The 55,741-nt window shown below is 70.1% G+C and carries 52 protein-coding genes and 5 pseudogenes (2 of these 57 only partly in view); 37 read left to right on the top strand and 20 right to left on the bottom strand.

Annotation, left to right across the window (positions count from 1 at the left end; genetic code table 11):
- A protein-coding gene (locus tag ACWCYO_RS03375) for a hypothetical protein (RefSeq protein ID WP_449783188.1) crosses the window boundary here: on the top strand, positions 1–208 show its 3' portion. The gene continues 77 nt to the left of window position 1, outside the view; 208 of the gene's 285 nt are visible here — the last part of the coding sequence; the start codon falls outside the window, past its left edge; it ends in the stop codon at positions 206–208.
- Positions 209–442: 234 nt separating this feature from the next.
- Here ACWCYO_RS03375 and ACWCYO_RS03370 read toward each other — a convergent pair whose 3' ends face one another.
- Positions 443–661 carry a hypothetical protein gene (locus ACWCYO_RS03370; protein WP_270144481.1) on the bottom strand — a complete coding sequence of 73 codons (219 nt, stop codon included), beginning with the start codon at positions 659–661 and terminating at the stop codon, positions 443–445.
- Positions 662–798: 137 nt separating this feature from the next.
- Between ACWCYO_RS03370 and ACWCYO_RS03365 the strand changes: the two genes are divergently transcribed.
- Positions 799–1,557 carry a GntR family transcriptional regulator gene (locus ACWCYO_RS03365; RefSeq protein ID WP_270144479.1) on the top strand — a complete coding sequence of 253 codons (759 nt, stop codon included), beginning with the start codon at positions 799–801 and terminating at the stop codon, positions 1,555–1,557.
- Between the two features lie 15 nt (positions 1,558–1,572).
- Here the strand turns inward: ACWCYO_RS03365 and ACWCYO_RS03360 are convergent, their stop codons facing one another.
- The 3 genes and pseudogenes from ACWCYO_RS03360 to ACWCYO_RS03350 form a co-directional block, all read right to left on the bottom strand.
- Positions 1,573–1,881 (bottom strand): type II toxin-antitoxin system prevent-host-death family antitoxin, encoded by a 309-nt coding sequence (locus ACWCYO_RS03360; RefSeq protein WP_449783187.1) that lies wholly within the window; start codon positions 1,879–1,881, stop codon positions 1,573–1,575.
- Positions 1,882–1,991: 110 nt separating this feature from the next.
- Entirely contained in the window at positions 1,992–3,659 is a 1,668-nt protein-coding gene (locus tag ACWCYO_RS03355; RefSeq protein ID WP_270144475.1) for a fumarate hydratase, read from the bottom strand.
- Positions 3,660–3,831: 172 nt separating this feature from the next.
- Positions 3,832–5,045 (bottom strand): annotated as a pseudogene (locus tag ACWCYO_RS03350) (RNA-guided endonuclease InsQ/TnpB family protein).
- Between the two features lie 132 nt (positions 5,046–5,177).
- Between ACWCYO_RS03350 and ACWCYO_RS03345 the strand changes: the two are divergent.
- Both ACWCYO_RS03345 and ACWCYO_RS03340 read left to right on the top strand, forming a co-directional pair.
- On the top strand, positions 5,178–5,942 hold the full coding sequence (locus tag ACWCYO_RS03345; protein WP_449783186.1) for a DUF1707 domain-containing protein: 765 nt from the start codon (positions 5,178–5,180) through the stop codon (positions 5,940–5,942).
- Positions 5,943–6,256: 314 nt separating this feature from the next.
- Positions 6,257–6,634 carry a WhiB family transcriptional regulator gene (locus ACWCYO_RS03340; protein WP_405000811.1) on the top strand — a complete coding sequence of 126 codons (378 nt, stop codon included), beginning with the start codon at positions 6,257–6,259 and terminating at the stop codon, positions 6,632–6,634.
- A 187-nt stretch (positions 6,635–6,821) separates the two neighbouring features.
- Here ACWCYO_RS03340 and glpX read toward each other — a convergent pair whose 3' ends face one another.
- Positions 6,822–7,862, bottom strand: a complete 1,041-nt coding sequence (gene glpX / locus ACWCYO_RS03335; RefSeq protein WP_270144470.1) for a class II fructose-bisphosphatase — start codon at positions 7,860–7,862, stop codon at positions 6,822–6,824.
- Between the two features lie 215 nt (positions 7,863–8,077).
- On the opposite strand from glpX, the gene ACWCYO_RS03330 reads away from it, so the two are divergent.
- Entirely contained in the window at positions 8,078–8,614 is a 537-nt protein-coding gene (locus ACWCYO_RS03330) for a DUF4245 domain-containing protein (protein ID WP_270144468.1), read from the top strand.
- A 95-nt stretch (positions 8,615–8,709) separates the two neighbouring features.
- Here the strand turns inward: ACWCYO_RS03330 and ACWCYO_RS03325 are convergent, their stop codons facing one another.
- Entirely contained in the window at positions 8,710–9,312 is a 603-nt protein-coding gene (locus ACWCYO_RS03325; protein ID WP_270144465.1) for a malonic semialdehyde reductase, read from the bottom strand.
- A gap of 110 nt (positions 9,313–9,422) precedes the next feature.
- Entirely contained in the window at positions 9,423–9,680 is a 258-nt protein-coding gene (locus tag ACWCYO_RS03320; protein WP_449783185.1) for an exodeoxyribonuclease VII small subunit, read from the bottom strand.
- Positions 9,681–9,772: 92 nt separating this feature from the next.
- Between ACWCYO_RS03320 and ACWCYO_RS03315 the strand changes: the two genes are divergently transcribed.
- The gene (locus tag ACWCYO_RS03315) at positions 9,773–10,261 is read left to right on the top strand and encodes a GNAT family N-acetyltransferase (RefSeq protein WP_449783184.1); all 489 of its coding nucleotides are present in this window, start codon (positions 9,773–9,775) and stop codon (positions 10,259–10,261) included.
- A 9-nt stretch (positions 10,262–10,270) separates the two neighbouring features.
- Here ACWCYO_RS03315 and xseA read toward each other — a convergent pair whose 3' ends face one another.
- A complete protein-coding gene (xseA, locus tag ACWCYO_RS03310) occupies positions 10,271–11,482 on the bottom strand; it encodes an exodeoxyribonuclease VII large subunit (protein ID WP_270144460.1) in 1,212 nt (403 codons plus the stop codon).
- 10 nt (positions 11,483–11,492) lie between these two features.
- Positions 11,493–12,238, bottom strand: a pseudogene (locus ACWCYO_RS03305) (amino acid permease); the annotation flags it as partial.
- A 65-nt stretch (positions 12,239–12,303) separates the two neighbouring features.
- On the opposite strand from ACWCYO_RS03305, the gene ACWCYO_RS03300 reads away from it, so the two are divergent.
- Together ACWCYO_RS03300 and ppgK are read left to right on the top strand one after the other, a co-directional pair.
- A complete protein-coding gene (locus ACWCYO_RS03300; protein WP_270144458.1) occupies positions 12,304–13,278 on the top strand; it encodes a 4-hydroxy-3-methylbut-2-enyl diphosphate reductase in 975 nt (324 codons plus the stop codon).
- Between the two features lie 144 nt (positions 13,279–13,422).
- The gene (ppgK, locus tag ACWCYO_RS03295; protein WP_270144455.1) at positions 13,423–14,169 is read left to right on the top strand and encodes a polyphosphate--glucose phosphotransferase; all 747 of its coding nucleotides are present in this window, start codon (positions 13,423–13,425) and stop codon (positions 14,167–14,169) included.
- A gap of 63 nt (positions 14,170–14,232) precedes the next feature.
- Here the strand turns inward: ppgK and ACWCYO_RS03290 are convergent, their stop codons facing one another.
- Positions 14,233–14,685 (bottom strand): DUF6542 domain-containing protein, encoded by a 453-nt coding sequence (locus ACWCYO_RS03290; protein ID WP_270144454.1) that lies wholly within the window; start codon positions 14,683–14,685, stop codon positions 14,233–14,235.
- Between the two features lie 282 nt (positions 14,686–14,967).
- On the opposite strand from ACWCYO_RS03290, the gene ACWCYO_RS03285 reads away from it, so the two are divergent.
- Positions 14,968–15,381, top strand: coding sequence for a VOC family protein (locus tag ACWCYO_RS03285; protein WP_449783183.1), 414 nt, complete (start codon positions 14,968–14,970; stop codon positions 15,379–15,381).
- Positions 15,382–15,465: 84 nt separating this feature from the next.
- Complete coding sequence (gene ychF / locus ACWCYO_RS03280; protein ID WP_270144450.1) at positions 15,466–16,539, top strand: redox-regulated ATPase YchF; 1,074 nt, start codon at positions 15,466–15,468, stop codon at positions 16,537–16,539.
- 65 nt (positions 16,540–16,604) lie between these two features.
- Here the strand turns inward: ychF and ACWCYO_RS03275 are convergent, their stop codons facing one another.
- Together ACWCYO_RS03275 and ACWCYO_RS03270 are read right to left on the bottom strand one after the other, a co-directional pair.
- Positions 16,605–17,222 carry an HAD-IA family hydrolase gene (locus ACWCYO_RS03275; RefSeq protein WP_405000810.1) on the bottom strand — a complete coding sequence of 206 codons (618 nt, stop codon included), beginning with the start codon at positions 17,220–17,222 and terminating at the stop codon, positions 16,605–16,607.
- 122 nt (positions 17,223–17,344) lie between these two features.
- Positions 17,345–18,522: pseudogene (locus ACWCYO_RS03270) on the bottom strand (dihydrofolate reductase family protein).
- A gap of 192 nt (positions 18,523–18,714) precedes the next feature.
- Between ACWCYO_RS03270 and ACWCYO_RS03265 the strand changes: the two are divergent.
- The 15 genes and pseudogenes from ACWCYO_RS03265 (at position 18,715) to ACWCYO_RS03195 (ending at position 33,868) form a co-directional block, all read left to right on the top strand.
- Complete coding sequence (locus ACWCYO_RS03265) at positions 18,715–19,533, top strand: methyltransferase domain-containing protein (RefSeq protein WP_449783182.1); 819 nt, start codon at positions 18,715–18,717, stop codon at positions 19,531–19,533.
- A gap of 155 nt (positions 19,534–19,688) precedes the next feature.
- A complete protein-coding gene (locus ACWCYO_RS03260; protein ID WP_270144444.1) occupies positions 19,689–21,170 on the top strand; it encodes a DUF4190 domain-containing protein in 1,482 nt (493 codons plus the stop codon).
- A 193-nt stretch (positions 21,171–21,363) separates the two neighbouring features.
- Complete coding sequence (locus ACWCYO_RS03255) at positions 21,364–21,984, top strand: NUDIX domain-containing protein (RefSeq protein WP_449783181.1); 621 nt, start codon at positions 21,364–21,366, stop codon at positions 21,982–21,984.
- Positions 21,985–22,122: 138 nt separating this feature from the next.
- Entirely contained in the window at positions 22,123–24,894 is a 2,772-nt protein-coding gene (locus tag ACWCYO_RS03250) for a SpoIIE family protein phosphatase (protein WP_449783180.1), read from the top strand.
- 316 nt (positions 24,895–25,210) lie between these two features.
- Positions 25,211–26,770: a recombinase family protein gene (locus tag ACWCYO_RS03245; protein ID WP_449783179.1), complete on the top strand. Its 1,560-nt coding sequence runs from the start codon at positions 25,211–25,213 to the stop codon at positions 26,768–26,770.
- A 94-nt stretch (positions 26,771–26,864) separates the two neighbouring features.
- A complete protein-coding gene (locus tag ACWCYO_RS03240) occupies positions 26,865–27,398 on the top strand; it encodes a hypothetical protein (protein ID WP_449783178.1) in 534 nt (177 codons plus the stop codon).
- Between the two features lie 291 nt (positions 27,399–27,689).
- A complete protein-coding gene (locus ACWCYO_RS03235; protein WP_449783177.1) occupies positions 27,690–27,965 on the top strand; it encodes a helix-turn-helix domain-containing protein in 276 nt (91 codons plus the stop codon).
- Between the two features lie 1,038 nt (positions 27,966–29,003).
- Positions 29,004–29,276, top strand: a complete 273-nt coding sequence (locus ACWCYO_RS03230; protein WP_449783176.1) for a helix-turn-helix domain-containing protein — start codon at positions 29,004–29,006, stop codon at positions 29,274–29,276.
- Positions 29,269–29,442 carry a hypothetical protein gene (locus ACWCYO_RS03225; RefSeq protein WP_449783175.1) on the top strand — a complete coding sequence of 58 codons (174 nt, stop codon included), beginning with the start codon at positions 29,269–29,271 and terminating at the stop codon, positions 29,440–29,442. The genes ACWCYO_RS03230 and ACWCYO_RS03225 overlap by 8 nt, the downstream gene beginning before the upstream one ends.
- Positions 29,443–29,457: 15 nt before the next feature.
- Positions 29,458–30,165: a hypothetical protein gene (locus ACWCYO_RS03220; protein WP_449783174.1), complete on the top strand. Its 708-nt coding sequence runs from the start codon at positions 29,458–29,460 to the stop codon at positions 30,163–30,165.
- A gap of 81 nt (positions 30,166–30,246) precedes the next feature.
- Positions 30,247–30,591, top strand: coding sequence for a phage terminase small subunit (locus ACWCYO_RS03215; RefSeq protein WP_449783173.1), 345 nt, complete (start codon positions 30,247–30,249; stop codon positions 30,589–30,591).
- A gap of 264 nt (positions 30,592–30,855) precedes the next feature.
- Positions 30,856–31,035 (top strand): annotated as a pseudogene (locus ACWCYO_RS03210) (HNH endonuclease); the annotation flags it as partial.
- A 129-nt stretch (positions 31,036–31,164) separates the two neighbouring features.
- Positions 31,165–31,443, top strand: a complete 279-nt coding sequence (locus ACWCYO_RS03205; protein WP_449783216.1) for a hypothetical protein — start codon at positions 31,165–31,167, stop codon at positions 31,441–31,443.
- Positions 31,444–31,721: 278 nt separating this feature from the next.
- Complete coding sequence (locus ACWCYO_RS03200) at positions 31,722–32,438, top strand: Lsr2 family DNA-binding protein (protein ID WP_449783172.1); 717 nt, start codon at positions 31,722–31,724, stop codon at positions 32,436–32,438.
- A gap of 74 nt (positions 32,439–32,512) precedes the next feature.
- Positions 32,513–33,868 carry a DUF3987 domain-containing protein gene (locus ACWCYO_RS03195; RefSeq protein WP_449783171.1) on the top strand — a complete coding sequence of 452 codons (1,356 nt, stop codon included), beginning with the start codon at positions 32,513–32,515 and terminating at the stop codon, positions 33,866–33,868.
- A 142-nt stretch (positions 33,869–34,010) separates the two neighbouring features.
- Here ACWCYO_RS03195 and ACWCYO_RS03190 read toward each other — a convergent pair whose 3' ends face one another.
- The 8 genes and pseudogenes from ACWCYO_RS03190 to ACWCYO_RS03155 form a co-directional block, all read right to left on the bottom strand.
- Complete coding sequence (locus ACWCYO_RS03190; RefSeq protein ID WP_449783170.1) at positions 34,011–34,880, bottom strand: hypothetical protein; 870 nt, start codon at positions 34,878–34,880, stop codon at positions 34,011–34,013.
- A 137-nt stretch (positions 34,881–35,017) separates the two neighbouring features.
- On the bottom strand, positions 35,018–35,470 hold the full coding sequence (locus ACWCYO_RS03185) for an NUDIX domain-containing protein (RefSeq protein ID WP_449783169.1): 453 nt from the start codon (positions 35,468–35,470) through the stop codon (positions 35,018–35,020).
- A gap of 313 nt (positions 35,471–35,783) precedes the next feature.
- Positions 35,784–35,996, bottom strand: coding sequence for a hypothetical protein (locus ACWCYO_RS03180; RefSeq protein ID WP_449783168.1), 213 nt, complete (start codon positions 35,994–35,996; stop codon positions 35,784–35,786).
- Positions 35,993–36,238, bottom strand: a complete 246-nt coding sequence (locus tag ACWCYO_RS03175; RefSeq protein WP_449783167.1) for a hypothetical protein — start codon at positions 36,236–36,238, stop codon at positions 35,993–35,995. The genes ACWCYO_RS03180 and ACWCYO_RS03175 overlap by 4 nt, the downstream gene beginning before the upstream one ends.
- A gap of 96 nt (positions 36,239–36,334) precedes the next feature.
- Positions 36,335–36,928 (bottom strand): DUF5753 domain-containing protein, encoded by a 594-nt coding sequence (locus ACWCYO_RS03170; protein ID WP_449783214.1) that lies wholly within the window; start codon positions 36,926–36,928, stop codon positions 36,335–36,337.
- A gap of 51 nt (positions 36,929–36,979) precedes the next feature.
- A pseudogene (locus ACWCYO_RS03165) lies at positions 36,980–37,186 on the bottom strand (helix-turn-helix domain-containing protein); the annotation flags it as partial.
- Positions 37,187–37,219: 33 nt separating this feature from the next.
- On the bottom strand, positions 37,220–37,765 hold the full coding sequence (locus ACWCYO_RS03160) for a DUF6879 family protein (protein WP_449783166.1): 546 nt from the start codon (positions 37,763–37,765) through the stop codon (positions 37,220–37,222).
- Positions 37,725–38,000 carry a hypothetical protein gene (locus ACWCYO_RS03155; protein ID WP_449783165.1) on the bottom strand — a complete coding sequence of 92 codons (276 nt, stop codon included), beginning with the start codon at positions 37,998–38,000 and terminating at the stop codon, positions 37,725–37,727. Before ACWCYO_RS03155 ends, ACWCYO_RS03160 begins: the two co-directional genes overlap by 41 nt.
- Positions 38,001–38,339: 339 nt before the next feature.
- On the opposite strand from ACWCYO_RS03155, the gene ACWCYO_RS03150 reads away from it, so the two are divergent.
- The 12 genes from ACWCYO_RS03150 to ACWCYO_RS03095 all read left to right on the top strand — a co-directional run.
- Positions 38,340–40,988, top strand: a complete 2,649-nt coding sequence (locus ACWCYO_RS03150) for a SpoIIE family protein phosphatase (protein ID WP_449783164.1) — start codon at positions 38,340–38,342, stop codon at positions 40,986–40,988.
- 88 nt (positions 40,989–41,076) lie between these two features.
- Positions 41,077–42,933, top strand: a complete 1,857-nt coding sequence (locus tag ACWCYO_RS03145) for an ABC transporter family substrate-binding protein (RefSeq protein ID WP_449783163.1) — start codon at positions 41,077–41,079, stop codon at positions 42,931–42,933.
- 274 nt (positions 42,934–43,207) lie between these two features.
- Positions 43,208–45,112: a translational GTPase TypA gene (gene typA, locus ACWCYO_RS03140; RefSeq protein ID WP_270144435.1), complete on the top strand. Its 1,905-nt coding sequence runs from the start codon at positions 43,208–43,210 to the stop codon at positions 45,110–45,112.
- A gap of 431 nt (positions 45,113–45,543) precedes the next feature.
- On the top strand, positions 45,544–47,193 hold the full coding sequence (locus tag ACWCYO_RS03135; protein ID WP_270144433.1) for a peptide ABC transporter substrate-binding protein: 1,650 nt from the start codon (positions 45,544–45,546) through the stop codon (positions 47,191–47,193).
- 139 nt (positions 47,194–47,332) lie between these two features.
- Entirely contained in the window at positions 47,333–48,259 is a 927-nt protein-coding gene (locus tag ACWCYO_RS03130) for an ABC transporter permease (RefSeq protein WP_270144430.1), read from the top strand.
- Positions 48,252–49,196, top strand: a complete 945-nt coding sequence (locus tag ACWCYO_RS03125) for an ABC transporter permease (RefSeq protein WP_270144428.1) — start codon at positions 48,252–48,254, stop codon at positions 49,194–49,196. The genes ACWCYO_RS03130 and ACWCYO_RS03125 overlap by 8 nt, the downstream gene beginning before the upstream one ends.
- A gap of 19 nt (positions 49,197–49,215) precedes the next feature.
- On the top strand, positions 49,216–50,268 hold the full coding sequence (locus ACWCYO_RS03120; protein ID WP_270144426.1) for an ABC transporter ATP-binding protein: 1,053 nt from the start codon (positions 49,216–49,218) through the stop codon (positions 50,266–50,268).
- Positions 50,261–51,277: an ABC transporter ATP-binding protein gene (locus tag ACWCYO_RS03115; RefSeq protein WP_270144424.1), complete on the top strand. Its 1,017-nt coding sequence runs from the start codon at positions 50,261–50,263 to the stop codon at positions 51,275–51,277. The genes ACWCYO_RS03120 and ACWCYO_RS03115 overlap by 8 nt, the downstream gene beginning before the upstream one ends.
- A 226-nt stretch (positions 51,278–51,503) precedes the next feature.
- Complete coding sequence (locus ACWCYO_RS03110; protein ID WP_270144422.1) at positions 51,504–53,126, top strand: peptide ABC transporter substrate-binding protein; 1,623 nt, start codon at positions 51,504–51,506, stop codon at positions 53,124–53,126.
- Between the two features lie 98 nt (positions 53,127–53,224).
- Complete coding sequence (locus ACWCYO_RS03105; RefSeq protein WP_270144420.1) at positions 53,225–54,151, top strand: ABC transporter permease; 927 nt, start codon at positions 53,225–53,227, stop codon at positions 54,149–54,151.
- A gap of 76 nt (positions 54,152–54,227) precedes the next feature.
- Complete coding sequence (locus ACWCYO_RS03100; protein WP_270151023.1) at positions 54,228–55,142, top strand: ABC transporter permease; 915 nt, start codon at positions 54,228–54,230, stop codon at positions 55,140–55,142.
- Positions 55,143–55,158: 16 nt separating this feature from the next.
- Positions 55,159–55,741: the 5' portion of an ABC transporter ATP-binding protein gene (locus ACWCYO_RS03095; RefSeq protein WP_449783162.1), read on the top strand. 476 nt of this gene lie beyond the right edge of the window; the window shows 583 of its 1,059 coding nt (coding positions 1–583); it begins with the start codon at positions 55,159–55,161; its stop codon lies beyond the right edge, outside the window.

Below are 55,741 nucleotides of genomic sequence, written 5' to 3'. Positions count from 1 at the left end.
TGTGGAGGCGGGCAAGGCTGTCGAGGGCGCGGTGGCCGCGTCCTCGGGCCCGGCCGGGTACACCGCGCCGACCGATGCCGACAAGACCGCGTTCGAAAACGGCCCGTTCGGTGACGAGGGCGAGTACATAAACGAGCCCGCCGCGCCGGGCAAGGGCGAGACGGATGGCCCGCTCGAGCCGCTGAACGTCATCGGCGGCCACCCGTAAGCAGCCTTCGCCGAGTGCCCCCGCGCCCCCGTCCGGGCGCGGGGGCACTGTCGTGATGTGCGCGCCAATTCGTGTGCGGGTCCATCGGTGGCCGATTCCGGCCCTCGGCGCACGCGTGGTGACCGGGTTCACCCGTAACGTGCCCGGCGGAACCCCCGGGGGCGTTCCGGAATTCCGGATTCACCGGGGATTACCGGCGCCCCGAATGCCATGGTTTGCGTGGGTTCGCCGCAATTACCGGGGCTGATCGCATTCAGCCGAATCGCGGGGCTCGGTGGCCGGTGAGACGTGGTTCGGTTCGGCCGTCCATTCGCGGCCGCCGTGCTCGGGGCGCAGGTAGTGCTCGCCGCCGATGGTGTCCATGTAGATGCCGGTGCGTCCGGTTCTCCGGTCGAGGACGAGTTCACCCACGTGCGGCCGGTAGGCCGGGGCGTTGCGCTGTCGGATGGTCACCGCACTGCTCCTTCGCTCCGTCGGCGACTGGCAGACATCTCTAGAGAAGCTAATATCTCTAGAGATGTCAACGGTCGTATCTCCTTACTACCGACCGCGGGCGCGCCTACGATTTGTCCGAGGGAGAGGGAGCGGCGATGACCGGCAGCAGTGGCGACAAACGGCCCAAGTACCAGCGGATCGCCGACTCCCTGAAGGCGGCCGTCGACGCCGGCCGCTACCGCGCGGGCGACCGGCTGCCCGGCGAGAACGACCTGATGGACGAGTACGGCGTGGCCCGGATGACCGCCCGCCAGGCGCTGGGCGTGCTGCAGAGCGAGGGCATCGCGGAGGCCCGCAAGGGCGCGGGGGTGTTCGTCCGGGACTTCCGGCCGCTGCGTCGACGCGGCATCCAGCGGCTGGCGCAGGGGCAGTGGGGTTCCGGTCGGTCGATATGGTCCGCGGACATCGACAACCGCAGCCTGGTGGTCGACCAGGTGTCGGTCACCGAGCAGGGCGCGCCCGAACACGTGGCCCGGGTGCTCGGGGTGGAGCCGGGCGTCCCGATGTGCGTGCGGCACCGCCGCTTCGTCCTGGACGGCAAGCCGGTGCTGCTCTCCATTTCCTACCTGCCGGCCGTCCTGGTCGCCGGCACCGCGATCACCCGCGAGGACACCGGTCCCGGCGGCACCTACGCCCGGTTGGCCGAGCTCGGCGCCAAGCCCGTGCACTTCCGCGAGGAGGTCCGCTCCCGGATGCCCGCCGCCGAGGAGGCCGCCCGCCTCGAACTCTCCGCCGGCACCCCGGTCATCCTGATCTGCCGCACCGCCTTCGCCGACGAGGGGCAGGTCGTCGAACTCAACGAGATGATCCTCGACGCCGCCTCCTACGTCCTGGAGTACGACTTCGACGCATGAGGCGGGCCGAGGTCGTCAGTGGCTCGGATCCGCCAGTGCTTCCGGCTCTTCGACGGCCCTCGCCACCCCGGGGCGGTCGGCTCCGTCGCGGGCGACGGCAGCCGTGAGCCGTTCGGCGTTGGCGGGCGAGCGCAGCAGGTAGTCGGCCTCCTGCCAGGAGGCGAGGCCCGAAGCCGCTTCGCGCAACGCCCGCTTGCAGGCCTCGTGGACCCGGATGGTCGGCTCGAACTGACCTGCGGCGGCCCGCCGGGACAGCTTCTCCAGGGCCTCCAGCCGCTTCCGGCGGACAACAGCGTCGTCCGCCATGTCCTTCGCCGTCTCCATGGAGGGCACGGTATTCACGTTCGCAGCTCGCCTGCACATGGAACCGCCCCGGCCGCGAGGGGCGGCCGGGGCGGTCCGGGGGCGTGCGGGAGCGTTCCGCCGGGCGGCGGCTACTCCTTGGAGCGGATCCGCAGGTTGGTGATCAGCGGGCCCTCGGTGGTCTCGCGGAAGAAGTCGTTGCCCTTGTCGTCGACGACGATGAAGGCCGGGAAGTCCTCGACCTCGATGCGCCAGACGGCCTCCATGCCGAGTTCGGCGTACTCCAGCACCTCGACCTTCTTGATGCAGTCCTGGGCGAGGCGGGCGGCCGGGCCGCCGATGGAGCCGAGGTAGAAGCCGCCGTGCGCGGCGCACGCGTCGGTGACCTGCTTGCTGCGGTTGCCCTTGGCGAGCATGACCATGGAGCCGCCGGCGGCCTGGAACTGGTCGACGTAGGAGTCCATCCGGCCGGCCGTGGTGGGGCCGAAGGAGCCGGAGGCGTAGCCCTCGGGGGTCTTGGCCGGGCCGGCGTAGTAGACCGGGTGGTCCTGGAGGTACTTGGGCATGCCCTCGCCGGCGTCCAGGCGCTCCTTGATCTTGGCGTGGGCGATGTCGCGGGCGACGACCAGCGTGCCGGTGAGCGAGAGCCGGGTCTTGACCGGGTACTTGGACAGCTCGGCGCGGATCGCGGTCATCGGCTGGTTGAGGTCGACGCGCACCACGTCGTCGTCGAGGTGTTCGTCGGTGGTGTCCGGCAGGTACTTCGCCGGGTCGGTCTCCAGCTGCTCCAGGAAGACGCCCTCGGCGGTGATCTTGCCCAGCGCCTGGCGGTCGGCGGAGCAGGAGACGGCCATCGCGACCGGCAGCGAGGCGCCGTGGCGCGGCAGCCGGACCACGCGCACGTCGTGGCAGAAGTACTTGCCGCCGAACTGGGCGCCGATGCCGATCTTCTGGGTCAGCTCGGTGACCTTGGCCTCCAGCTCGAGGTCCCGGAAGCCGTGGCCGGTCTTGGCGTTGCCGGAGGTCGGCAGGTTGTCCAGGTAGTGCGCCGAGGCGTACTTGGCGGTCTTGAGCGCGAACTCGGCGCTGGTGCCGCCGATCACGATGGCCAGGTGGTACGGCGGGCAGGCGGCGGTGCCGAGCGAGCGGATCTTCTGCTCGAGGAACGAGAGCATGCTCGCCTCGTTCAGGATGGCCTTGGTCTCCTGGTACAGGTACGACTTGTTGGCGGAGCCGCCGCCCTTGGCCATGAACAGGAACTTGTACGCGTCGCCGTCGGTGGCGTACAGCTCGATCTGGGCCGGCAGGTTGTTGCCGGTGTTCTTCTCGTCCCACATGGTCACCGGGGCCATCTGGGAGTAGCGCAGGTTGAGCTTGGTGTACGCGTCGTACACGCCGCGCGCGATGGCGGACTCGTCCGCGCCGGAGGTCAGCACGTTCTGGCCGCGCTTGCCCATGACGATCGCGGTGCCGGTGTCCTGGCACATCGGGAGGATGCCGCCGGCCGAGATGTTGACGTTCTTCAGCAGGTCGAGCGCGACGAAGCGGTCGTTGGGGCTGGCCTCCGGGTCGTCCAGGATGCGGCGCAGCTGGGCGAGGTGCGCCGGGCGCAGGTAGTGCGAGATGTCGTGCATCGCCTCGGCCGTGAGCAGGCGCAGCGCCTCGGGCTCGACCTGGAGGAAGGTGCGGCCGCCGGCCTCGAAGGTGGAGACACCCTCGGCGGTGAGCTTGCGGTACGGGGTCGGGTCAGCGCCCAGGGGGAGCAGGTCGCTGTACTCGAAGTCTGGCGTGGGAGCCATCGGGGCGGTCCTTAGTGTCCAGTTGGTCCGGCTGCGTCGGCGAAGCACCATCCAGGGTAAGACCCGGTCGTGGTGGGCATGCGGACAGGTCAGCCTTGCTCGAGTGCTCCCCCAGGCGAAGGCGGGGCCCGCCTTCGCCTGGGGGATTTCTGGCTCGTGCTGCGTGGTCGCCCTACGGGCGGCCACGTCCTGCGCGCTCAACCCCAGCCGGGTTCAGACCTGCCCGGTGGAGCATCACGTGGGCGGAGTTCTTGTCTCTCGGAGACGAGGCGCCGCACGCGGTACAGGTGTAGGTGCGCATTCCCAGCGGCAGTGCGTGCTTGGCTCTCGCTCCGCAGTGCGCGCAGTCCATCGTTGTGTGCGCGGGGTGGATCAGGTGCACGGCCCTGCCGTGCTTGCGGCCCATCTCGATCAAGGCCGTCTTGGTAGCGCCGATGGCGGCGTCAGCGGCCTTTTTGGCCATGGAGGTCGTGGCGAGGAACTTCGGTCGGAAGTCCTCCACTGCGATGTGGTCGTGGTCCCGGACAACGGTCTTGGCCCACTTGCGGGCGGTGTCCTGGCGCTGCCGGGCGACCTTCTTGTGCAGCTTCGCGGCCTGCCGTCGCGCCTTGCGATAGCCCTTTGACTGGGCCTCTCCCTTCGGCCGTTCGCGGCGCTTCATCTGCCGCTGGTGCTTCGCGAGCCGCTGCGCGGCCTTCTTGCCGTGCTCGGCGTGTGGGAGATCGTGCGCGTCGGATGTGGTGGTGGCGATCTCCTTGACGCCCCAGTCGATGCCGATCACCGCTCCTGTCCTGGGCAGCGGTTCGGCGGTCGCGGGGACGACGAACGAGGCGTACCAGTGCCCAAGGTGTCCTGGTACACGCGAACCGAGGACGGCTGGGCGGGCAGATCCCGCGACCACACCACCGTCAGGACGATCCCGCCCGCGAGGTGCGGACGGCCGTCCTGGAGGCGGAAACCGCGCCGGGTGTAGTTCAAGCTCGGCAGGGCTTCACGCTTCTTCTTCGGCTTCGGCATCCCCGCCCGGCGGTGCACCGGCAGCCGGTCCTTGATGTCCTTCTGCGCCTTCGCGCGGGACTTCGCGAAATCCCGGATGATCTGCTGCTGCGGTACCGAAGCGCCCTCGCGCATCCACCCCATGGCGGCGCGGGCCTCGGTCAGCATCTTGTCCAGCTCCGCCGGTCCGCAGGTCACCTTCAGCGCACCATCGAGCCGGGTGCGGTTGGCGATGTGCCGCTGCCGGGACTTGGCCACGCACTCGTTCCACACCCACCGGCACCTGCCCCACTCCGCTTCGAGCGCGGCACGGGCGGTGGCGGACACGCGCAGGCGGTAGGCGTACCGGGCATGCCCGGCATCCTCCACGGTTTCCTGCCGCGCTTCCATCATGTCCTCGAAACACCGTGATCCGCTTTGCTCTCAGGCTTCCCTAAGGCTTGCACACGCGACTGACACTTCCTCCGGTTGTCAGGTGACCTGGCTCACTTGGGCGACAGTGCGAGCGACTAGGCTTGGCTCGTGGACAACTCGCCGTCGCAGGACGACCTGGGGCAGCCGCCGGTGCCGGCTCCCGTGCCCCTGACGAAGCCCGAACTCAAGCCCCAGCCCGAGACCAAGCCGCAGCCCTCGCACGCCCCGGTGGCGGAGGCGGAGATGCGGGTCTCGGACGCCGACCGCGAGCGGATCGCGGAACTGCTGCGGGACGCCTACGCCGAGGGTCGCCTGGACGCGGAGGAGCACGCGGAGCGGATCGAGGCCGCGTACGCCGCCAAGACCTTCGGTGACCTCGTCCCGCTGACCCGGGACCTGCCCGCGCACCGGTCGGTCTCCTTCGACAAGTCGCCGCTGGGCGCCCATGAGCCCGCCCCCGCACCGGCCCGGCCGCTGCCGCCGGCGCGGCAGGAGGCCCCGTCGGTGGTGGCGGTCTTCGGCGGCGCGGCCCGCAAGGGCCGCTGGCGGGTCGGCTCGCACCTGACGGCCTTCACCGCGTTCGGCGGGGTGGAGATCGACCTCACCGACGCCGTCTTCGAGTCCCCCGAGGTGGAGATCACGGTGACCGCGATCTTCGGCGGGGTGGAGATCCGGGTGCCGGAGAACGTGAGCCTGCTCGGCTCCGGGGTCGGCGTCTTCGGCGGGTTCGACGTCCGCGAGCAGACCGCGGCCGACCCGTACGCTCCGGTCGTGCGGGTCAAGGGCGTTGCCCTGTTCGGTGGTTGCAACGCCAAGCCGCGCCGGGGCAAGAAGCTCAAGGAGTGGGTGCGCAAGCAACTCGGTACGGAATAGCCCGAATTGACCTGCCGAGTGCCCGGCCCGGGATCAACTCCCGGCCGGGCACTCGGTGTTGTGCCCGGTGCACTCCGTAGTCGATTGCGTGCAGTGTGCATGAATCGCGGCCGGACGGGGTAGTTCCTTCCGCACATCGCTTCTCGTGCGGCTGTGCACCGGAGGCGGCCCAGTGGCCGTCCCGGGCGTTGGACAGCGGGGGCTCGCAGCCGGGCGGGGGAGCGGGGTTCCCCGTGTCCGAGAGCCTCGTCAGGAGTACGGCCGTGCTGCATCCGATCGAGTCCCGCACCACCTCGCCAGTCGCCGCCGCGCAGTTGCTGGAGCGCCGTCCGGCCGTCCGCCCCCAGCCGCAGCCCCCGGGCGGCGCGGCGGGCGCGGCCGCGGGCGAGGACAATCCGTGGCACACCGGTGCGGCCTGTCGGCGGGACGAGGCGGGGCTGTTCTTCGCGCCCTCGAAGGAGCCGACGGCGGCCCGGCTGTCGCGGGAGGAGCAGGCCAAGCAGGTGTGCGCCCGCTGTCCGGTGCTGCTGGAGTGCCGTGAGCACGCACTGGCCCAGCCGGAGCCGTACGGGGTCTGGGGCGGGCTGACGGCCGCCGAGCGGCGGGTGGTGCTGGCCCGGCGCCGCCGCCGGGACGCGGAGCTGCGCGAGGCGGCCCGGGTGGCCACGGCCGGGCGCCGGATAGCCGGCTGACGGCGGGCCGAAGACTGGTCCGAAGACTGGTCCGAAGGCCGGCCTGAAGACCGGCCCTGACTGGCTCGAAGGTAGGCCCCAACCGGCCCGCGGCCCGGGCCGGCGCGGCCGGCCGGCTGGAAAAGCCTCGCGGCCTCGGCGGAGGGGGATTCCGCCGAGGCCGCGTGGTGAGCCGGTCGCGTCCGGGTCAGTTGGCGCGGTCGAAGTCGATCGCGCTGTAGGCCCGCAGCTTCGACAGCTTGTGGACGGAGTTGATCTCGCGGATCGTGCCGCTCTTGGAGCGCATCACCAGCGAGCTGGTGGTGGCGGTCTCCGAGCGGTAGTGGACGCCGCGCAGCAGCTCGCCGTCCGTGATGCCGGTGGCGACGAAGAACACGTTCTCGCCGCTGACCAGGTCGTCGGTGGTGAGCACCTGGTCCAGGTCGTGCCCGGCGTCGAGGGCCTTCTGCCGCTCGGCGTCGTCCTTGGGCCACAGCCGGCCCTGGATCACGCCGCCCATGCACTTCATCGCGCAGGCCGCGATGATGCCCTCCGGGGTGCCGCCGATGCCCATCAGCAGGTCGACGCCGGTGCCCTCGCGGGCGGCCATGATGGCGCCGGCCACGTCGCCGTCGGAGATGAACTTGATCCGGGCGCCCGCCTCGCGGATCTCCCGGACCAGGCCGTCGTGGCGCGGGCGGTCGAGCACGACCACGGTGACGTCCTCGACGGCGCTGCCCTTGGCCTTGGCGACCCGGCGGATGTTGACGGCCGCCGGGGCGGTGATGTCGACGAACTCCGCGGCCTCCGGCCCGGCCACCAGCTTGTCCATGTAGAACACGGCGCTGGGGTCGAACATGGTGCCGCGGTCGGCGACGGCCAGCACCGCCACCGCGTTGTTCATGCCCTTGGCGGTCAGCGTGGTGCCGTCCACCGGGTCGACCGCGACGTCGCACTCGGCGCCGGTGCCGTCGCCGACCCGCTCGCCGTTGTACAGCATCGGGGCTTCGTCCTTCTCGCCCTCGCCGATGACGACCACGCCGTTCATCGAGACGGTCGAGACGAGGGTGCGCATCGCCTTGACGGCGGCACCGTCCGCGCCGTTCTTGTCGCCCCGGCCGACCCACCGGCCGGCGGCCATCGCGGCCGCCTCGGTGACCCGGACGAGCTCGAGCGCGAGGTTCCGGTCCGGAGCCTCGGGCGCGACCTCCAGGGCGCTGGGAAGGTGGTGCGGGTACTGCGTGGTCATCGTCGTTACCTCTCTGTACGCGACGGCCAGTGAGCGCCCGACTACTGCCTGGTCGAACGCCGTGGTGAGGGTGATGCGATCGTATCTGCCCACGAGATGACTGTCTGTGGCGCGGGTCGCCACCCTGTGGCGAAATGCACTGCTTCGTCCTGCTTCACCCGGACGTGCACACCCCGGGTGGCCCCGCCGGAATGTGGATGAGTCACCATGTGGGGGTGGCTGCAGAGAGCAAGGGCATGAGGGGTCGGCAGACCGTACGGGACATGGTCCTGTCGATGCTGGCGGTCGGTTTCGTCGTCTGGATCGGTTACCTGTTCCTCCCGCACGACGCGGACAGGGACCCGGTGCACGTGGTCGAGTACAAGGTGGCGGCGGCCTCGGCGAAGCGCGCCGCGCCCTACCCGCTGCTGTCCCCGGACGGGCTGTCCGACAAGTGGCGGGCGACCTCGGTCAGCTACACGCCGGCCGACCTGAACGGCGGCAAGGGCAACGCCTGGCACCTGGGATTCGTGACGCCCTCCGGCCAGTACGCGGCGGTCGAGCAGGCCGACGTCCCGCGCGACAAGCTGCTCGCCGACAAGGTCGCGGGCGCCCAGCCGGACGGCAGCTCGGACGCCGCCGGGCACACCTGGGAGCGGGTGCAGGGCGACAAGGCCCGGGCGCTGACCGCCCAGAGCGGCTCGGCGACCACCCTGGTCACCGGCACCGCCTCCTACCAGGAACTCGCCGAGCTGGCCCAGGCGCTCAAGTAAGGCCGGCCCCCGGCAGGCATGCGGAAGGGCCCGCACCGGACGAACCGGTGCGGGCCCTTCGCCGTCGCGGAGTGCGATCAGATCGTGGTGTGCGCTCAGATCGTGGTGACGACCTGCTCGTACGCCAGGCGCGGGGAGCGGTCGAACCAGGCGTCCTCGCCCGGCTTGCCGATGTTGACCACGGCCAGCACCGAGTGCTCGCCGTCGCCGAAGAACTCCTTGTCGATGCCCTCGGCGTCGTAGCCGGTCATCGGGCCGGCGGCCAGGCCGGCGGCCCGCACGCCGACGATGAAGTAGGCGGCCTGCAGGGCGCCGTTCAGCTTGGCGGACTGCTCGCGGACGGCGCGCTCCGCGAAGAACACGTCCTTGGCCTGCGGGAAGTGCGGGAACTGGGTCGGCAGCTCCTCGTGGAACTCGTTGTCCGCGGCCAGGATGGCGACCAGCGGGGCAGTGGCGGTCTTGGCCTTGTTGCCGTCCGCCAGGTGCTGGACGAGGCGCTCGCGGGCCTCGGCCGAGCGGACCAGGACGACGCGCAGCGGCTGCTGGTTGAAGGCCGTCGGGCCGTACTTGACCAGGTCGTAGATGGCCTGGACCTGCTCGTCGGTGACCGGCTCGTCGGTGAAGGTGTTCGCGGTGCGGGCCTCGCGGAACAGCAGGTCCTGAGCGGCGGCGTCGAGTACCAGGGCGTCGGTGGTCATGCTTCTGCACCTCATGCGGAAGAGGGGTTCGTCGGTGTGACCGGCGTGGCCGATCAGCTCCTCCAACATAGGTGAAGATTCAACGATTCCCCAAGGGGGTGTGATCCGCCTCACTCCCCGCCCGGGCCCGCGCCCTCCTCGGCGGCCAGCGCGGCGTCCAGTCGGGCCCGGGCGCCGTCCAGCCAGCGCTGGCAGACCTTCGCCAGCTGCTCGCCACGCTCCCACAGCGCCAGCGACTCCTCAAGGGAAATTCCGCCGTTCTCCAGCTGCCGGACCACCTCCAACAGGGCGTCCCGGGCGTGCTCGTAGCCCAGCGCGTCGTCCGGGGTCGGCGCCGTCGCGTCCTGCTGCTCCTGCTGCTCTGCCATGGGTGCCAGCGTAGGGGCTGGCGCCGACAGGAAGCCCGCGCGGCCCGAAACCCGGGTGCGCCCGGCCGACCGGCGGCGCTAGCCTCCGCCGCATGACCGAGGTCCGACCCGCCGTCCCGGCCGACGCGCCCGAGCTCGTCCGACTGCGCAACCTGATGTTCGAGGCGATGCCCGGCATGGCCGCCCTGGCCGGCCCCGGACCCTGGCAGACCACCGCCGAGCGGATGCTGCGCGAGCGCCTCGCCGCCCCGGCCGAGGAGCTGACCATGCCCTCCTTCGTGGTCGACGACCCGGGGCGGCCCGGCCGGCTCGCCGCCTGCGCCGTCGGCACCCTGGAGGAACGGCTGCCCTCGCCCGGCAACCCGGACGGCCTGTTCGGCTTCGTCTTCAACATCTGCACCGACCCCGACCACCGGCGGCGGGGCTACGCCCGGGCCTGCACCGAGGCGCTGCTGGACTGGTTCGACGGCCGCCGGGTCGGCCGGATCGACCTGCACGCCAGCAGCGGCGGCGAGGCGCTCTACCGCAGCCTCGGCTTCGGCGAGCACTCGATCGCGCTGTCCCGGCAGCGCTCCTACTAGTTCTCCGCCCTAGTTGTCCGCCACGGCCACGTCGAAGCCGCCGCCCGCCACCCGGGCGTGCAACCCCTCCCCGGCCGAGACCTGCGCCGGGTCCGTCACCACGGTGCCGTCGGCCCGCTGCAGCACCGCGTAGCCGCGCTCCAGGGTGGCCGCCGGGGAGAGCGCGACCACCCTGGCCAGGGTGTGGCCGAGGTCGCTCTGGGCTTGGTCCAGCCGGTGCCGCAGGGTGCGCCGGGCTCGTTCCAGCAGGCCCTCCACCTCCTGGCCGCGTCCGTCCAGCATCCGATGCGGGGCGGCCAGCACCGGGCGGCTGCGCAGCCCGTCCAGCCCGTGCTGCTCGCGCTCGACCCGGCCCAGCACGTGCCGACGGGCGCGGTCGCGCAGCTGGCGGACCTTGGCGAGCTCCTCGCCGACGTCCGGAACCACCCGTTTGGCGGCGTCGGTCGGGGTGGAGGCGCGCAGGTCGGCGACGAAGTCCAGCAACGGCTGGTCCGGCTCGTGCCCGATCGCGCTGACCACCGGCGTCCGGGCGGCCGCGACCAGCCGCACCAGCCCCTCGTCCGAGAACGGCAGCAGGTCCTCCACGCTGCCACCGCCCCGGGCCACGATGATCACGTCCACCTCGGGGTGCTCGTCCAGCTCCCGGACGGCCGCGCTCACCCGCTCCACCGCGCTGATCCCCTGCACCGGGACGTTGCGCACCTCGAAGCGCACGGCCGGCCAGCGCCGCCGGGCGTTCTCCAGCACGTCCCGCTCGGCCGCCGAGCCGCGCCCGGTGACCAGCCCGACGCACTGCGGCAGGAACGGCAGCCGCCGCTTGCGCTCGGCCGCGAACAGGCCCTCCCCGGCGAGGCGCCGCTTCAGCTGCTCCAGCCGGGCCAGCAGCTCGCCCAGGCCCACCGGCCGGATCTCCGAGGCCCGCATCGACAGCTGCCCGCGGGCCGCGTACCACTCCGGCTTGGCGTGCACGACGACCCGCGCGCCCTCCTGCACCACGTCCGCGACCTCGTCGAACACCTTGCGGAAGCAGGTGACCGTGAGCGACACGTCGGCCTGCGGGTCGCGCAGGGTCAGGAACACCACGCCCGCCCCGGGGCGCCGGCTGAGCTGGGTGATCTGCCCCTCGACCCACACCGAGCCGAGCCGGTCGATCCAGCCGCCGATCAGCGCGGATACCTTGCCGACCGGGAGCGGGGCTTCGGGGGAGCTGGTGTTGGCCATGCGTACGAGGCTAGCGGCGCCCGCCGACACCGTCCGTGCTGCCCTGGACGCCGAGCACCACCAGTCCGACCGCCAGCCAGACCAGTCCGACCAGCTGCGCCGGGGTCGAGGCCTCGTGGATCACCGCGCCGATCACCGCGATGCCCAGCAGTGGGACGAGCAGGTGGCGCGGCCGGTCGCGCGAGCCGTGCCGGACGGTGTACCAGCCGATCACCGAGGCGTGCAGCAGCGCGAAGGCGGTCAGCGCGCCCATGTCCACCACCGAGGTCAGCTGGTCCAGCCCGTCGTCCCGGTCGGCCGCCCGGACGGCCGCCGCCACGGTGATCACCGCGGCCGGGGGCAGTGCCCGGCGCCGCACCGCGCTGCCCGGGCCACCGCGGCCGAGGCGCCGACCGCCTCCTCGACGAAGGTCGCGATGGCGTCGAAGCCCAGGTAGGAGAGCACCGCGACGGAGACCGCGGCGAGCACCGCGGTGAGCGAGAAGTCCCCGACGGCGGTGAACGGGGTGTCCCAACCGCGCCGGGTGCCGTGCTGCGCCAGCACCACCACGGCCGCGACCACGAACACCACCAGCGCCGCGAGCTCCAGCGCGAGCACCGCGAAGCCGACCGCGTCCGCCGTCCGCACCCCGATCAGGTTGAGCGCCGTGGTCACCACCACCGCGATCGCCGTCCACAGCCAGCGCGAGACCCCCGGCACCAGCGAGTGCAGCGCGATCCCGGAGAACAGGTAGGCCACCGCGGGGATCAGCAGGTGCCTGCCGTCGGCGCGGCTTCCCCGCCGCGGGCGGCGGGGCTCCGGGTCCCCCGTACGATGGAGCCATGTCCAACACCGCGCAGCGCCGTGTCCTGCTCGCCGCCCCCCGGGGCTACTGCGCGGGTGTCGACCGCGCCGTGATCGCCGTGGAGAAGGCCCTGGAGCAGTACGGGGCGCCCATCTACGTCCGCAAGCAGATCGTCCACAACAAGTACGTGGTGCAGACCCTGGAGAAGAAGGGCGCGATCTTCGTCGACGAGACGGAGGAGGTGCCCGAGGGCTCGATCGTCGTGTTCTCGGCGCACGGCGTCGCCCCGGCCGTCCACGACGAGGCCCGGGCCGGCAAGCTCGCCACCATCGACGCCACCTGCCCGCTGGTCACCAAGGTGCACAAGGAGGCCGTGCGCTTCGCCGACGAGGGCTACGACATCCTGCTGGTGGGCCACGAGGGCCACGAGGAGGTCATCGGCACCATGGGCGAGGCCCCGGACCGGATCCACCTGGTGGACGGTGCCGAGGACGTCGCCAACGTGCAGGTTCGGGACGAGTCCAAGATCGTCTGGCTGTCCCAGACCACGCTGTCGGTGGACGAGACCATGGCCACCGTCGGCGAGCTGAAGAAGCGCTTCCCGGCGCTGGTCAGCCCGCCCAGCGACGACATCTGCTACGCGACCCAGAACCGCCAGGTCGCGGTCAAGCAGCTGGCCCCGGAGACCGACCTGCTGATCGTGGTCGGCTCCAAGAACTCCTCCAACTCGGTCCGCCTGGTCGAGGTCGGCCTCGAGTACGGCGCCAAGGCGGCCCACCTGGTCGACTTCGCCGAGGAGATCCAGGAGTCCTGGCTGGAGGGCGTCACCACGGTCGGCCTGACCAGCGGCGCCTCGGTGCCGGAGATCCTGGTCGACGGCGTGCTGGAGTTCCTGGCCGCGCGCGGCTTCGACACGGTCGAGACGGTCAAGACCGCCGAGGAGCACCTGATCTTCTCGCTGCCCAAGGAGCTGCGCCGCGACCTGCGCGCCGAGGCCGCGGGCAAGCTGTAAGCCGTCCGTCGAGGACCCGGTGCCCGGTGCGGGCACCGGGTCCTCTGCCGTGCGCGGCCGCCCGGGCTCTCGTAGGTTTGAGCCGAGTTCTGTGCACAGGCTGTGGACGAGCCGGTCCACGGCCGAACGGCGGAGGGTGGAGCGATGGCGGCGGTATTCGGCGTGGACATCGGCGGTTCGGGCATCAAGGGTGCCCCGGTCGACCTCGCCCGGGGTGTGCTCGCCCAGGAGCGGCACAAGGTGCTCACCCCGCAGCCGTCCGAGCCCGAGGCCGTGGTCGCCGCCGTCCGCGAGGTGGTCCGGCACTTCGACCACCAGGGCCCGGTCGGGCTGACCTTCCCCGGCGTGGTGGTCGGCGGGCGCACCAGAACCGCGGCCAACATGGACCACGGCTGGATCGGCCTGGACGCCGCAGGCCTGTTCCGCGAGGCGCTGGACCTGCCCGCGACCGTCCTCAACGACGCGGACGCGGCAGGCCTCGCCGAGACCGCGCACGGCGCCGGGCGGGGCGAGCCGGGCGTGGTGCTGGTGCTCACCTTCGGCACCGGCATCGGCAGCGCACTCTTCGTGGACGGCAAGCTGGTGCCCAACACCGAGCTCGGCCACCTGGAGCTGCGCGGCAAGGACGCCGAGCGCCGGGCCTCCTCGGCCGCCAAGGAGCGGCACGGGCTGAACTGGGAGGAGTGGGCCGGGCGGGTCGACGAGTACCTGGACCTGGTGGAGAGGCTGTTCTCGCCGCAACTGGTCGTGATCGGCGGCGGGGTGAGCCGCAAGCACGAGAAGTTCCTGCCGCTGCTGAAGGACCGCGAGGCGCGGGTGGTGCCGGCGGAGCTGCGCAACGACGCCGGCATCGTCGGGGCCGCCATGGCGGCGGCCCGGGCGGCGCTCTGAGGGCCCGGGCTGACGGCCCGCGCGCTGAGGGCCCGCGCGCGGCGGTTCAGCGGAAGCGGGCCCTCAGCGGGAGCGGTGGATCCGGCGCTGGGCGACGAAGCGGGCGAGCACGATCAGCGCGGCCAGCCCGGTGCCGGAGAACAGCCAGCCGGCCCGCAGCGCCAGCCCGGTCGCCAGCCCCACCACCTGGGCGGTGACGCCCGAGGAGCTGACCGGCGCGAGCACCAGCAGGGCCAGGGCGAAGCCGATCGGCCCGCTGATCGGGGCGGCCAGCAGGTCGGCGTAGCGGACCCGGACGGCCAGCTGGAAGCAGACCACCAGGTAGCCGAGGCCGAACAGCCAGCCGAGGTCGCCGAAGAGCAGCCGGTCCAGGCCCGCCACCACGAGCGTGGCCAGCACCGCGACCACGCCGGTGCCGATCGCGGTCAGCCGGGTCGGCCGGCCGGTGCGGCGCCGCCCGTACACCCGCAGCCGACGCCCCGCGGACGGGCGCGCCGCCGCGGGCCGGTCGGTCACCGGACGTGGCCGGGCGGGGGGTGCGGCGGGGGCTCCGGTGCTGTCGGGAGCCCGGCCGGGACCGGGGACGGCGGCCGCGGCCGCGCCGTTCGGCGGACGGCGTCTGGGCCCTGGCGGCTGGGTACGGATGCTCTGCTCCACCCGCCCAACGTACGGTCCGATCATCGCCACACTGTGTAATGGACCGTTCAGGACTTGTCCCGTGTCTCCGGATGGCGTACTCCTGTGATCGTCACTCAAGGCGCTGACTGCTCGGCCGAGTCGACACATCATGATCATCTGATGACCGCATCGGGGACTGGCATGACCGCCGACTTCACCTTCGAACGCCTCGACCACTTCCAGCTCGACATCCCGGCCGGCGCCGAGGACGAGTGCCGCGCCTTCTGGTCCGGCGTGCTCGGCATGACGGAGCTCCAGAAGCCGCCGGTGCTGGCCGCCCGCGGCGGCTGCTGGTTCCGCGGCGGGGGCGTCGAGGTGCACCTCGGCGTCACCCCGGACTTCCGCCCGGCCCGCAAGGGCCACCCGGGCATCCTGGTGCGCTCGCTGGACGCCCTGGCCGAGCGGCTCACCGCGCACGGCCACGAGGTGATCTGGGACGACCACCACCCGGGCCACCGGCGCTTCTACTCCGCCGACAAGCTGGGCAACCGGCTGGAGTTCCTGGAGCCGCTGCCGGGCCCGACCGAGGCGTGAGGCGTACGGAGCGCTGCCCGTAGACTTGGGGGTCGGCCCGTACGGTGCCGACCCAACTCCTCCAAGCCCACGGGACTGCGCTTCATGTCGCTCACGATCGGAATCGTCGGCCTGCCGAACGTCGGCAAGTCGACCCTGTTCAACGCCCTGACCAAGAACGACGTGCTGGCGGCCAACTACCCGTTCGCCACCATCGAGCCGAACGTCGGCGTCGTCGGCGTCCCGGACGAGCGGCTGACCAAGCTCGCCGAGATCTTCGGCTCCCAGCGCATCCTCCCGGCCACCGTCGACTTCGTCGACATCGCCGGCATCGTGCGCGGCGCCAGCGAGGGCGAGGGCCTGGGCAACAAGTTCCTCGCCAATATCCGCGAGTCGGACGCGATCTGCCAGGTCGTGCGCGCCTTCACCGACCCGGACGTGGTGCACGTGGACGGCAAGGTGTCGCCCAAGGACGACATCGAGACCATCCACACCGAGCTGATCCTGGCCGACCTCCAGACCATCGAGAAGGTCCTGCCGCGCCTCCAGAAGGAGGCGCGCCTGAAGAAGGACACCGCCCCCGTGCTGGCCGCCGCCGAGGCCGCCCAGGCGATCCTGGAGACCGGCAAGACCCTCTTCGAGGCCGGTTTCGACACCGCCCCGATCCGTGAGCTGCACCTGCTGACCGCCAAGCCCTTCCTCTACGTCTTCAACGTGGACGAGGACGAGCTGGCCGACGAGGAGTTCAAGAACGCCCAGCGCGAGCTGGTCGCCCCGGCCGAGGCGATCTTCCTCAACGCCAAGATCGAGTCCGAGCTGATCGAGCTCGACGACGCCGAGGCCCTCGAGCTCCTCCAGTCCATGGGCCAGGACGAGCCCGGCCTCGCCACCCTCGCCCGCGTCGGCTTCGACACCCTCGGCCTGCAGACCTACCTCACGGCCGGCCCCAAGGAAGCCCGGGCCTGGACCATCAAGAAGGGCGCCACCGCCCCCGAGGCCGCCGGAGTCATCCACACCGACTTCCAGAAGGGCTTCATCAAGGCCGAGGTGATCGCCTTCGACGACCTGGTCGAGACCGGCTCCACCGCCGAGGCCCGCGCCAAGGGCAAGGCCCGCATCGAGGGCAAGGAGTACGTCATGCAGGACGGCGACGTGGTCGAGTTCCGCTTCAACGTCTGACCGCAACTCGCTTGGAGGGGGCCGGACTTCCGCTGGGAAGTCCGGCCCCCTCCGGCGTTCCGTGGTCAGGCCGGGACGGTGAGGGTGAGGGTGCCGTCGGGGGCGGTGGTGACGGTGACGGCTTCGAGGGTGGGGGCGAGGGCGTCGGGGTGGTGGGCGGCGGCGCGGGGGCCGATGCCGATGACGCGCATGCCGGCCGCGCGGGCGGCGGCGATGCCGGCGCCGGAGTCCTCGAAGGCGAGGCAGTCGGCGGGGGCGAAGCCGAGGGCGGCGGCGCCCTTGAGGAAGCCCTCGGGGTCGGGCTTGCTGGCGCCGACGGATTCGGCGGTGACCAGGACGGGCGGCATCGGGAGGCCGGCGGCGTCCATCCGGATCCGGGCGAGCGGCAGGTCGGCGGAGGTGACCAGGGCGTGCGGCAGGCCGGTCAGGGCGGCGAGGAAGGCGTCGGCGCCGGGGACCTGGACGACGCCCACGGTGTCGGCGCGCTCCTCGGCGAGCATCTGCTCGTTCTCGGCGAGGTTGACCTCGACCGGGCGGTCCGGCAGGAGTTCGGCCATGGTCGCGTGGCCCTGGCGGCCGTGGACGACGGCGAGCGCCGCGACCGGGTCGAGGCCGTGCCGCACGGCCCAGCGGCTCCAGCAGCGCTCGACCACGGCGTCGGAGTTGACCAGGGTGCCGTCCATGTCGAGGAGGAGGGCGCGGGCGGTGAACCGGACGGGGGTGGCGGGCACGGGGCGGCTCCTGGGAGGGAATGGCGGCGGACGTCGGCGAAGACGAGCCCTTTGTTTCTAAATGATACAAAAGATCACCGGAGCAGATGGGCGTTGACCGCCCGGGCCTCCTCGGCCAGCTCCGGCAGCTCCACCACCTCGACCCCGGCCGCCTCCAGCAGGGCCGTGCCCTGGCAGCCGGTGACGAACAGGTCCGGCTCGCGCCAGGCGACCACCACCCGCGGCACGCCCGCCGCGATGATCAGCCGGGCGCACGGCACCGGCCGCGAGGCGCGCTGCCCGCAGGGCTCCAGACTGCTGTAGACGGTCGCCCCCCGCAGCCGGGGATCGCCCGCCGGGAGCTTGGCCAGGGCGGCCTCCTCGGCGTGGTCGTGGGCGTCGGTCTCCCGGCTGAAGCCCTCCGCCAGCACCTCGCCGTCGGCGCCGACGATCACCGCGCCGACCGAGAAGGCCGTCTCGGAGGGCGGGCAGCGACGGGAGAGCTCGACGGCCCGGCGCAGGTGACCGAGGTCGGTGGTCTCGGGGCGGTCCGCCGCGGGACGGTTCGTCGCGGGGTGGTTCACGGCGCGGGCTCCTTCGGGGCGTACCTGAGCAGGACGACGTCGCCCACCGTACGTGCCTCCAGCAGCCGCATCCGCCGGGCCGGGCCGCCCGGGAACGCGGCCGGGCGGACGAACCGCGGCGCCTCGGCCTGGCCGACCAGCAGCGGGGCGACGGCCAGCTGGAGCTCGTCCGCCAGGCCCAGGGCGAGGAACTGGGTGTGCACCCCGCCGCCGCCCTCGACCATCAGTCGGCGCACCCCGCGCGCGCCCAGGTCGTCCAGCACCGCGCCGAGGTCCACCGAACCGCCGAGCGCGACCACCTTGGCCAGCCCGTCGAGCCGGGGCCGCAGCACCGCCGCCCCGGCCTCCGTGGTGTAGGCGATCTTCGCGCCGCCGGTGTGCCAGAACCGCAGCTCGGCGTCGAGCGCGCCGCTCGCGCTGAGCGTCACCTTCAACGGGTGCTCCGGTCGTCCGGCCGCCACCCGGGCGGCCCGGCGCGCGGGGTCGTTGACCAGCAGCCGCGGGTTGTCGGCGCGCAGCGTGTTGCCGCCGACCAGGATCGCGTCGGCGGCCGCCCGCTCCGCGTCGACCCGGTCGAAGTCGGCGGCGTTGGAGAGCAGCAGGCGCTCGGGGGAGGCGTCGTCGAGGTGGCCGTCGAGCGACACGGCGGCGCTCAGCAGGACGAAGGGGCGCGGGCCGGGGCCGGGCATGGGCGGGGCCGTTCTGTCGGGACACGTTAGGGCGGGGCACGTTCGGTCGGGCGCCTCCACGGTACGGCGGCCGGTTGCGGCTCGGCCCTCCAGTGCTCGCAGTGTGAGACGTTTCTTCTCGTCATGCGGGATGAGGAGTAGCGTCGGGGCGTCGCGGAAACGGAAGACCGATCACGCCTCAGGGGGAACACCATGTCCGGACCACGGCCTGCCGCCGCCTACACCCACGGTCACCAGGAGGCCGTGCTGCGCTCGCACCGCTCCCGTACCGCCGCCGACTCGGCCGCCTATCTGCTGGGTCGACTGCGGCCCGGGCAGGCGCTGTTGGACGTCGGCTGCGGCCCCGGCACGATCACCGCGGACCTGGCCGAGCTGGTCGGCCCCGGCGGCCGGGTGGTGGCCGTGGACACCTCGGCCGAGGTGCTGGAGCAGGCCGCCGGGTACGTCGCCGGGCGCGGCCTGTCCAACGTGGTGTTCGAACTCGCGGACGTGCACCGACTGCCGTACCGGGACGGCGAGTTCGACGTGGTGCACGCCCACCAGGTGCTGCAGCACCTGGCCGATCCGGTGTCCGCGCTGCGCGAGATGCGCCGGGTGACGGCGTCAGACGGGGTGGTCGCGGCCCGGGACGTCGACTACGCGTCGATGACCTGGTTCCCGGAGGTGCCCGCGCTGGAGCGCTGGCTGGAGCTGTACCGGCGGACCGCCCGCGCCAACGGCGGCGAACCGGACGCCGGGCGGCGGCTGCTGTCCTGGGCCCGCGCGGCCGGCCTCACCGAGGTCACCGTGAGCGCCGGCACCTGGACGTTCGCGACGCCCGAGCGGCGCGAGTGGTGGGGTGGAATGTGGGCGGACCGGGTGACCGGCACGGCGTTCGGCCGGACGGCGGTGGAACGGGGCTTCGCCGACCGGGCCGAGCTGGAGCGGATCGCGGACGGCTGGCGGGAGTGGAGCGCCGCCGAGGACGGGTGGTTCTCGATGATCCACGGCGAGATCCTGGCCCGGGTCTGAGCCCGCGGACGGCGGCGGTATCGGCCGGGCGGATGTTCGGAAAGATCGGGTAAAGTCGCGCGACCGTTCGCATCGGGCCCCGTCCGGCCCGGGCGGCGGTGTCGAGTGCCGAAACGCCGAGTCGAGGCCCGCCCCGGCGGGTCGGGGGAGTCCACGTGTCCAAGCCTGAGTCCGAGCTGCCCGCCGCTCCGGGGCCGGACCCGCGGGTGGACTTCCGCAAGGACCCGGACGCGGAGCAGCCGAAGCCGCAGGACGCCGGCGCGACGGACGCGGCCGAACCGGAGCACCCGGCGGAACCGGACGCCTCGCCGGCCTCGCAGACCTCACAGGCCTCGGCGCCGGAGCGACCCGCCGACCCCTGGGCCCCGCCGGCCGACCGGCCCGCGCAGGCCGCCCCCGGCTCATCGCAGGCCCCGCCCCAGCCGCCGCCCCCGCCGCTGCCGGCCGGCGGCTGGGCCTCGGTGCCGCCCTCCGCCGAGTCCGGCCTCCGGCCCGGCAACCCGTACGCGAACCCGAACCAGCGCCCGAACCCGCACTCGCCGTACGCGCGGCACCCCCACGCCCCGTACGGCCCGCACCATCCGTACGACCCCCAGCCGGAGCCGCGCACCAACGGCTTCGCCATCGGCTCCCTGGCGACCGGCCTGAGCCTGCTCTCGCCGGTGGCCCTGGTGTTCGGGATCATCGCGCTGACCCAGATCAACCGTCGCGGTCAGCGCGGCCGAGGCATGGCGGTGGCCGGTCTGGTGCTCGGCGTGGCGGGCACCCTGCTGCTGTCGCTCGCCCTGGGGGCGGGGGACTTCGGCTCCGCGCGGGACGGGCGCGACGGGGGGTACGCCCAGAAGCCCCCGGCCGGATCCGTCCGCTGGTCCGCCCTGAAGGCCGGGGAGTGCTACAACTCGCCCGACGTGAGCGGGAAGACGGACGAGAACGGCGACGAGACGGTCTACTGGGTGCGCCGGGTGGCCTGCTCGGACCCGCACCACGGCGAGGTGGCCGGCAGCGCCCGGATCCCCGACGGCACCGGCCCCTATCCGGGCGCGACCGCCGTGCGCGAGCGGGCCGCCGCGCTGTGCCGCACCGTGCTCGACGACTACGCGCTGGACCAGTGGGCCGTCCCGGACGGCATGGACGACGTCTACCTCTACCCGAGCGCGGGCAACTGGGCGGCCGGCGAACGGTACGTCACCTGCGCCTTCGAGGACCGCGAGGACCAGCACCTGGGGACGGTCCGCACCGACCGCCGCACCCTGACCTCGGTCCAGCTGGCCTACCTGGACGCCGTCCGGGGCTTCAACGCGGCCTACGCGGAGGAGCCGAAGAAGGACGTGGCCGTCGCCGACGCCGAGTACCGCTCCTGGGCCCGGCGGATGGCCGCGGCCTCCCGGGCCGAGGCCGCCGCGCTGCGCAAGCCGACCGCCGAGTGGCCGACCGACATCCAGTCGAAGGTCGACAAGCTGGCCGAGACCCAGACCCAGGCGGCCACCGCCTGGGACGACGCGGCCTCCGGCAGCGACGTGGCGGGCGACCTGCGCCGGGCCCGGGCGCTGATCGCCAAGACGGTGCCGATCAGCGTGGAGATCCGGCGCTCGCTCGGCCTGTCCACCGGCGAGCAGGTGCCCGACCTCCGCGCCTGACCCGGTCCTGAGCCGATGCCGAGCCGCGGCCGACCCGGTTCCGAGCCGCGCCTGAGCCGGTCCGCCGGTTACGCAGCGTTAACGCGGCCCGTACCTGCCGGTAGCGCGCGGCCCGTAGGGTCGACGGCGTGTCCCCGGCCCGACCCCCACGCCGGCCGGGGACACCCGGCGGGCCGCCCGGTACCCTCCCCGCATGGGCACCTTTCGGGTGATGCGGCAGGACGACAACGGCAACCGCTTCCTGGTCGCCAAGGGTCTGGCCGAGGCCGAGGCACGGCGCGTCGCCGACGACTTCGAGGCGCGCGGCCACAAGCAGATGTACTGGGTCGAGTCCGAGGCCGCCGACCCCGCCCCGCAGGGTCGCGGCATGGAACAGACCGGCGAGAGCCCCGACGTCACCCCGCTCAGGATCGTCGTCGGCGGCGCGCTGATCCGCGGCGGCCGGGTGCTCGCCGCCCGGCGCAGCGCTCCACCGGCGGTGGCCGGGCGCTGGGAGTTCCCCGGCGGCAAGGCCGAACCGGGGGAGACCGAGGCGCAGACGCTGGAGCGGGAACTGCTCGAGGAGCTGGGCGTACGGGCGCGGGCGCTGCGGCGGCTGCCCGGCGCGTGGACCGTGCGCCCGGGGCTGGAGCTGCGGTTCTGGGCCGCCGAGCTGCTGGCCGGCGAGCCGAGCCTGCTGACGGACCACGACGAGCTGCGCTGGCTGGGCCCGGCGGAGCTGGACTCCGTGGACTGGATCGAGCACGACCGCGAGGTCCTGCCGCACGTCGCCGAACTGCTCGCGGCGGCGGACGACGCGCGAGCCGCCGGATAGGTCAATCGAACAAGAGGACCCGCGAGCCGGGATAGCCTGGGATCTGCTGGGTATGTCACTTTTCGGCACTATTCGTCACCATCGGTGAGCCGCCCCAGCCGGCGCCGCCGATCCCGACCAGAGCCGGAGGCCCCGTCGGTGTCGACAACCGGGAACGGCGGCGGGGCAGCGCGGCGAGCAGGCCCCTCGGGAGGCGCCGCAGCCCGCGCCCGACTGCGCCGCGCCGCCCCGCCGACCGCCCCGCAACCGCCGTCCGGGCGCCGACGCGGCGGCCCCACCGGCCCCGCCGCCCCCACCGGCCCCGCCGGCCCCGGTGCCGCGCCCCCCGTCCAGCCGGCGCCGACCCCGGCCGTCCCCGAATCCGGCGTCCAGCCCGGTGTGCGCAGCCGCCCCGGCCGGCCGTTCCCCGGCGGGCCGGCCGACGCCGGACCGGGCCTCGGCGCGCCGCCCGGGGGCAGCCTGCTGGACATGCTGAAGGTCGCCATCGCGATCCTGGACACCGCGGGCCGGGTGGTGCTGTGGAGCCCGGCCGCCGAGGAGCTGCTCGGCTGGCCGAGCGAGCTGCTGGTCGGCCGCCGGATCGACGAGCTGATCCCGGACCAGGGGCAGGTCGCCCGGATCCGGATCGCGATCCAGGACACCCTGCGCAACGGCCGCTGGGCGGGCAACGCCGAGCTGCGCGACCGGGACGGCCTGCCGGTCGCGGTGGACGCCCGGATCTCCCTGCTGGTGGACGGCGACGGCACCCCGTTCCTGCAGGTCAACCTGGCCGAGGCGGCCGCCGTACGGGCCATCGAGCGGGACCTCGCGGTGCGCGACGCGCTGTTCGAGCAGTCCCCGCTGGGCATCGCCATCCTGGACGGCGACCTGCGCTACACCGCCGTCAACCAGACCCTGGCCGAGATGAACGGCGTCGCCCTGGAGGACCACGTCGGCCGCACCACCGGCGAGACCCTGCCCGAGCGCGCCGCCGACGAGATCACCGCGATCCAGCGCCAGGTGCTGGCCACCGGCGAGCCGGTCATCGACGTCACCCTCGCCTCCCCGGTCACCACCCGGCCCGGCTACCGCTCGATCTCCTACAGCCGGATGACCGACCGCGCCGGCCGGGTGCTCGGCATCTCCGGCACCGTGATGGACGTGACGGAGCGTTACCGTGCAGTGGCCAAGGTCGAGCACGCCCGCCGCCGGCTCTCGCTGCTCAACGAGTTCGGTTCCCGGGTCGGCGACCTGCTGGACGCCGCCCGGATCGCCCAGGAACTCGCCAGCTCCGTCGTCCCACGGCTCACCGACCACTCCGCGGTGATCCTGCTCCAGGCCGTCGCCCACGGCGACGACCTGCCCCGGCACGGCCACGACCGGCGCACCTCGCTGCTCCAGCTCGGCACCGCGTCCGTCCAGGACGGCCCCGAGGTCGAGGTGATGCTCCGGCGCGGCGCCCGGATCACCTTCGCCGAGGAGTCCGCCTGCGGACGGGTGCTGCGCACCGGCGTGCCCGAGCTGCTCTCCGGCGCCGACCAGCTCGACGACGTCACCTACCCCGGCGACCCCAAGATGCAGGCCGCCCGCGACCTGGGCGTGCACTCGATGCTGGTCGTCCCGCTGCGCGCCCGCGGCATCGTGATCGGCCTGCTGCTGGTCAGCCGGGCCGGCTACCGCGAGGGCTTCGACCGCGACGACCTCGCCTTCACCGTCGAACTCGCCGACCGGGCGGGCAGTTCGCTGGACAACGCCCGGCTGTACGCCCGCGAGCGCACCGCCGCGCTCACCCTCCAGCGCACCCTGCTCCCGCAGCAGGTCCCGCAGCCCACCGGCGTCGAGGTCGCCTACCGCTACGTGCCCGGCAGCAGCGGCACCGAGGTCGGCGGCGACTGGTTCGACGTCATCCCGCTGCCCGGCGACCGCACCGCGCTGGTGGTCGGCGACGTCATGGGCCACGGCCTGCGGGCCGCCGCCACCATGGGCCGGCTGCGCACCGCCGTCCGGGTGCTGGCCGCCCTCGACCTGCCGCCGGACGTCCTGCTGCGACACGTCCACGAGCTGGCCGACGACCTCGCCCAGGGGCCGGACGAGGCGCTGCTCGCCACCTGCGTCTACGCCGTCTTCGACCCGGGCACGGCGATGCTGACGGTGGCCAAGGCCGGGCACATCCCGCCGGTGCTGGTGGTGCCGGGCGAGGAGACCGCGGAGCCGACCCGCACCGGCGGCCCGCTGCCCGGCGGCGCCGGCCGGATCCTCGACCTGCCCTCCGGTGCCCCGCTCGGCGTGGGCGGAGTTCCGTTCGAATCCGTCGAACTGAAGATCCCCGAGGGCAGCCTGCTCGCGCTGTGCACCGACGGCCTGGTGGAGTCCCGGGACAAGGACCTCGACGTCGGCCTCGGCCGGCTGATCACCGTGCTCCAGGAGCCGTACGCCTCGATCCAGGCCGCCTGCGAGGCGGTGCTCGACACCATGGAGCAGGGCCGCGAGCCGGACGACGTCGCCCTGTTGCTGGCCCGGCTCGGGCACGGCCAGGCCGGCACCCCGACGGCCGGCTGGACCCTGCCCGCCGAGCCCACCGCCGTCTCCCGGGCCCGCCGGCTGGTCCGCGCCACGCTCGCCGAGTGGGGCGTCGAGGACCTCACCGACACCGCCGAGCTGCTGGTCAGCGAGCTGGTCACGAACGCCGTCCGGTACACCAGCGCCCCGATCGGGGTCCGGCTGACGCTCGGCGAGACGCTGCTGGTCGAGGTCTCCGACCCACTGCCGGACCCGCCCCGGGAGCGTCACGCGGCCGAGGCCGACGAGGGCGGCCGGGGCCTGGAGCTGGTCCACCGGCTGGCGCTGCACTGGGGCGCCCGGGCCGAGGGGATCGGCAAGGTGGTCTGGTTCGAGCTGGCGCTGCCGGGTAGTGACCCCGGCGAGCAGTGACGCGAGTAGAGCCGCAGGAGAACCGTGCCGCACATGACATCGGGCGCCCCGGGGGAGCGCGCGCTCCGGAAGGGGGCGCGAGCGTGGCATTGTGGTTGCGCGGGCGGTAGGACAAAAACCTTCGCCCGATCTGATGTTGTGATGTTGAGGGCGTGTGAACGCACCCCTCGATGATGAATACTCGGTCTTCTCGACATCCGGACGGTCGCGGGTTGGAGGGGTCGGTTAGGGTGGTTGCCCAACACCGGCCACGGTCCCGACCGGCCGCGTAGCACCAGCTCGGACCGGTAGGGACCACCTACTTGGAGGCCGAGTTATGCGAGTTCTGCCGGTGAAGCGGATCAGCCGCGACACTGAGACGTCGTCCGCGCTGGAACGGCAGCACGCCGACCTGAGCCGGGCGATCGTCACCAACGGCCACACCCTGGTTGAGTGGGTGGAAGACGCGACCGTGTCGGGCGCGGTGAACCTCTGGGACCGGAAGTCCCTCGGCAAGTGGCTCAAGGAACCGCTGATCCATTCCTGGGACGCGCTCATGGTGACGGAGCAGGACCGGATCAGCCGGAACGATCTGCACTGGTCGGCGTTCGTCGGATGGGTCCTGGAACACGACAAGACCGTCATCATCCTGGATGACCCTGGCTTCGACCTCTCCACCTCGCGGGGGCGCATGATGGCCAACGTCAAGGCTGGTCTGGCTTCTGACTACCGAGAGGCGGTCTCGAAGAAGCGACGCAACCAGACGGAACACTTCCGGGCCATGGGCTACTGGCCGGGCGGGGTCTGGCCCTTCGGGTACCGGGCCGTGCGCGTTGAGACGCCTGAAGGCTCCCGGTGGAAGCTCATGCCGGACCCTGTGACGTCCAAGCTGGTCCTGGAGGCGTACGACAGGATCGTCAACCAGAAGTGGACCGTCTCCGCTGTCGTACGGGACTGGAACCAGCGCAAGATCATGTCGGCGTCCGACTACCAGCGACACTGCAATGCGACCGAGGGGCGAGAAGGCGTCAAGACCGAGCTGCGCAACAACCTCTGGAACCAGCAGAACCTCAAGGCCGCACTGCGGAACCCGGTCCTGCTCGGGCACGCGGTTCACAAGGGGGAGACCATCATGGGACCGAACGGCATGCCGTCCCTGTGGGCGGACCCCGTTCTCACGGACTCCCAGTTCGAAGCTCTCCAGACCGCATTGGATAAGAGGAGCCGAAAGGTGACCACCAAGCGCACCTCGGCACCCTTGCACGGTGTCGTGTTCTGCGAGTGCGAGGGCGCGTACAACCGGAACCCGGGTAAGAAGCGGAACGGAAAGGCTCCGCTCTACTACCGGTGCCGCAAGTGCGACCGGAAGAACAGCTTCCCGGCCGAATACTTCGAGCGGGTGGTGTTCGTTCTCGTGATGGATGAGGTCGGACACCTGGAGATCATGAACCGGACCTACATCCCGGGTGTGGATCACACGGAGCAGATCAAGACCCTCCGCGAAGGCATCGAACGGCTCACGTGGGCAATCGCCGCCGCTACCTCCAAGGCTCAGGTCGAAGCGATCACCGCCACAATGGGGCAGCACGCGGAGACGCTGGCGAAGCTGGAGGCCGAGCCGGTGGTCCCGGGGCGCTGGGAGGAGACGGGTACCGGACAGACCTTCATTGAGTGGTTCGCCGCCCACCTGGACCCGACCGCCCGTGGGGACTTCCTTAGGAACCTGGGGGTCCGCATCATCATCAGCAAGGTCACTGAGCCGGTGGTCGGACCTCTGGACTTTGGGGAGACCGACCCGAACGAAACTGGGATCGCCATCCGGGCTGAGTGGCCGGAGGATCTGGCAGCACGGATCTCCGGAGCGGTCGCGTCCACAAAAGCGAGCAGCACCAACTGACCGTAGGCGGCGTACGGTCCCATAACTTCATAGCATCAGCCCCCGAGGCGACTCGGGGGCTTTTCATTTCCCAGAAAACTTAGTTAGGAGATTGATGAGCTACCACTTCGCCAAGCTCTACCGACCCAAGCACCGAAACCCGGCTGTCGGCGATCCGGGGCTTCAGCTCCACCTCCGGCTCTTCCTGCTCGCGGTGGACCGTATGCAGCGCGGCGGGCATGCCCCTCTGGGCTCTGGAGAGCTGCAACTGATCCTCACCCGGGAGGATGGCCGGCCGTACACCAAAGGCCGGTACTCGCAGGCCTTGACGGCCCTCAAGGACGCTGGGCTACTCGCCCCATCCGCCTCGGCCCGGTGCCTGCTGGTACCCAACACGGTGGCCAGCATGGATGCACCGTCACATCAGCCACGGGAGGGCTGCGCAACACACGGCCACAACATCCCCTGGGACGGCGAGGCCAACGAATGGCTTCACCCGACGCCAGAGCAGGCCCGGAAGGCCGAGAACGAGGCGGACAACATCAGCCGGGGCGGTTCGGCGTTCAGCCTTGCCGACTGGGCCCGGGGCCTCCGAGAGCACCCACGGTTTAACGAAACTGGCCCCTCGACCGCTCAACCGCAAGGCTGACCACCACGGTCCTTCTTAATAGCGGGGTTCTTGCCTGGGCCGAGTGAGCGAGGCCCAGTAGGAACTACTCCAGTAGGGCCGCCTTAGGGGCGGCCCCTCTAGAGTCTCTTGTGACTTGGATCTCTTTTCTGGCCTCGCTGTCCGAGAGCGAGCCATTGGACACATACATCTTTAGTAGAGAAGAAGTTTTTTCAACTGAGCTTTCTTCTCACTGTCACTCCCGGCCGCGCAGGCCGGGCTTTTTTGTTACCCATCACCGTGCATGTGTGCACGGAACGAACGGGAGCCATCATGTTTGATCGTCACTTTTTCGCTACCCGCCGAATCGCTCTGGGTCTGTCTGTTGAGGCCCTGGCCGACGAGATGGTCATTGCGCCATCAACTATTCGCCGTTGGGAATCCGGCGAGACCTGCCCGAGCCTTCGCATGCTCGTTATTGCTAGCCGCCACCTCTGCACTCCGCTTCTGTCTCTCATCAAGGAGGAGGACAGCGAGGAGCGGCGCAAGGCCGGTGAGGATTCCATTTCGGCAGGTCAGTCAGTCGCGACCGCCTCGACCCCTCATTAGTGAGGTGTACCTGCGCCTCGTCGTCATTCCGCCCCTGGCATACGTCGGGGCTTTTACACTTCTTAGGGCAGGAATTGAACACAACAGTCATGAAGCTGGTTGACCTCGTATGCGCTACATGTCGTGAGCCGTACGTCCATGAGCGCCCACTAGGAAAGCGCGGGCCGAATCCAGCCACAAACCCCGCTCACCCGGCATGCCAGCGGGACCGGGAAAACCTGGGCCGCGCCCTCTCCCGGCAGCGTAAGCGGGACGGCCTGACATCAAAGCGTCAGCCCGACAGAACGGACGCCCTTGATATCGCGTGGCGGGCTGGGGTCTACACCGAAGAAGTCATGCAGTTCAGCACCCCGCCCAGGCCGCATGACAGGCGGTCCGAAAGGGAACGGAGCGTACACCCGGATCTCACCTACTCCACCAGCGAAGACCGCCGCACGGTCATGCAATGGTTCAGAGACACCAGGGAGGCGAAGGCCGGGCCCGAAACGGGCCGGACCAACACTCGACTGTCTGTGATCGGCTCAGCCCGGCCCTGGTGGCATGCAGAGCCCATGTGCACCCGGGGTACGGCGTCCTTCATGGAACCGTTCACCCTGGATGCGTCCGTTAATTCATATAGGTGAGGGAAGTTCTCCCTTGGAGTCAAGGCCACTGGGCGGTGGTCCTCTGACGTGGACGAGAGTCCAGGCCCGTTCGAAGTCCTGAGCATGTTGTGAAGATGCTCGAATGCGGCTCTGCGGATACCTGCCTGTGAGATCACAGCATACAACCGGAGAGTTCCCCATTCCCCTGTGAAGTTAAATTCCTGGGGGTAGGGGCCCATCTTCTCTACGTTGTCCTGTTGTGAGTATGGCCGCCCGCTAAGGCGGCCTTGACTCTCTGGCTTGTTCTGCTTTCTATGGGGCTTTCGGAGAGTCGAGGTCCGGTCGCCCATCACGCATTAGATCTCTTTATGGCTCTGGTTTCCCGTCATGTGCTGGAAGTCGGAGCCTCTTCTTTTTGCTCTTTCTGTCACTCACTCGATTGCTTGGAGGGGATATGTACGACCCTGCAAAGGGGAGGGCTCAGCGTCAGCGCCTGGGCCTGTCCGTGAAGGAACTGGCTGGCCGGCTCGGGGTCAGCACTCAGGCTGTCTACCAGTGGGAGCGAGGGGAGCGCAGGCCGAGCCTTACGTGTTTCGTAGCCATCGCCTATCACCTCCGAATTCCGATCAGTTCCCTGATGGCACAGGCCGGGGGAGATATGCACATCATGCGAGCGATCCAGCTCGCCGAAATCCAGCGACAGCACGCAGGAGGCATGAATGAATGATTTCGATCCGATCCGGGCCCTCGTCCGAGACGAGATTTTGAAGGCCATGCAGGAGGCCCGGCCGGTCCAGTTCACACGGGCCGACCTCACCCACATGACTCCGGACCAGATCGCCCAGGCCCGCCGGGATGGCCACCTGGACGACCTGCTTACCGGCCGCAACTGACCAAGGAGACTACCTATGACCATCGCTTACAAGGGCTTCGATCTGTCCAGCTTCACACTCTCGAAGGAGACTCTGGAGCTGATCTCCAATCACGATGAACTTTACGATCGCCTGTTGAAGTACCGGGCGGAGAATGCCGACTGTGCGCGTGTGTACTCGCACGACACCATGGGTCGGCAGCTCGGCTCCTACGTCCCGGCTCTGGACCGGGCGGATGAGGAGCTGCGAGAGCTGGAGGCGAAGGCCCTGGCGGAGGGCAAGGCCCTGCCGGACCGGGACAAGTTCATGGCCAAGGTCCGGAAGCGCGTCGCGGAGTACGAGCGCATGGAGCCTGCGATGGTGCGGGCCGTGGACCACGCGGAGAACCTGGTGTCGGCCGCCATCCTGCGGGAGCTGCCCGAACTGGCCCGCCAGGGCTTCGAGCAGTCGCAGAGGGCCAAGAAGGACTATCAGGAGGCCGTGGCCGAGGCGGAGGCCGCCCGCGCCAGGATGCGAGAGAGCGTGGGCCGCTTCCTGTGGGCTGTGACGACTGGGGAGATGAACCGGCCGAAGTGGTCCGGCTGGGCGAGCCTGGGTGAAGAGGTGGACACGTGGCGCACCACACCGGACGGCCAACTCCTCACCTATGAGAGCGCTTGGGATCTCGGCCTGGTTGATCAGTACCGGGGTCTTCGCGCAGAGCTGGACGGGTTCGTGGCCCCGCCGGACGAGACGGCGGCCTGAACCGAGCATTCCCGCCAGTACACAGCGGCCCTCTCCATTTCGGGGAGGGCCGTTTCCTTTGATTTGCGAGAGGTGATGGCCTTGCCCAAGTTCCGTAATCCGAACAGCCCCCATAGCCGCTTCAAGGGCGTGGTGGAGCTTCCGTCCGATCACGGCCTGCCGGTGCCGGACATGCCGGCTGTCCGAGAGTGGACACCTGCCGAGCGCGAGCAGTGGCAGCAGTGGTGGACGAGCCCTCAGTCCGCCATGTGGGACGAGTCCTTCATCCCGACCGTGGCGGTGATGCTGACCTACTTCAGCAAGATCCTGGACGGCACCTCCAACAGCACGCACCAGATGGAGTTTCGCCACCTTTCCTCGGCTCTGGGCCTCACCGCGGAGGGTATGAAGCGCCTCGGCTGGGCCTTCGAGGGAGACGCCCAGTGAGCACCAGACGAGCCGCCAAGGCCGGTGCTGCAACACACGATGGCCAGCACCGGGCCGGTGTCAAATGCCCGTGGAAAGATGCACAGTGCTCCGAATGCGTACTGGAGGTCGCCATTCACACTGGTTGGCGACTGACCGGTGCCGACCGGCCATGGAGCGACGATTACCGGCACATGCCGTCAAGGTGCTTCGTCTGTCAGCAGGAAGCCACCCCGGCTGTCAGTGCGGCCCGCTACGGTCCCCTCGACTGATTGGGGAAGCTGCATGGGCCGCCCGAGGCTATATATCTGGGAAGCCGTGATGGTCCTTACCGCGAACGATGAGCGGTGCGCCTACTGCGATACAGCCCGCGCAGAACAAGTGGAACACGTAATTCCACGCGCTCGCGGTGGATCGGACCACTGGGCCAACCTCGTGCCGGCCTGCGAGGCCTGCAATAGCCAGAAGAATGACAGGCCACTTCTGGCATGGGTCGCAGACCGCGTGGGGCGGACGTCATGGTCGGAAAGAAACCCGCGTGTCAGTCTCACCCCGTTTGGCGAGCAGGGCCTTGACTGGCTCCACGAACGGACGATGACTGAGTATGCAGTGCTGGCTGATCGTCTCCGCAGGGTCAACCTTGAGGTCACCAACGAGCAGCGCAGAGAATGGTTCTTTGATCACCTCTGGTCGTGGGGAAAGGTCGATTCATGGTCGCTCCCGTTCGCGATGGGAATGATCAGTAGATTTCTCAAGGAGGCCAAGGCCAATGGGTACCCCAAGAAGCCTAAGCCGAGACCCAAGCGATACCGGATTGTCCGGGGAGTCCTTGGCCAGGTATTGGAAGAGATTCAGGACGACGAGCCTGAGTAAGCCGCCACCGGGTCCATATTTTGAATGCCGTACGCGGTCGATGGAACCCACCCCCGGTGGGTCCTCTCTCTTTCGAATCATGCATTACCCCCCATTGCATTTACCGTTCAGTTACCTAGAAGAAATGCAGTCGTGATGGCAGGTAGGGTGCTTCCTGGACTTCCGATGGGAGAATGGAGACGTTCGCCGGTCGGGCCGGTGGGCGGGGATGGCAGCCGTAAGAAGCAAGGCTCCGGCTGAACCACTGGAACTCACTCCACTAAGGAACGAACAAACCCATGCGCACGACTGTCTTGGTTCCCGTTGAGAAGGTTTTCTGTGATGCGCACATTGCCCGTGATGGCAGCGAGGAAGAGGCCACGGAGTCTCTGACCATTGCTGGTCACGCATGGGATCTGTGCTTGGAACACGGGGTTGTCTTCACTCGATACCTGATGGATGCGCTTGGTGTGCCTGGTCAGCCTGAGGCTGCGCCGGTTGCTGCTGAGCCGTCGGCGCCGGTGGTCGAGTACGACGACCAGGAGGACACCGGAGAGGACGACGCGACCGAGGCTGAGCCGGAGGTTCGCCCGTCCGTGATGGTGTCCGGGGAGATCCCTGGTTACGAGTGGTCGGATGCCAGGGACGCTGTTCGCAACCTTGGCTATGAGGTGGTCGGCAGGGCCGACGCCAACACTGCGCTGATCATCTGCGGTGAGGGTGCGGAGCGGGCAACTAAGAAGCTGCAAGACGCAGTTGAGTTCGGCATCCCGTGCTTCGACGCAACCAAGCCCGGAGCGTTCCGGGACGCCGTGTGCGCCGGAGAGTTCAAGAGCGGTGACCCTCTGCCCGAACCGGTGCGGAAGGACGCTCAGGCCGTCCGAGACGAGAAGGCCAGCGAGGCACAGGCCATCCGCGAGTGGGCCAAGGCCAACGGGGTGACCGTCCGGTCCAAGGGACGCATACCCGTCTCGGTTGTCGAGGCCTACCGGTCCGCTGCCCGGCAAGCGGCGTAACCGGCCCGTACGAACCTGGGGTGGCCGGGGTCGGCCCGGCCACCCGATCTCAACCAAACCCAGGAGAAGCGAAGTTGAGCACGATCACGCTGTACGGGCCCATCGGTCGGGCCGTTGAAGAGGTCAGCCCGTACGTTGAGTGCGACCCTGTCGGCATCTACGTTGCGGCTCTGAGCTTTTGGTCCGCAGCCATCGGCCAGACGGTGAAGGTGTCCAGTCGAGGCAACGCCCGCCCGGCCCTGGTCTGGAGCGCGTTGGTCGGTGGGACCGGCAAGGGGAAGGGCACGGCTCTGCGGGCCGCGCAGCACGTCATGAAGCCTGCTCTTGGCCGCTTCCTGGAGACGCACACCACCAGCGGCATCACGTCGGGGGCGTCGCTGGTCAACTACCTTGCTGAGCAGGTAGAGGCCACGGAGGAGACGGAGGCCGGGCGCGACGTTCGAGCCCTGGTCATTGAAGAAGAGTGGTCCGAGGTTCTGAGGCGAGTCCGGAGGGATGCGAGCTTCACCGCCAAGCTTCGGAGTGCCTGGGACGGGGCCCCGATCCGGAACACGACCAAGGCCGAGGCTCAGAGCGTGGAAGATCCGGCGGTCGTCTTCCACGCGCACATCACCCCCTCTGACTGGACCAAGTACATCGGCCCGACTGAGGCGGCCGGAGGCAGCTACAACCGGATCATGCCGTTCGCTCTGGGGTCCGTGCCGATGCTGGATGACGACCGTGCCACCCTGCCGGAGGTGAACGGGTGGGATCTGACTCAGGCCTACTACTGGGCTGCCGACGGCAGGCGTGTGATCAGCCTCGGAGATGACGCCCGGCCGCTCTGGAGGACCGTGAGGCGGTACGCCAGGATCATTGCTGAGAGCCTGCCGGAGGCCCAGGCCGTGTACGTCGAGCGGACGGCCGAACAAACGATCCGGGTAGCGGCGTGCCTGGCAGCCTCGGAACAGTCTGAGGTGATCGACCGTGCTTGCCTGTCCGCAGCGTTCTCCCTGGTGCGCTACAGCGTCCGCTGCGCGGTGAGCATCACGGGTGGTGCGGCGGGGGCGCTCAAGCCTGCCCGCCGCGTGCCGACGCTGGCGGAGAAGGTCCGAGCCCGGATCGAGATGCACGGGGGTAAAGCGAAGTCGTCCGAGCTGTTGCCGTACGTTGGTGCCTCGGCGGATGAGGTCAAGGCACTCCCGGGGGTGAAGGTCACTCTCGACCGCTCCGGCCTTGGGCGCCCGGCCACGGTCTACACCCTTGCTGAGGATGAGGCCGGTCACTCTCCGCGCAGCCGGCGAGTAGTCCAGCGTGACGAACGCCCGGCCACCGTGGTCCGCATGGACACCTACCGCCCGGCCAAGACCACGCCCCCGATTCCCGCGCCTACTCCCGCTCCCCGACGTGAACCGGCATCCTCCGGGAACCCGTTCCTCGCGCTCCTCTGAACGCTCGAATCAAAGCAAGCCGCCCCGGTCTTCTCGGCCGGGGCGGTTCTTTCATTTGCTCAGACGGTGCCGAACTGAACGTTGATGCCCCGGCCGTCCGCTCCGGGGGGAACGACGGACGGCCGGGGCGGTCGAGGGCGGACTACTCGCCGGGGTCGGGGCCCGTGTAGGCCGGTGAACGGAAGATGCGGCGGAACGCGCCGCGCCCGTGGTGCTGGTCGAGCCAACCGGTCAGGCCGGACAGGTCACCGCTGATCATCGCGGCGACTATGAGCCCGTGCAGCGTCTCGGCGCCCGCCCCGCCCATCTCGGTGAGGAAGCGCGAATACCGCGCCCCGACTCCGTGTTCGTATCCGGCCATCGCCAGGTGGAAGCGGGTGGCAATGCCGGGTTCGGCGTGGTCGAAGTCGGACGGCTCCAGCCGTCCCGTGGTGTCGCGGAACGCCAGCCGATCGGGCGGTGCGATCCGCTCGGCCAGGCCGAGGCCATCGGCCACCGTGGCGGCGATCGTCCGGGCCTCCCTGTCCGTCGCCCCCTCCATTACGATGCCCAGGTTGCGGGTCGATGCGGCGTCGTCCTTGTCCCTCGCCGAGTACGTACGCCCTTGGGAATCACGCCAGTTGATCCCGTACCGGCTCCGGATCGCCTGCCCGCCGTGGAGTCGGTATTCCCGGAACGACCCCCAATGCAGCGCATCATGCGCGTAGCTTCGGAGCAGGTCGAGCGCCACTAGTTCCGGCGACGCCAACCGGGGATCGTTCAGCCGCCCATACCGGGTGATCACGGATGCGAGTTGCACGTGCCGGTAACCCTGGTTGGGGTGGTGGAAGCCGCCGAAGGCGTCAGGCTGGGTCGAGCGCACCCCGACCCACACCCGATCGATCGGCAACAGCTGGCGCAACCCCAACTCCCGGTAGCGGTCGGCCAGTAGAGCCGCCCCGCGCCGGAACACCTCCCGCGCCGGCTCGTCCGCCCAGGTGTCCACCACCCAGTTCAAGAGCGAGAAGGTCACGTGCGGGTGTGCCTGGTCCAGGGCGGCCGTCGACCGCCGTCCGGCCAGCAGATGTGCCAGCTCGGCGCGCTCGGCCGGGTCTCCGGCCAGGTGCTCGTTCGGCCCCAGGTAGGAGGGGGTGAGCGAGCGACCGAGGGTCAGGACCGCCGACGAGCGATCAGCTCCCGGTGTGACTCCTGCATTCCTTCGGGGAGATTGTCCGGTGAGAACCATCGAGCCTCCAAGATCTCAAACGAAGCGACCTTGATCCGTCCACTGACGTAGAGCGCCTCGTAGGCGACTTCGACGCGCAGCTTGTATCCGCTCTTCAGGTGAGCCAGCTCGCACACCTTCACCGTGAGCCCGGTCTCCTCCCCGACCTCACGCACGATCGTGTCCTCGAACGTCTCCTTCGCGTTCGCGTAGCCGGTCGGCAGACCCCACTGCCGACCCTCCGGCCACAGCCGGTGCTTGAGGAGCAACACCCGGCCTTCCTCATCGCGGACGATGCCCGTAACCCCGACCATGAACTTCGAGTGCCACAGCCACAGAACGCGCCATTGCATCGGCCCCCGGATGATCCGCCAGAGCTTCGCAACGATCTTCCTCATGGGTTCGCCCCTTCATTGGTTGGGCCACTCCCGCGTGCTGCTTGCGCGGTCGGCCCACGATCCCTCACCCCACCCCACCGACACCAAATCCCGTGATCATCAGATCAATTGGGGCGGCGTCAGTGCTGGTGTCGGTCGCTCCGTCACAGCCGGCCGACGGACCAACCAACCCAGAGGGCCAGGACGACGACCACAGCCGACAGCGAAACGCGCCAGGCCCACACCAGCCGCGCGCACGGACGGCCGTCACGCCAGAGGCTCGCCTCGCGGTACTCGTCTTGCTGCTCAGCGGCCAGAGCCTCACCGATGCTGCTCACCCGCGCGAGGCCTGCCAATCAAAGAAACCGCCCGGAGCGTCGTCCGGCGGAATGAGGTCCGCCTGCTGAACGACTCGCTCGACCCCGCCACGCAACGGCCGGACGTACAGGCCGAACTTGCGGATCTCCATGATCTCGACGGCGGCGCCGCTGCGGCGCACGTAGACCTGCTGGCCCTCTTCCGGCTTCCACTGCTCCGCCACGGTCACCCCCACAAGCTGATCCGGGTGGTCAGCATGTCGACGGGCACCTGACGCGGCGGGGCGTCCGGCTCGAACAGGGGCCGGACCAAGGCTTTGCCGTCCTCGGCCCCCACCATCTCCACCAGGTGCCCGGTAGTCAGGTCTTTCCGGATCGGGTTGTTGTTGATCCGCTCCATGAGCTCCGCGTGGGTGCGGCGACGCTTCGGCGGATGGCTCGTGTCGTGCTGCTGGGCGTTCACCACGGACATGCCTGGGCTCCCTCACGCTCGGCTACTGATCGGTGCTTCGAAGGTAGGGAGCGAGGACAAGCCGTCTCAAGAAAGTTGCGAGTAGTTGCGTCCCGTTCAGCCCAACGCGCCTATGGCGGCCGTGATCAGTCCCCGAGCTTCACGCCCGTAGACAGCATGTGCTTGCAAGTCAGCGAACGTCCGCACGTACTCGCGCACCTCGCCGGGCGTCGTCACGTTCACGGCAGCGGAGACTAGTTCGACCTGCACTCGTCGGTCGTCATAGACCCGGAAGGATTCAACGGGCCACATGCTGCGCTCAGCGGTGAACGGGATGATCCCCAGGCTGACGCGCGGCAGCGAGATGACGGCCAGTAGATGCCCGAGTTGGCCCGCCATGGCCTCCGCGTCCCCGAGGCGGTACCGCAGCACGGACTCTTCAACGACGAACGCGAAGCGGCGATCGCCGGTGTGGATCACCTTTGCCCGTTCCATCTTGGCCTCGATGGCCCGTTCCATGTCGTCGGGCGTCCGGCTTGCATCAGCGAAGCGGGACATGATCGCTCTCGCGTATGCCGAGGTCTGGAGAACTCCGGGGATCACGTCCGAGGTGTAGAAGCGAAACGCCTTGGTTTCCTCGTACAGCTTGGCGTACGAGTCCTGGAGACTGCGGAGACCGCCAGCCCGAAGCCTGCGCCACTCCACGTACATGGACTCGACGGCTCTGGACGCGGAGATCAGGTCGTCTACCTGATCTGTGGCGTCGCACGCGGCGCACCATGCCCTGATGTCAGCTTCAGACGGGGCTGCCTGTCCATCCTGGATGCGCGAGGTCTTAGAAGGGTGCCAACCGCACCGGACAGACAGCTCACGCCCATTGATCCCCGCGTCCTTGCGAATGCCCTTGAGTCGATCTGCGAGCGCCTTCCGGGCTGCCTGAGCGCTAGTGGACGGGGGTGATGACGACATGAACTGACTGTCCGGTGTTCGTAGCTGCGAGGGTCAGACGTGGTACTTCTCGTGCGGGATGCCACGATCCCAGACCGCTTCGAAGGCGTCTACGCACAGCTTCGCAACGGCCGGCTCGGTTCGGAGTTCCTTCGGAGGCTCGGCCCAGTCCCCGTCACCGGTGAAGTGATTGAAGACGACCGTCTCTCCGTCGAAGACCCAGAAGTCGTTACCCGGAAGCGCCAGATCCGATGCCAGACGCCTCGGCAACCACCGGACCTGTTCCCCGGAGGCGAGATTGACGATGGTGCCGCCATGCTCGTAGCGGATGTACTCGGTCACGGGCTCCGACACGATTCGGGCCCGGCGGATCACTACGCCACGAGCAACGGTCGCCCTGATCTGTTCGACCCAAGGCCGCCAGTAGTCCGAGTTCGGGTCGTTGTCCCGCTCGCCCGTCTGCTGCCAGCGCCGGAAGCCGGACGACTCGCCGCCAACGCTGTAGGAGTCCCGCATCTCCAGGTGTACCGCTGATCGTTGCGCCCTGGCCAACAGGTCGTCAAAGCTCGGCACCACCAGCTGCCCTGCGTTCTGCGACATCGCACGCCTTCCTAATGATCGGCACCATGCGTGCCGGAATCCGGATGACTGACTCATGAGCAGGAATTCCCGCCGAGTGGTCCGGGGCCCAGCTCTGGCCGCCCACCTCGGCGGCAAGCAAGGCATCTGCTGTCTCGCCCTGGAAGACCAGATCCGCCGTCTCCTCCTCGACCCACACCGTGGGAGAGCCGTCCTTCTCGGTGTTGGGATCAATCCCGATGAACTCTAGGCTCACAACTACCTCCTGTGTCGAGTCCGTTGCAGGTACTTGCGCGGGGTCACCACTACCCAGGGGCAGGTGCCGCAACACTCCGCAGCCATGGGTGGAGGAGGCGCCGGGCCGGGCAAGCTGCTCCGGGGGTGATCAGTAGCTCGCCAATCGGGCGCATGTCCGCATAGATCCAAAGGTGCAGGGGAGGGAACATCACGGGTTCGAGACGGCGAGTCCGTTCACTCCCGTTGATCAGGTAAGCCCAGTAGCATCGCGAGCGAGGCGATGGCGAAGGTGGTGGCCAGCGGTGACACGGCAGGACCGGTACGGCACGGTGGCGCCGGTGCGGCGGGTGGTAGCCTGATGGGCAAAGACAGTATTCGACGGGTCGGTCCGTTGAACAGCACTCCGGCGCGGAACGCGCCGAGCAGCAGCGGTCATGCCGCTGTACCCGGGCAGGCCGGTTCTCCACAGCTGCCCGTACCGGCGGCCCCGCCGGGCACCGGCACCGCGGGACCGGCCCGCGGCGCCCAACCCGACGCCGAGGCCAGGCCCTGGGGCGCCGGGGACCCGGGCTCGATCTACGACTACATCCGGGTCGCCACCTTCGCGATCGGCCCCGACGGGCGGATCAGCCAGTGGAGCGAGCGGGCCGCCGAGTTCTTCGGCGTCCCCGCCGCCGAGGCCGTCGGCGCCGACCCGATCACCACCTTCGTGCCCCGCGAGCTCTGGCAGCGCGGCCGCGCCCGGCTCGAGCGCACCCTGGCCGGCGAGGAGTGGGTCGGAACCACCCCGTACCGGGACGCCGGCGGCGGCGAGGGCCTCGCCGAGCTCTACCTGATGCCCGACAGCGCCCTGCCCACCGCGGGCGCCACCTGCCTGGCCGTCGACCTCGGCCGACTGCGCCGGATCGAGACCGACCTCGCCGCCTCCGAGGCCGTTTTCGGCCAGACCCCCACCGGCTTCGTGCTCTTCGACGACCGGCTGCGGCTGCAGCGGGTCAACGACGCCTTCGCCGCCGGCATGGGCCTGGTCCCCACCGACCTCGAGGGCCTCACCCCGCACGACCTCTTCCCGCCCTCCGAGGCCGACCGGCTCACCGCCGCCCTGCGCAAGGTCCTCGCCACCGGCGAGCCCGTCTTCGACCTGCGCTTCCACGGCGTCGTCCCGACCCGCGACGGCAACCGGCTGTGGGCCGTCTCGCTGTACCGGCTCAACAGCTCGGCCGGGCAGCCGATGGGCGTGGCCGGGCAGGTCTCCGACGTCACCAGCCGCCACGTCGCCGAGCGCGAGGCCGACGGCGTGCGCCGCAACCTCGCCCTGCTCAACGAGGCCAGCGCGCACATCGGCTCCACCCTCGACCTGGAGACCACCGCCAAGGAGCTCCTCGACGTCGTCGTCCCGCCGTTCTGCGACCTCGCCACCGTCGACCTGTACACCGCGCTGCTCTCCGGCGAGACCGTCCCCAGCGCCGGCCGGCTCGGCGACACCGTGCTCACCGACGGCAGCGGCGAACTGCGCCGGGTCGCCGTCTCCAGCGTGCTCGGCGGCGCCTCCTCGGTGCTCGGCTCGGTCACCGGCCTGCCGATCGCCGAGGCCGGCGGCACCCTCTGTTACCCCCGCCGCTCCCCGCACGCCCGGGCGCTGCGCACCGGCCGCAGCGTCGTCCCGGAGCCCGGCCGCGACCCGCTGCTGCGCTCCACCCTGATCGTCCCGCTGGTCGCCCGCGACCAGGTGCTCGGCCTGGTCCAGCTCTCCCGGGCGATCGGCAGCGAACCCTTCGACGCCCGCGACGTGGCGATCGCCGAGGAACTGGTCGCCCGCGCCGCCGTCTGCATCGACAACGCCCGGCTCTACCGCCGCGAGCACGAGCGGGCGCTGATCCTCCAGCGCAGCCTGCTGCCCCCGGGCAACCCGGCCGCCAGCGGCCTGGAGATCGCCTGCCGCTACCTGCCCAGCAACAACAACACCGAGGTCGGCGGCGACTGGTTCGACGTCATCCCGCTGCCCGGCAACCGCACCGCGCTGGTCATCGGCGACGTGATGGGCCGCGGCCTGCGCGCCGCCGTCGCCATGGGCCAGCTGCGCACCGCGGTGCGGACCCTGGCGATGCTCGACCTCGACCCGGCCGAGGTGCTCGGCGCGCTGGACGAGATCGCCCGCGGCCTCGGCGACGACTCCGTCCCGGCCGGCCCGCCCGCCCCGTACGGCCGGCTCACCTCGACGGCCGACGAGGAGGCCCGCGAGGTCTACCTGGCCACCTGCGTCTACGCCGTCTACGACGCCGTCACCCGCCGTTGCGTGTTCGCCAACGCCGGCCACCTGCCGCCCGTCCTGCTCAGCCCCGGCGAGCCCGCCCGGATGCTCGACGTGCCGCCCGGCCTGCCGCTCGGCGTCGGCGGCGAGCCCTTCGAGGAGGTCGAACTGACCCTCCCGGACGGCGCCGTGCTCGGCCTCTACACCGACGGCCTGGTGGAGAGCCGCAAGCACCAACTGGACGAGGGCCTGCGCGCCTTCCGGGCCGCGCTCGCCGACCGGGGCAAGGGCCTGGAGGACCTCTGCGACCACGTCCTCGGCGAGCTCGACCCGCACCACGGTGAGGACGACATCGCGCTGCTGATGGCCAAGGTGCACGCCTTCCCCGAGGACGCCGTCGGCAACTGGTTCCTGCCGCCCGAGCCCACGTCCGTCGCCAAAGCCCGTGAGCTGGCCTGCAGCTGGCTGCTGTCCCGGGGCCTGGAGGAACTGGTCGACACCACCGAGCTGCTGGTCAGCGAGCTGGTCACGAACGCGCTCAAGCACGGACGGGGCGAGATCCGGCTGCGGCTGCTGCGCGAGCGCAGCATGGTCTGCGAGGTCTGGGACGACGGCTACGCCCAGCCCCGGCAGCGGCGCGCCCAGGAGACCGACGAGGGCGGGCGCGGCCTGCAGCTGGTCAGCCTGCTGGCCGAGCGCTGGGGCAGCCGGCGCACGCCCAAGGGCAAGATCGTCTGGTTCGAGCTGGCGCTGTAGCCGGGCACTGGGCCGTCCGGGTGCAGTCGCCCGGCGGTCCGCCGTGTCGACGCGGCCCGGGCCGGGCGGGCGGCGTTCCATGGCGACCATGCGTGTCCGTCAGCTCACCGCCGCAGCCGTGGCGCTGCTGCTCGCCGCCGGTCTCGGCGGCTGCTCCGACGACCGGGACCCGGTCCGTGGCCCCGAGCCCGCCCCGGCCCCGGCCTCGGCCTCGGCCGACCCCACCGCCACCACCGGGGACGTCCGCCCCGCCGACCGCGACGCCGTCGAGAACGGCGGCACGCTGCGCTGGGCGCTGGACGGCGTCCCGGCCACGCTGAACGTCTACCAGAGCGCCGCCACCGCCGACTCGGCGCTGCTCGCGCACGCGCTGTACCCCTCGCTGTTCCGGCCCGACGAGCACGGGCGGCTCGCCCCCGACCCGGACTACCTGACCGGCGCCGAGTGCACCCCGCCCGGGCAGCAGCCGCAGGTGGTCACCTACCGGCTCAACCCGCACGCCGTCTGGAGCGACGGCACCCCGCTGTCGGCCGCCGACCTCACCGCCCAGCGGACCGCCCTGTCCGGGCAGGACCCGGCCTACCGGGGCGGGCACCCGGCCGGGTACGACGCCATCGAGTCGATCACCCAGGGCACCGACCCGCACGAGGTGAAGGTGACCTTCCGGCGGCCGTACGCCGAGTGGCGCGCGCTGTTCGGGCCGCTCTACCCGGCCGCCGAGACCTCCACGGCTGCGGCCTTCAACCGGGAGCTCACCGGCGTCGGCCACCTGAGCGCCGGGCCGTACACCCTCTCCAGCTACGACGCGAAGGGTGGACGGGTCACCGTGGTGAGCAACCGGCTCTGGTGGGGGGACCTGCCGAAGACCGACCGGATCGACTTCCTGGCCGTGCCGCCCGAGCAGCGGTTGGACGCGCTGGGCCAGGAGCGGCTGGACATCGCCCCGCTCACCGCGGCGGTGGACCGGGCGGTGCCGCCCGCCGCCACGGCCGGCGCCTCGGGGTCCGCCACCGCCGGCGCCTCGGGCTCCGCCGCCCCGGCTGCCGCCCCGCCCGCCCCGCCCGGCGCCCCGCCTGCCGCCGCGCCCGAGGCGGCCGCGCAGGTGTTGCGGCGGGCCGAGTCGCTGCCCGGGATCACCGTGCACCGGGCGGCCGCCGCCTCGCTCACCCAGCTCACCCTCAACGCGGCCCGCGGCCCACTCGCCGACGCGGCGGTCCGGCGGGCGGTGGGCCGGGCGGTCGACCGGCGGCGGATCGCCGAGGCCGCGCTCGCCCCGCTGGGGCTGCCCGGCGCCCCGCTCGGCAGCCACCTGCTCGCCGGGGACCAGGAGGGCTACCGCGACGACAGCGCCGCGGCCGGACCGGCCGACGCCGCGCAGCTGCTGGACGGGGCCGGCTGGAAGCGGCCGGACGGTGGCACCCGGACCAAGGACGGCAAGGAGCTCGCCCTCACCCTGCTCGTACCGGCCGGCTCCGCGACCGCCAAGCGCACCGCCGACGCGCTCACCGCCGACCTCGCCGAGTCCGGCATCGCGGTGAAGCCGCGGACCGCGCCCGCCGAGACCTACGTCCAGGAGCACCTGGCCGTCGGGGACTTCGACCTCGCGCTGTTCTCCTGGCCGGCCGGTCCCAGCCCGGCCGCCGAGCAGCGCGCCGCGTACGCCAAGCCCCGGCCGGACGCGGAGGGCGCGCTCGAACCGGGCGGCAACTACGGCCGCAGCGGCACCGAGGAGATCGACCGGCTGTTCGACCGGGCGGCCGCCGAACTCGACCCGGTGGCCCGCCTGGACCTGCTGCAGGAGGCGGACGTACGGATCTGGCAGCTGGGGCACTCGGTGCCGCTGTACCAGCGGCCGGAGCTGGTCGCGGTGCGGACCGGGGTGGCCGGGGTCGGGGTGTGGGGCTTCGGGTGGCCGCGCTTCCAGGACGTGGGCTGGAGCCGCTAGGGCCGGAGCGGATCACCGGCGCAAGGGTGGCGGAGCGCGACGGCGGGGTGAGGAGCGGGTGATCCACCTGTGATCTTGGTCCCGCCCGAGCTGCTCGTTTCCGCCCCTTTGGGCGCTTCCCCGTACCATAGGGAAAAGCCGAGGCATGTCCAGATGCCCGGCGGGTGGACCGGTAGTAGCAGGCGGAACGGGTGGCGGCGGCCGAAGGGGCCGCAAGTGCGCGTCTCGCGGCCGGGCCCGCCGTAACCCACGATTCCGGGAGAATCCGCTAGGCATGCCCACGCGCAACGACATCCGTAACGTCGCCATCGTCGCCCACGTCGACCACGGCAAGACCACGCTGGTCGACGCCATGCTGAAGCAGGCCGGCGCCTTCGCCGCCCACCAGCAGCTCGACGACCGCATGATGGACTCGAACGACCTGGAGCGCGAGAAGGGCATCACCATTCTCGCGAAGAACACCGCGGTCAAGTACCACCCGAAGGACGGCGGCGCGCCGATCACCATCAACATCATCGACACCCCGGGCCACGCCGACTTCGGTGGCGAGGTCGAGCGCGGTCTGTCGATGGTGGACGCGGTCGTCCTGCTGGTCGACGCCTCCGAGGGCCCGCTGCCGCAGACCCGCTTCGTGCTGCGCAAGGCGCTCGCGGCCCGGCTGCCCGTCATCCTGTGCATCAACAAGACCGACCGTCCGGACTCCCGGATCGACGAGGTCATCAACGAGACCTACGACCTGTTCCTGGACCTGGACGCGGACGAGGACCAGATCGAGTTCCCGATCGTCTACGCCTGCGCCCGTGACGGCGTCGCCTCGCTGACCAAGCCGGAGAACGGCACCGTTCCCGCGGACAGCACCAACCTGGAGCCGTTCTTCTCCACCCTGCTGGAGCACGTCCCGGCCCCCAGCTACGACGAGGACGCGCCGCTCCAGGCCCACGTCACCAACCTGGACGCCGACAACTTCCTCGGCCGCATCGCGCTGCTGCGCGTCGAGCAGGGCGAGCTGCGCAAGGGCCAGACCGTGGCCTGGATCAAGCGCGACGGCTCGATCCAGAACGTCCGCATCTCCGAGCTGCTGATGACCGAGGCGCTCACCCGCAAGCCGGCCGAGGTGGCCGGCCCGGGTGACATCTGCGCCGTCGCCGGCATCTCCGACATCATGATCGGCGAGACCCTGGCCGACACCGAGAACCCGATCGCACTGCCGCTGATCACGGTGGACGAGCCGGCCATCTCGATGACCATCGGCACCAACACCTCGCCGCTGGTCGGCCGCGGCGGCAGCGGCAAGGGCGCGGACGCCAAGTCCGGCGTCAAGGTGGACCGCAAGGTCACCGCCCGCCAGGTGAAGGACCGCCTGGACCGCGAGCTGATCGGTAACGTCTCGCTGCGCGTGCTGGACACCGAGCGTCCGGACGCCTGGGAGGTGCAGGGCCGCGGTGAGCTGGCGCTGGCCATCCTGATCGAGACCATGCGCCGCGAGGGCTTCGAGCTGACCGTCGGCAAGCCTCAGGTGGTCACCAAGGAGGTCAACGGCAAGGTCCACGAGCCGGTCGAGCGCCTCACCGTGGACGTGCCGGAGGAGCACATGGGTGCCGTCACCCAGCTCATGGGCGTCCGCAAGGGCCGGATGGACAACATGTCCAACCACGGCTCGGGCTGGGTCCGGATGGAGTTCGTCGTGCCGTCCCGCGGCCTGATCGGCTTCCGCACCGAGTTCCTCACCAGCACCCGCGGCACCGGCATCGCCCACTCGATCCACGAGGGCCACGAGCCGTGGTTCGGCCCCCTGACCACCCGCAACAACGGTTCGCTGGTCGCCGACCGGGCCGGTGTGGTCACCGCCTTCGCGATGACCAACCTGCAGGAGCGCGGCGTGCTCTTCTGCGAGCCGGGCACCGAGGTGTACGAGGGCATGATCGTCGGCGAGAACTCGCGCTCCGACGACATGGACGTGAACATCACCAAGGAGAAGAAGCTCACCAACATGCGGTCCTCGACCGCCGACGTGGCCGAGTCGATCGTCCCGCCGCGCAAGCTCTCGCTGGAGCAGTCGCTGGAGTTCTGCCGCGAGGACGAGTGCATCGAGGTGACCCCGGAGACGGTTCGCATCCGTAAGGTCGTGCTGGACCAGAAGGACCGCGGACGCACTGCCTCGCGCGCCAAGAAGGCGTGATCCGGACGGCTTGAACGGCCTTTGGCCGGAATGCTTCGCCCCCCTTTCCGATGGAGAGGGGGGCGAACTTTTTCAACTACTCCAAGTTGTCGGGGCCGCTATTAACGGAATAGCGCTCATCACATCGAGGTGTCCGCTGAGCGGACGTGACAGTTCGTCATCCGTGACGACTGTCCGTTTGGTGCCTGTCTGGCTATGTCTCAAATGTCCGGTTTTCGAAACTTACCGACTGTTCATGTGACCTAATTGAGATCGTCACTGGTCACTTTCGTGTCCGTGCGTGACGGATAGTGGAGCCAGTCAGGCTCGGGTCAAGGGTTAACGCGCAGGGGTGCGCGCCGAAACCACGAGCGCGGACGGCATTGCGGGCCCGGTGAGAACCGTTCCGTGGTGCCCTCCTCGTCGTAACGTCGAATTCAGGAGGCACACCGATGCGTGGTGTGAGCCAGGCCAAGTGGGTTGTCGCAGCTGTCGCTGTCGCGCTCGCCGCGACTGCTTGTAGCAGCAGTGGTAGCAGCGACTCCTCCGGGGGCAGCTCGGACAGCGGCGCGGTCAACGCCGCGGGCGTCTTCAGCTACCAGAGCGGGGAGCCGCAGAACCCGCTCCAGCCGGCCAATGCCAACGAGACCATCGGCGGCCGCATCATCAAGAACCTCTTCACGGGGCTCGTCGACTACGATCCCGCGACCGGCGCGCTGCGCAACCAGGTGGCCGACAAGATCGAGACCACCGACGCCAAGAACTACACCGTCACGCTGAAGTCCGGCTGGACCTTCCACGACGGCACCCCGGTCACCGCCGCGTCCTTCGTGAAGGCCTGGAACTGGTCGGCCAACGTCAAGAACAACCAGATCAACTCGTCCTGGTTCTCCGACATCGTCGGCTACGACGCCGTCCACCCGGAGAAGGGCGACCCGACCGGCACCGAGATGTCCGGCCTGAAGATCGTCGACGACACCCACTTCACCATCGAGCTGACCAGCCCGGTCTCGTACTTCACGTACAAGCTCGGCTACTCGGCGTTCTCCCCGCTGCCCGAGGGCTTCTTCAAGGACCCGGCCGGCTACGGCGAGAAGCCGGTCGGCAACGGCCCCTACCAGTTCGTCTCGTGGGAGCACAACAAGGCCATCACCGTGAAGGCCTACGACAAGTACGCGGGCAGCAACAAGCCGAAGAACGGCGGCATCGTCTTCCGCAACTACGCCACCGGCGAGGCCGCGTACAAGGACCTGATGTCCGACACCCTGGACGTCCTGGACCAGGTCGACTCGACCGACCTGCCGAAGTTCAAGGACGACCTGGGCAAGCGCGCCGTCGACCAGCCGCAGGGCGCCATCCAGAACATCTCGTTCGCGCTGTACAACGCGGACTGGTCCTCCCTGGACAAGGACAAGGCCGCCAAGATCCGCCAGGGCATCTCGATGGCGATCGACCGCGACACCATCACCAAGACCGTCCTGAACGGCAACCGCCAGGCCGCCGACGCGTTCGTGGCGCCCGGCGTCATGGGCTACAAGGCCGGCACCTGCGGCGACGCCTGCAAGTTCGACCCGGCGAAGGCCAAGCAGCTCATCACCGAGAACGGTGGCGTCCCCGGCGGCAAGCTCAGCATCATGTACAACTCCGACGGCAGCCACAAGGAGTGGGTGGACGCGGTCTGCAACTCGATCCGGCAGAGCACCGGCGTCGAGTGCATCGGTGACCCGAAGCCGGACTTCAAGACCGTCCGCGACCTCGTCACCAAGCAGCAGGTCCCGAGCATGATGCGGACCGGCTGGCAGCAGGACTACCCGCTGAACGCCAACTTCCTGCGTGACGTCTACGGCACCGGTGCGTCCTCCAACGACTCCCACTACTCCAGCCCGGAGTTCGACAAGCTGGCGAAGGAGGCGGACGCCGCGACCTCGGTCGAGAAGACCGCCGAGCTGTACCAGCAGGCCGAGGCCGTTCTGGCCAAGGACATGCCGTCCATCCCGCTCTGGTACTACAAGACCAGCTCCGGCTACTCCAACAAGGTCCAGAACGTGAAGTTCGACTCCTTCGGCGACCCGGTCTTCACCGACGTCGAGGTCAAGAAGTAATCGGTCGGCACCGCCTGACCCAGTGCCAACGGCCGGTGCCCGTCCCATCCCCACAAGGGCGAGGACTGGTACCGGCCGTTGGCACGCCGACTTATCTCTCTGGGTTGACGGGCCCAGCAGAGCCATACATGGAGGCACGATGGGGCGTTTTGTCGCGAGGCGACTGCTCCAGATGATCCCGGTCTTCTTCGGAACGACCTTGCTCATCTTTATGATGGTGCACGCGCTGCCGGGCGACCCGGTGGCAGCGTTGTGGGGCGAAAAGGCGCCGGACCCGGCCCAGCTTGCTGCCCGGAAGCACGCGCTGGGCTTGGACAAGCCGATGCTCCAGCAGTACTTCGACTACATGGGGGGCATGCTCACCGGGGACTTCGGGAAGACCCTGGCCGGGCGGCCGGTGCTCGACGTGATCACCGAGGCGCTGCCGGTCACCATCCGGCTGGCGCTGTTCGCGTTCGCCATCGAGATCGTGCTGGGTGTCAGCGTCGGCCTGTTCGCCGGTCTGCGTCGCGGCAAGGCGTTCGACAAGGGCGCGCTGGTCGTCACCCTGCTGCTGATCTCGATCCCGGTCCCCGTGCTGGGCTTCATCTTCCAGACGGTCTTCGCGGACGACCTGAAGTGGGTCACGCCGACCGTCCAGGACTCCAACGACATCACGCAGCTGGTGCTGCCGGCCTTCGTGCTCGGTTCGCTGTCGCTGGCCTACGTGGCGCGTCTCACCCGTACCTCCATAGCCGAGAACATCAAGGCCGACTACGTCCGCACCGCGGTGGCCAAGGGTCTGCCGCGCCGCAAGGTGATCACCACTCACCTGCTGCGCAACTCGCTGATCCCGGTGGTCACCTTCCTCGGCACCGACCTCGGCGCCCTGATGGGCGGCGCGATCGTCACCGAGGGCATCTTCAACGTCAAGGGTGTCGGCAACGCGCTCTTCAAGGCGATCAACCTGAAGGAGGGCTCGACGGTCGCCGGCTTCGTGGCCTTCCTGGTGATCGTGTACCTGGTTGCCGGACTGATCGTCGACCTGCTTTACGCGGTCCTGGACCCGAGGATCCGTTATGCCTGACCTGACCGAGAAGAAGAACGTCGAGGACGTCCCGGCGCAGGCGGCCGCCGCGGTCGCCGAGCCCAAGCCGGAGAAGGCGCGCAGCCTCGGTTCCGACGCCTGGCAGGACCTGCGCCGCCGGCCGATCTTCGTGATCTCCGCGCTGCTGATCCTGCTGCTGGTCGTCATCGCGATCGATCCGAGCCTGTTCACCTCGGTGGACCCGCGCGCCGGCGACCTGCGCAACCACTACCTGACGAAGCCGAACTACAGCCACTTCTTCCAGCCGGACTGGTTCGGCTACGACCTCCAGGGGCGCAGCATCTACGCCCGCGTCCTGTACGGCGCCCGCGCGTCGGTGGTGGTCGGCATCTGCGTGACCCTCGGTGTGACCATCCTCGGTGGCATCACCGGCATGGTCGCCGGTTACTTCGGCGGCTGGGTCGACACGATCGTCTCCCGCGTCACCGACATCTTCTTCGGCATCCCGCTGCTGCTCGGCTCGCTGGTGATCCTGAACGCCTTCACCTCGCGCACCGTCTGGAGCGTGGTCTTCGCGCTGGTCGCCCTGGGCTGGACCCAGATGACCCGTGTCATGCGCGGTTCGGTGATCACGGTCAAGCAGGCCGACTTCGTGACCGCGGCCAAGGCGCTCGGCGCCGGCACCGGCCGGATCATGTTCAAGCACATCCTGCCGAACGCGATCGCCCCGGTGATCGTGGTCGCCACCATCGCCCTCGGCGGTTACATCGCCACCGAGGCGACGCTGAGCTTCCTCGGCATCGGTCTGCAGGACCCGACCATCTCCTGGGGCATCGACATCAACTCGGCCCAGAAGGTGATCCGTACGGCTCCGTTCGCGCTGTTCTTCCCCGCCGGCATGCTGAGCCTCACCGTGCTGGCCTTCATCATGCTCGGCGACGCGGTGCGCGACGCCCTCGACCCGAAGCTCCGCTGAGAGAAGAGGTGACGACCCGATGACCACCGTGATCGAGAAGAACAACCAGAAGAGCGACCGTCTCGAAGTCGGAACCCCGCTCCTGGAGGTCAAGGACCTCCACGTGGAGTTCCACACCCGGGACGGCATCGCCAAGGCCGTGAACGGCGTCAACTACTCCGTCGCGGCCGGCGAGACCCTCGCCGTGCTCGGCGAGTCCGGCTCCGGCAAGTCCGTGACGGCCCAGACCATCATGGGCATCCTGGACATGCCCCCGGGCAAGGTGACCCAGGGCGAGATCCTGTACCGCGGCCAGGACATGCTCAAGATGAGCAACGAGGAGCGGCGGAGGATCCGCGGCCGGAAGATCGCGATGATCTTCCAGGACGCGCTGTCCGCCCTCAACCCGGTGCTCAACGTGGGCTACCAGCTCGGCGAGATGTTCCGGGTGCACCAGGGCGCCTCCAAGGCCGAGGCGAAGGCCAAGGCCATCGAGCTGATGGACCGGGTGCGCATCCCCGCCGCCAAGCAGCGGGTGAACGACTACCCGCACCAGTTCTCCGGCGGCATGCGCCAGCGCATCATGATCGCCATGGCGCTGTCGCTGCAGCCCGACCTGATCATCGCCGACGAGCCCACCACCGCCCTGGACGTGACCGTCCAGGCCCAGGTGATGGACCTGCTGGCGGAGCTCCAGGCCGAGTACAACATGGGCCTGATCCTGATCACCCACGACCTCGGCGTGGTCGCCGACGTCGCGGACAAGATCGCGGTGATGTACGCGGGCCGGATCGTCGAGACCGCCCCGGTGCACGAGCTGTACGCGAACCCCGCGCACCCGTACACCAAGGGCCTGCTGCGCTCGATCCCGCGTCTGGACCAGAAGGGCCAGGAGCTGTACGCGATCAAGGGCCTGCCCCCGAACCTGCTGAAGGTTCCGGCCGGCTGCGCGTTCAACCCCCGCTGCGACGTCGCCACCGACCTGTGCCGCACGGAGATCCCGGCGCTGCACCACGTGACGGACGAGGACGGCAAGGAGCTCACCGGCCGCCGCAGCGCGTGCCACCTCTGGAAGGAGACCCTCCATGGCTGAGAACATCCTGGAGGTCAAGGACCTGGTCAAGCACTACCCGCTGACCCAGGGCATCCTGTTCAAGAAGCAGGTCGGCGCCGTCAAGGCGGTCGACGGCATCTCCTTCGAGCTGAAGAAGGGTGAGACCCTCGGCATCGTCGGCGAGTCCGGCTGTGGCAAGTCCACGCTGGCCAAGGTGCTGATGAACCTGGAGCGGGCCACCTCCGGCCAGGTGCTGTTCAAGGGCGAGGACATCTCCCAGCTGTCGGGCTCGGCCCTCAAGGCCGTCCGGCGCAACATCCAGATGGTGTTCCAGGACCCGTACACCTCGCTGAACCCGCGCATGACGGTCGGCGACATCATCGGGGAGCCCTTCGAGATCCACCCCGAGGTGGCGCCCAAGGGCGACCGCCGCAAGGCCGTCCAGGACCTGCTGGACGTCGTGGGTCTGAACCCGGAGTACATCAACCGGTACCCGCACCAGTTCTCCGGCGGTCAGCGCCAGCGCATCGGCATCGCCCGCGGCCTCGCGCTCAAGCCCGAGATCATCATCTGTGACGAGCCGGTCTCCGCCCTGGACGTGTCCGTCCAGGCGCAGGTGATCAACCTGCTGGAGCAGCTGCAGGGCGAGTTCGGCCTGTCGTACATGTTCATCGCGCACGACCTCTCCATCGTCCGGCACATCTCCGACCGCGTCGGCGTGATGTACCTGGGCAAGATGGTCGAGATCGGCTCCGACGAGCAGATCTACGACAACGCCACCCACCCGTACACCCAGGCGCTGCTCTCCGCGGTGCCGGTGCCGGACCCGACGGCGCGCGAGTCCCGCGAGCGGATCATCCTCAGCGGGGACATCCCCTCGCCGGCCAACCCGCCGTCCGGCTGCCGCTTCCGCACCCGCTGCTGGAAGGCGGAGGAGCGCTGCGCGGAGGAGGTCCCGCTGCTGGCGATCCCGACCACGCTGGAGGGCCCGGCCGCGCACGAGTCGGCCTGCCACTTCGCCGAGGTCCGGGAGTCGGCCGCGGCCTGACCCGCCCGTACGCACCCGGAAGGGCCCGTGGCTTTCGGCCACGGGCCCTTCCGGCGTTCCGACCGGGCTTGCGACCGGGCTTCCGGCGGGGCACTGCGCCGATCCGGCGCCGCGTCAACTCGGCAGCGGGTCGCGGCACCCGTCCGGGTGCACCCGGCTCGCGCCGTCGCCGGGGCGCGCTTCTCATGGGGTGTGATGCGACACACACCCCTGAGGAGGGACCTCCATGCCCGTAGCCGCCCGCGCTCGCCTGGTCCTCGCCGCTGCGACGTCCGTGGTCCTGGTGGCCACCGGGTGCAGCAGCGGCGGCGGCGGCGGAACCAGTTCGTCGGACGCCAGCAAGACCTTCAGCTACCAGAGCAGTGAGCCGCAGAACCCGCTGCAGCCCGCCAACGCGAACGAGGTCGGCGGCGGTCGCATCATCCAGAACCTCTTCAAGGGGCTGGTGGACTACGACCCGAGCACCGCCAAGATCCGGATGCAGGTCGCGGACAAGATCGACACCAGCGACTCGCAGACCTTCAAGGTCACGCTGAAGGACGGCTGGAAGTTCCACGACGGAACCCCGGTGCACGCCAAGAACTTCGTGGACGCCTGGAACTGGGGCGCCAACCCGGCCAACGGCCAGATCAACAGCTCCTGGTTCTCCGACATCGAGGGCTACCAGGACGTCCACCCGACCAACGGGAAGCCCACCACGGACAAGATGTCCGGACTGACCGTCACCGACGACCTGCACTTCACCGTCAACCTGAGCCACAAGGTCTCGTACTTCGAGTACAAGCTCGGCTACATCGCCTTCTCGCCGCTGCCGGACGGCTTCTTCAAGGACCCGGCCGGGTACGGGCAGAAGCCGGTGGGCAACGGCCCGTACCAGTTCGTCAGCTGGGCGCACAACAGCGAGGTGGTCACCAAGACCTTCCCGGGCTACCAGGGCGTGGACAAGCCGAAGAACGGCGGCATCGTCTTCAAGATGTACAACACGTCCGAGGCCGCCTACGCGGACCTGCAGTCCAGCAACCTGGACGTGATGGACCAGGTGCCGCCGTCCGCGCTGGCGACGTACAAGAGCGACCTCGGCGACCGGGCCATCGACGCCCCGCAGGGCGCGATCCAGAACATCGGCTTCACGCTCTACCAGTCCGACTGGTCCTCGCCGGACAAGGCCAAGGTGCGCCAGGGCCTGTCGATGGCGATCGACCGCGGCACCATCACCAAGACCGTGCTGCAGGGCTCCCGCAAGCCGGCCACCGCCTGGGTCGCGGAGGGCGTGGAGGGCTACAAGGACGGCGCCTGCGGCGACTTCTGCAAGTTCGACCCGGCGAAGGCGAAGCAGCTGATCCAGGAGGGCGGCGGCGTCCCCGGCAACAAGCTGCTGATCACCTACAACGCGGACGGCGGCCACAAGGAGTGGGTCGACGCGGTCTGCAACTCGATCCGGCAGAACACCGGCGTCGACTGCCTGGGCGACCCGAAGCCCGACTTCAAGACCGCCCGCGCGGCGATCACCAGCCACCAGCTCAACGGCGCCTTCCGCACCGGCTGGGTGCAGGACTACCCGCTGAACGCCAACTTCCTGTCCGACGTGTACCGCACCGGCGCGGCCTCCAACGACTTCGGCTACAGCAGCCCGCAGTTCGACGACGCGGCCACCAAGGCCGACGCGGCCGCCAGCGTCGCCGACACGGTGAGCGGCTACCAGAGCGCCGAGGCCGTGCTGCCGAGCGGCATGCCGGCCATCCCGCTCTGGTACTACCGCACCAACTCGGGCTACTCGACCAAGGTGCAGAACGTGAAGTTCGACTCCTTCGGCAACCCGGCCTGGACCGAGGTCGAGGTCAAGGGCTGACCCGCCCCCACTCCGGCCCCGCCCTCCCCGCACGGAGGGCGGGGCCCGGTCCGCTCGGCCGACCGCCCCCGGTCGGCAAGCCCTGGAAGGAGGCTCGGATGGGCAGTTACGTGCTGCGGCGGGTGCTGCAGATGGTCCCGGTGTTCTTCGGTACCACGCTGCTGATCTTCGTGATGGTCTACACGCTGCCGGGCGACCCGGTGTCGGCGCTGTTCGGCGAGAAGGCGGCCGACCCGGCGGTGGTGGCCAGCATCAAGCACAAGTACTTCCTGGACCAGCCGCTCTGGAAGCAGTACCTGCACTACATGGGGAACCTGTTCCAGGGCGACTTCGGCACCAGCTTCACCGGCCGCCCGGTCTCGGACATCATGGCCGGCGCCTTCCCGGTCACCATCCGGCTCGCGCTGCTGGCCTTCGTGTTCGAGGTGATCCTGGGCCTCACCCTCGGCGTGGTCTCCGGACTGCGGCGCGGCAGCATCCCGGACACCCTGGTGCTGGTCCTGACCCTGGTGGTGATCTCGATCCCGGTCTTCGTGCTGGCGTACATCGCGCAGACCGTCTTCGCCACCAATCTCGGCTGGGTCACCCCGACCGTGCAGGACAGCTACGACCTCTCCCAACTCGTCCTGCCGGCCTTCGTGCTGGGCTCGCTCTCGCTCGCCTTCGTGGCCCGGCTGACCCGGACCTCGATCGGCGAGAACCTGCGGGCCGACTACATGCGCACGGCCGTCGCCAAGGGCCTGCCCCGGCGCACCATCGTCTTCCGGCACCTGCTGCGCAACTCGCTGATCCCGGTGGTCACCTTCCTCGGCACCGACCTGGGCGCGCTGATGGGCGGCGCGATCGTCACCGAGGGCATCTTCAACGTGCAGGGCATCGGCAACGTCCTGTACCGGGCGATCAACACCAAGGAAGGCCCCACCGTGGTCGGCATCGTCACCGTCCTGGTGATCGTCTACCTGGTCGCCAGCCTGCTCGTCGACCTGCTCTACGCGGTCCTGGACCCGAGGATCCGCTATGTCTGACATCCACGACGAGGACTCGTACGAACCGCACCCCAAGCCCGGCGTCTCGCGCCTGGACTACGCGGGCGAGCAGGGCATGGCGGTCGAGCAGGAGACCTTAGTCGAACGCGACGTGGAGAAGCGGGAGGAGGCCCGCAGCCTCTGGGGCGACGCCTGGCGGGACCTGCGCCGGCGGCCGATCTTCCTGCTCTCGGCGGTGCTGATCCTGCTGCTGGTGGTGATGGCGATCTTCCCGTACGCCTTCACCGACGCCGACCCGCGCAAGGCCGACCTGGTGAACGACTACCTGCGCCGGCCGGACTGGGGCGACGTGTTCGGGGCCGGCTGGTTCGGCTACGACGCCCAGGGCCGCTCGATCTTCGCCCGGGTCGTCTACGGCGCTCGCGCCTCGGTCACCGTCGGCATCTGCGTGACCGCCGCGGTCACCGTGCTCGGCGGGCTGACCGGCATGGTCGCCGGGTACTTCGGCGGCGCCGTGGACGCGGTGATCTCCCGGATCGTCGACATCTTCTTCGGCATCCCGCTGCTGCTCGGCGCCCTGGTGCTGCTGAACGCCTTCAGCACCCGCACGGTGTGGAGCGTGGTCATCGCGCTGGGCGTGCTCGGCTGGACCCAGATCGCCCGCGTCATGCGCGGCGCGGTGCTGACCGTCAAGCAGTCCGACTACGTGATGGCCGGACGGGCGCTCGGCGCCGGGACCGGGCGGCTGATGTTCCGGCACATCCTGCCGAACGCGATCGCCCCGGTGATCGTGGTCGCCACCATCGCGCTCGGCGGTTACATCGCCACCGAGGCGACGCTGAGCTTCCTCGGCATCGGTCTGCAGGACCCGACCATCTCCTGGGGCATCGACATCTCCTCCGCCCAGAAGGTGATCCGCACGGCACCGTACGTGCTGTTCTTCCCGGCCGCGGCGCTCTCCGTCACCGTGCTGGCCTTCATCATGATGGGCGACGCGGTGCGCGACGCCCTCGACCCGAAGCTTCGCTGAGCGAGGGGAGCGCGTCGTGAGTACAGCCGTGGAAACCGACACCGGCAGGCACGAGCGGGAGGTGCCGTACGAGGGGCCGCTGCTCGACGTACGGGACCTGCACGTCGAGTTCGTCACCCGGGACGGCGTCGCCCGGGCCGTCAACGGGGTCAACTACAGCGTCCGGGCGGGCGAGACGCTGGCGGTGCTGGGCGAGTCCGGCTCCGGGAAGTCGGTGACCGCGCAGGCGATCATGGGCATCCTGGACATGCCGCCGGCCCGGATCCCGCGCGGGGAGATCCGCTTCCGCGGCCGGGACATGCTGAAGATGGGCAAGGACGAGCGGCGGAGGATCCGGGGCCGGAAGATCGCCATGATCTTCCAGGACGCGCTGTCCGCCCTCAACCCGGTGCTCAGCGTGGGCTACCAGCTCGGCGAGATGTACCGGGCCCACCGGGGCACCTCCCGCGCGGAGGCGAAGGCCAAGGCCGTCGAACTGATGGACCGGGTGCGCATCCCGGCGGCCAAGCAGCGGGTGAACGACTACCCGCACCAGTTCTCCGGCGGCATGCGCCAGCGCATCATGATCGCCATGGCGCTCGCCCTGGAACCGGACCTGA

Source organism: Kitasatospora sp. NPDC001683 (genome assembly GCF_053596495.1).
Note: the sequence above shows the minus strand (reverse complement) of the source record. Positions and strands in the feature narration are given on the sequence as shown.

Excerpts from the sequence above, each read along its gene's own strand:
- ACWCYO_RS03360 (WP_449783187.1), bottom strand. The coding sequence starts at position 1,881 with ATGGAGACGGCGAAGGACATGGCGGACGACGCTGTTGTCCGCCGGAAG.
- ACWCYO_RS03255 (WP_449783181.1), top strand. The coding sequence starts at position 21,364 with ATGGGCACCTTTCGGGTGATGCGGCAGGACGACAACGGCAACCGCTTC.
- ACWCYO_RS03320 (WP_449783185.1), bottom strand. The coding sequence starts at position 9,680 with ATGGCAGAGCAGCAGGAGCAGCAGGACGCGACGGCGCCGACCCCGGAC.
- ACWCYO_RS03160 (WP_449783166.1), bottom strand. The coding sequence starts at position 37,765 with ATGTCGCAGAACGCAGGGCAGCTGGTGGTGCCGAGCTTTGACGACCTG.
- ACWCYO_RS03110 (WP_270144422.1), top strand. The coding sequence starts at position 51,504 with ATGCCCGTAGCCGCCCGCGCTCGCCTGGTCCTCGCCGCTGCGACGTCC.
- ppgK (WP_270144455.1), top strand. The coding sequence starts at position 13,423 with ATGGCGGCGGTATTCGGCGTGGACATCGGCGGTTCGGGCATCAAGGGT.
- ACWCYO_RS03240 (WP_449783178.1), top strand. The coding sequence starts at position 26,865 with ATGAGCTACCACTTCGCCAAGCTCTACCGACCCAAGCACCGAAACCCG.
- ACWCYO_RS03200 (WP_449783172.1), top strand. The coding sequence starts at position 31,722 with ATGCGCACGACTGTCTTGGTTCCCGTTGAGAAGGTTTTCTGTGATGCG.
- ACWCYO_RS03205 (WP_449783216.1), top strand. The coding sequence starts at position 31,165 with ATGACTGAGTATGCAGTGCTGGCTGATCGTCTCCGCAGGGTCAACCTT.
- ACWCYO_RS03135 (WP_270144433.1), top strand. The coding sequence starts at position 45,544 with ATGCGTGGTGTGAGCCAGGCCAAGTGGGTTGTCGCAGCTGTCGCTGTC.
- ACWCYO_RS03115 (WP_270144424.1), top strand. The coding sequence starts at position 50,261 with ATGGCTGAGAACATCCTGGAGGTCAAGGACCTGGTCAAGCACTACCCG.
- ACWCYO_RS03300 (WP_270144458.1), top strand. The coding sequence starts at position 12,304 with ATGTCCAACACCGCGCAGCGCCGTGTCCTGCTCGCCGCCCCCCGGGGC.
- ACWCYO_RS03120 (WP_270144426.1), top strand. The coding sequence starts at position 49,216 with ATGACCACCGTGATCGAGAAGAACAACCAGAAGAGCGACCGTCTCGAA.
- glpX (WP_270144470.1), bottom strand. The coding sequence starts at position 7,862 with ATGACCACGCAGTACCCGCACCACCTTCCCAGCGCCCTGGAGGTCGCG.
- ychF (WP_270144450.1), top strand. The coding sequence starts at position 15,466 with ATGTCGCTCACGATCGGAATCGTCGGCCTGCCGAACGTCGGCAAGTCG.
- ACWCYO_RS03245 (WP_449783179.1), top strand. The coding sequence starts at position 25,211 with ATGCGAGTTCTGCCGGTGAAGCGGATCAGCCGCGACACTGAGACGTCG.
- ACWCYO_RS03145 (WP_449783163.1), top strand. The coding sequence starts at position 41,077 with ATGCGTGTCCGTCAGCTCACCGCCGCAGCCGTGGCGCTGCTGCTCGCC.
- ACWCYO_RS03265 (WP_449783182.1), top strand. The coding sequence starts at position 18,715 with ATGTCCGGACCACGGCCTGCCGCCGCCTACACCCACGGTCACCAGGAG.
- ACWCYO_RS03100 (WP_270151023.1), top strand. The coding sequence starts at position 54,228 with ATGGCGGTCGAGCAGGAGACCTTAGTCGAACGCGACGTGGAGAAGCGG.
- ACWCYO_RS03285 (WP_449783183.1), top strand. The coding sequence starts at position 14,968 with ATGACCGCATCGGGGACTGGCATGACCGCCGACTTCACCTTCGAACGC.
- ACWCYO_RS03235 (WP_449783177.1), top strand. The coding sequence starts at position 27,690 with ATGTTTGATCGTCACTTTTTCGCTACCCGCCGAATCGCTCTGGGTCTG.
- ACWCYO_RS03315 (WP_449783184.1), top strand. The coding sequence starts at position 9,773 with ATGACCGAGGTCCGACCCGCCGTCCCGGCCGACGCGCCCGAGCTCGTC.
- ACWCYO_RS03275 (WP_405000810.1), bottom strand. The coding sequence starts at position 17,222 with ATGGACGGCACCCTGGTCAACTCCGACGCCGTGGTCGAGCGCTGCTGG.
- ACWCYO_RS03365 (WP_270144479.1), top strand. The coding sequence starts at position 799 with ATGACCGGCAGCAGTGGCGACAAACGGCCCAAGTACCAGCGGATCGCC.
- ACWCYO_RS03230 (WP_449783176.1), top strand. The coding sequence starts at position 29,004 with ATGTACGACCCTGCAAAGGGGAGGGCTCAGCGTCAGCGCCTGGGCCTG.
- ACWCYO_RS03220 (WP_449783174.1), top strand. The coding sequence starts at position 29,458 with ATGACCATCGCTTACAAGGGCTTCGATCTGTCCAGCTTCACACTCTCG.
- ACWCYO_RS03225 (WP_449783175.1), top strand. The coding sequence starts at position 29,269 with ATGAATGATTTCGATCCGATCCGGGCCCTCGTCCGAGACGAGATTTTG.
- ACWCYO_RS03325 (WP_270144465.1), bottom strand. The coding sequence starts at position 9,312 with ATGACCACCGACGCCCTGGTACTCGACGCCGCCGCTCAGGACCTGCTG.
- ACWCYO_RS03175 (WP_449783167.1), bottom strand. The coding sequence starts at position 36,238 with ATGTCCGTGGTGAACGCCCAGCAGCACGACACGAGCCATCCGCCGAAG.
- typA (WP_270144435.1), top strand. The coding sequence starts at position 43,208 with ATGCCCACGCGCAACGACATCCGTAACGTCGCCATCGTCGCCCACGTC.
- ACWCYO_RS03170 (WP_449783214.1), bottom strand. The coding sequence starts at position 36,928 with ATGTACGTGGAGTGGCGCAGGCTTCGGGCTGGCGGTCTCCGCAGTCTC.
- ACWCYO_RS03105 (WP_270144420.1), top strand. The coding sequence starts at position 53,225 with ATGGGCAGTTACGTGCTGCGGCGGGTGCTGCAGATGGTCCCGGTGTTC.
- ACWCYO_RS03130 (WP_270144430.1), top strand. The coding sequence starts at position 47,333 with ATGGGGCGTTTTGTCGCGAGGCGACTGCTCCAGATGATCCCGGTCTTC.
- ACWCYO_RS03150 (WP_449783164.1), top strand. The coding sequence starts at position 38,340 with ATGGGCAAAGACAGTATTCGACGGGTCGGTCCGTTGAACAGCACTCCG.
- xseA (WP_270144460.1), bottom strand. The coding sequence starts at position 11,482 with ATGGCCAACACCAGCTCCCCCGAAGCCCCGCTCCCGGTCGGCAAGGTA.
- ACWCYO_RS03355 (WP_270144475.1), bottom strand. The coding sequence starts at position 3,659 with ATGGCTCCCACGCCAGACTTCGAGTACAGCGACCTGCTCCCCCTGGGC.
- ACWCYO_RS03185 (WP_449783169.1), bottom strand. The coding sequence starts at position 35,470 with ATGAGGAAGATCGTTGCGAAGCTCTGGCGGATCATCCGGGGGCCGATG.
- ACWCYO_RS03125 (WP_270144428.1), top strand. The coding sequence starts at position 48,252 with ATGCCTGACCTGACCGAGAAGAAGAACGTCGAGGACGTCCCGGCGCAG.